The organism is Candidatus Benthicola sp. (assembly GCF_058719085.1).
Window position 1 is genome coordinate 1 of the sequence record NZ_JBZQEK010000088.1, and the last position, 57252, is coordinate 57252.

Annotated in this window: 60 protein-coding genes, 2 tRNA genes, 1 other RNA gene and 1 riboswitch (1 of these 64 only partly in view); of the genes, 6 read left to right on the plus strand and 57 right to left on the minus strand. The window is 66.2% G+C overall.

Going from position 1 to position 57252, the window contains the following annotated elements:
• Window positions 1-163: 163 nt before the first annotated feature.
• The 15 genes from AC36XV_RS06510 to AC36XV_RS06580 form a co-directional block, all read right to left on the minus strand.
• Window positions 164-237 (minus strand) — tRNA-Pro (locus tag AC36XV_RS06510).
• Window positions 238-522: 285 nt separating this feature from the next.
• Entirely contained in the window at window positions 523-1788 is a 1266-nt protein-coding gene (locus AC36XV_RS06515; RefSeq protein ID WP_492202870.1) for a virginiamycin B lyase family protein, read from the minus strand.
• Window positions 1789-1929: 141 nt separating this feature from the next.
• Window positions 1930-3696: a carbon starvation CstA family protein gene (locus tag AC36XV_RS06520; RefSeq protein ID WP_492202871.1), complete on the minus strand. Its 1767-nt coding sequence runs from the start codon at window positions 3694-3696 to the stop codon at window positions 1930-1932.
• Entirely contained in the window at window positions 3693-4697 is a 1005-nt protein-coding gene (locus tag AC36XV_RS06525) for an ArsA family ATPase (RefSeq protein ID WP_492202872.1), read from the minus strand. The genes AC36XV_RS06520 and AC36XV_RS06525 overlap by 4 nt, the downstream gene beginning before the upstream one ends.
• Window positions 4688-4975 carry a cory-CC-star protein gene (locus tag AC36XV_RS06530; RefSeq protein WP_492202873.1) on the minus strand — a complete coding sequence of 96 codons (288 nt, stop codon included), beginning with the start codon at window positions 4973-4975 and terminating at the stop codon, window positions 4688-4690. Before AC36XV_RS06530 ends, AC36XV_RS06525 begins: the two co-directional genes overlap by 10 nt.
• Complete coding sequence (locus AC36XV_RS06535) at window positions 4972-6012, minus strand: anti-sigma factor family protein (RefSeq protein WP_492202874.1); 1041 nt, start codon at window positions 6010-6012, stop codon at window positions 4972-4974. The genes AC36XV_RS06530 and AC36XV_RS06535 overlap by 4 nt, the downstream gene beginning before the upstream one ends.
• Window positions 6013-6498 carry a sigma-70 family RNA polymerase sigma factor gene (locus AC36XV_RS06540; RefSeq protein WP_492202875.1) on the minus strand — a complete coding sequence of 162 codons (486 nt, stop codon included), beginning with the start codon at window positions 6496-6498 and terminating at the stop codon, window positions 6013-6015.
• A gap of 146 nt (window positions 6499-6644) precedes the next feature.
• A complete protein-coding gene (locus AC36XV_RS06545; RefSeq protein ID WP_492202876.1) occupies window positions 6645-7190 on the minus strand; it encodes a hypothetical protein in 546 nt (181 codons plus the stop codon).
• A 14-nt stretch (window positions 7191-7204) separates the two neighbouring features.
• Entirely contained in the window at window positions 7205-7828 is a 624-nt protein-coding gene (locus AC36XV_RS06550; RefSeq protein WP_492202877.1) for a non-canonical purine NTP pyrophosphatase, read from the minus strand.
• 10 nt (window positions 7829-7838) lie between these two features.
• Window positions 7839-8819 (minus strand): heme o synthase, encoded by a 981-nt coding sequence (cyoE, locus tag AC36XV_RS06555; protein ID WP_492202878.1) that lies wholly within the window; start codon window positions 8817-8819, stop codon window positions 7839-7841.
• A 120-nt stretch (window positions 8820-8939) separates the two neighbouring features.
• Window positions 8940-9476, minus strand: coding sequence for a D-glycero-beta-D-manno-heptose 1-phosphate adenylyltransferase (rfaE2, locus tag AC36XV_RS06560; RefSeq protein ID WP_492202935.1), 537 nt, complete (start codon window positions 9474-9476; stop codon window positions 8940-8942).
• Window positions 9469-10998 (minus strand): cation:proton antiporter, encoded by a 1530-nt coding sequence (locus AC36XV_RS06565; RefSeq protein WP_492202879.1) that lies wholly within the window; start codon window positions 10996-10998, stop codon window positions 9469-9471. Before AC36XV_RS06565 ends, rfaE2 begins: the two co-directional genes overlap by 8 nt.
• Entirely contained in the window at window positions 10992-11534 is a 543-nt protein-coding gene (gene lptE, locus AC36XV_RS06570) for an LPS assembly lipoprotein LptE (RefSeq protein WP_492202880.1), read from the minus strand. Before lptE ends, AC36XV_RS06565 begins: the two co-directional genes overlap by 7 nt.
• Window positions 11506-12099, minus strand: coding sequence for a hypothetical protein (locus tag AC36XV_RS06575; RefSeq protein ID WP_492202881.1), 594 nt, complete (start codon window positions 12097-12099; stop codon window positions 11506-11508). Before AC36XV_RS06575 ends, lptE begins: the two co-directional genes overlap by 29 nt.
• 134 nt (window positions 12100-12233) lie before the next feature.
• The gene (locus tag AC36XV_RS06580; RefSeq protein ID WP_492202882.1) at window positions 12234-12677 is read right to left on the minus strand and encodes an acyl-CoA thioesterase; all 444 of its coding nucleotides are present in this window, start codon (window positions 12675-12677) and stop codon (window positions 12234-12236) included.
• 77 nt (window positions 12678-12754) lie between these two features.
• On the opposite strand from AC36XV_RS06580, the gene AC36XV_RS06585 reads away from it, so the two are divergent.
• Window positions 12755-13492 (plus strand): UDP-2,3-diacylglucosamine diphosphatase, encoded by a 738-nt coding sequence (locus AC36XV_RS06585; protein WP_492202883.1) that lies wholly within the window; start codon window positions 12755-12757, stop codon window positions 13490-13492.
• Here the strand turns inward: AC36XV_RS06585 and murI are convergent.
• The 6 genes from murI to AC36XV_RS06615 all read right to left on the minus strand — a co-directional run bounded on the left by murI (window position 13470) and on the right by AC36XV_RS06615 (window position 18138).
• Window positions 13470-14297 carry a glutamate racemase gene (murI, locus tag AC36XV_RS06590; RefSeq protein WP_492202884.1) on the minus strand — a complete coding sequence of 276 codons (828 nt, stop codon included), beginning with the start codon at window positions 14295-14297 and terminating at the stop codon, window positions 13470-13472. The genes AC36XV_RS06585 and murI overlap by 23 nt on opposite strands.
• Window positions 14294-14812 carry a DUF5683 domain-containing protein gene (locus AC36XV_RS06595; protein ID WP_492202885.1) on the minus strand — a complete coding sequence of 173 codons (519 nt, stop codon included), beginning with the start codon at window positions 14810-14812 and terminating at the stop codon, window positions 14294-14296. Before AC36XV_RS06595 ends, murI begins: the two co-directional genes overlap by 4 nt.
• Window positions 14813-14828: 16 nt before the next feature.
• Window positions 14829-14925: transfer RNA gene (locus AC36XV_RS06600), tRNA-Sec, on the minus strand.
• Window positions 14926-14960: 35 nt separating this feature from the next.
• Window positions 14961-15338 carry a RidA family protein gene (locus AC36XV_RS06605; RefSeq protein WP_492202886.1) on the minus strand — a complete coding sequence of 126 codons (378 nt, stop codon included), beginning with the start codon at window positions 15336-15338 and terminating at the stop codon, window positions 14961-14963.
• A 38-nt stretch (window positions 15339-15376) separates the two neighbouring features.
• Window positions 15377-17014, minus strand: a complete 1638-nt coding sequence (locus tag AC36XV_RS06610; protein ID WP_492202887.1) for a formate--tetrahydrofolate ligase — start codon at window positions 17012-17014, stop codon at window positions 15377-15379.
• Window positions 17015-17049: 35 nt separating this feature from the next.
• The gene (locus AC36XV_RS06615; protein ID WP_492202888.1) at window positions 17050-18138 is read right to left on the minus strand and encodes a bifunctional heptose 7-phosphate kinase/heptose 1-phosphate adenyltransferase; all 1089 of its coding nucleotides are present in this window, start codon (window positions 18136-18138) and stop codon (window positions 17050-17052) included.
• Window positions 18139-18240: 102 nt separating this feature from the next.
• Here AC36XV_RS06615 and AC36XV_RS06620 point away from each other — a divergent pair, with 102 nt between their 5' ends.
• The 3 genes from AC36XV_RS06620 to AC36XV_RS06630 are packed head-to-tail and all read left to right on the plus strand — an operon-like array spanning window position 18241 to window position 20939.
• Window positions 18241-19071, plus strand: coding sequence for an MlaE family ABC transporter permease (locus AC36XV_RS06620; RefSeq protein WP_492202889.1), 831 nt, complete (start codon window positions 18241-18243; stop codon window positions 19069-19071).
• Entirely contained in the window at window positions 19068-19913 is an 846-nt protein-coding gene (locus AC36XV_RS06625) for an ABC transporter ATP-binding protein (protein ID WP_492202890.1), read from the plus strand. The genes AC36XV_RS06620 and AC36XV_RS06625 overlap by 4 nt, the downstream gene beginning before the upstream one ends.
• Before the next feature lie 45 nt (window positions 19914-19958).
• The gene (locus AC36XV_RS06630; RefSeq protein ID WP_492202891.1) at window positions 19959-20939 is read left to right on the plus strand and encodes an MlaD family protein; all 981 of its coding nucleotides are present in this window, start codon (window positions 19959-19961) and stop codon (window positions 20937-20939) included.
• 19 nt (window positions 20940-20958) lie between these two features.
• Here AC36XV_RS06630 and AC36XV_RS06635 read toward each other — a convergent pair whose 3' ends face one another.
• Together AC36XV_RS06635 and ssrA are read right to left on the minus strand one after the other, a co-directional pair.
• A complete protein-coding gene (locus tag AC36XV_RS06635) occupies window positions 20959-21441 on the minus strand; it encodes a GreA/GreB family elongation factor (protein WP_492202892.1) in 483 nt (160 codons plus the stop codon).
• A 122-nt stretch (window positions 21442-21563) separates the two neighbouring features.
• Window positions 21564-21923: a transfer-messenger RNA gene (gene ssrA / locus AC36XV_RS06640) on the minus strand.
• Window positions 21924-22152: 229 nt separating this feature from the next.
• Here ssrA and AC36XV_RS06645 point away from each other — a divergent pair.
• Together AC36XV_RS06645 and AC36XV_RS06650 are read left to right on the plus strand one after the other, a co-directional pair.
• On the plus strand, window positions 22153-22605 hold the full coding sequence (locus AC36XV_RS06645; protein ID WP_492202893.1) for a PTS sugar transporter subunit IIA: 453 nt from the start codon (window positions 22153-22155) through the stop codon (window positions 22603-22605).
• Window positions 22606-22608: 3 nt separating this feature from the next.
• Complete coding sequence (locus tag AC36XV_RS06650; RefSeq protein ID WP_492202894.1) at window positions 22609-22965, plus strand: hypothetical protein; 357 nt, start codon at window positions 22609-22611, stop codon at window positions 22963-22965.
• Between the two features lie 15 nt (window positions 22966-22980).
• Here AC36XV_RS06650 and selB read toward each other — a convergent pair whose 3' ends face one another.
• From selB to AC36XV_RS06820, 34 genes are all read right to left on the minus strand, one after another.
• Window positions 22981-24867: a selenocysteine-specific translation elongation factor gene (gene selB, locus AC36XV_RS06655; RefSeq protein ID WP_492202895.1), complete on the minus strand. Its 1887-nt coding sequence runs from the start codon at window positions 24865-24867 to the stop codon at window positions 22981-22983.
• Complete coding sequence (gene recO, locus AC36XV_RS06660) at window positions 24864-25598, minus strand: DNA repair protein RecO (RefSeq protein WP_492202896.1); 735 nt, start codon at window positions 25596-25598, stop codon at window positions 24864-24866. The genes selB and recO overlap by 4 nt, the downstream gene beginning before the upstream one ends.
• Window positions 25599-25634: 36 nt before the next feature.
• A complete protein-coding gene (locus AC36XV_RS06665) occupies window positions 25635-26753 on the minus strand; it encodes an NHL repeat-containing protein (RefSeq protein ID WP_492202897.1) in 1119 nt (372 codons plus the stop codon).
• Window positions 26750-28861 carry a TonB-dependent receptor plug domain-containing protein gene (locus AC36XV_RS06670; protein WP_492202898.1) on the minus strand — a complete coding sequence of 704 codons (2112 nt, stop codon included), beginning with the start codon at window positions 28859-28861 and terminating at the stop codon, window positions 26750-26752. Before AC36XV_RS06670 ends, AC36XV_RS06665 begins: the two co-directional genes overlap by 4 nt.
• A gap of 29 nt (window positions 28862-28890) precedes the next feature.
• Complete coding sequence (locus AC36XV_RS06675; protein WP_492202899.1) at window positions 28891-29697, minus strand: ABC transporter ATP-binding protein; 807 nt, start codon at window positions 29695-29697, stop codon at window positions 28891-28893.
• Window positions 29694-30683, minus strand: a complete 990-nt coding sequence (locus tag AC36XV_RS06680) for a FecCD family ABC transporter permease (RefSeq protein ID WP_492202900.1) — start codon at window positions 30681-30683, stop codon at window positions 29694-29696. The genes AC36XV_RS06675 and AC36XV_RS06680 overlap by 4 nt, the downstream gene beginning before the upstream one ends.
• Window positions 30680-31588, minus strand: coding sequence for an ABC transporter substrate-binding protein (locus AC36XV_RS06685; RefSeq protein ID WP_492202901.1), 909 nt, complete (start codon window positions 31586-31588; stop codon window positions 30680-30682). The genes AC36XV_RS06680 and AC36XV_RS06685 overlap by 4 nt, the downstream gene beginning before the upstream one ends.
• Window positions 31589-31670: 82 nt before the next feature.
• Window positions 31671-31854, minus strand: a riboswitch (cobalamin riboswitch).
• A 45-nt stretch (window positions 31855-31899) separates the two neighbouring features.
• The gene (locus AC36XV_RS06690; RefSeq protein ID WP_492202902.1) at window positions 31900-32877 is read right to left on the minus strand and encodes a hypothetical protein; all 978 of its coding nucleotides are present in this window, start codon (window positions 32875-32877) and stop codon (window positions 31900-31902) included.
• Window positions 32878-32890: 13 nt separating this feature from the next.
• Window positions 32891-33424 carry a bifunctional nuclease family protein gene (locus AC36XV_RS06695; protein WP_492202903.1) on the minus strand — a complete coding sequence of 178 codons (534 nt, stop codon included), beginning with the start codon at window positions 33422-33424 and terminating at the stop codon, window positions 32891-32893.
• 32 nt (window positions 33425-33456) lie between these two features.
• On the minus strand, window positions 33457-34800 hold the full coding sequence (gene ahcY, locus AC36XV_RS06700; protein ID WP_492202904.1) for an adenosylhomocysteinase: 1344 nt from the start codon (window positions 34798-34800) through the stop codon (window positions 33457-33459).
• 42 nt (window positions 34801-34842) lie between these two features.
• Entirely contained in the window at window positions 34843-36006 is a 1164-nt protein-coding gene (gene metK, locus AC36XV_RS06705; RefSeq protein ID WP_492202905.1) for a methionine adenosyltransferase, read from the minus strand.
• A gap of 55 nt (window positions 36007-36061) precedes the next feature.
• Window positions 36062-37831 (minus strand): phosphoenolpyruvate--protein phosphotransferase, encoded by a 1770-nt coding sequence (ptsP, locus tag AC36XV_RS06710; protein WP_492202906.1) that lies wholly within the window; start codon window positions 37829-37831, stop codon window positions 36062-36064.
• A gap of 1 nt (window position 37832) precedes the next feature.
• Entirely contained in the window at window positions 37833-38162 is a 330-nt protein-coding gene (locus AC36XV_RS06715; protein WP_492202907.1) for an HPr family phosphocarrier protein, read from the minus strand.
• A 6-nt stretch (window positions 38163-38168) separates the two neighbouring features.
• Window positions 38169-38924, minus strand: coding sequence for a PTS system mannose/fructose/sorbose family transporter subunit IID (locus AC36XV_RS06720; protein ID WP_492202908.1), 756 nt, complete (start codon window positions 38922-38924; stop codon window positions 38169-38171).
• Complete coding sequence (locus tag AC36XV_RS06725) at window positions 38921-39622, minus strand: PTS sugar transporter subunit IIC (protein ID WP_492202909.1); 702 nt, start codon at window positions 39620-39622, stop codon at window positions 38921-38923. Before AC36XV_RS06725 ends, AC36XV_RS06720 begins: the two co-directional genes overlap by 4 nt.
• Window positions 39609-40097, minus strand: a complete 489-nt coding sequence (locus AC36XV_RS06730; protein ID WP_492202910.1) for a PTS sugar transporter subunit IIB — start codon at window positions 40095-40097, stop codon at window positions 39609-39611. The genes AC36XV_RS06725 and AC36XV_RS06730 overlap by 14 nt, the downstream gene beginning before the upstream one ends.
• On the minus strand, window positions 40094-40480 hold the full coding sequence (locus tag AC36XV_RS06735) for a PTS sugar transporter subunit IIA (protein ID WP_492202911.1): 387 nt from the start codon (window positions 40478-40480) through the stop codon (window positions 40094-40096). Before AC36XV_RS06735 ends, AC36XV_RS06730 begins: the two co-directional genes overlap by 4 nt.
• Window positions 40473-41432: an HPr(Ser) kinase/phosphatase gene (gene hprK / locus AC36XV_RS06740; protein ID WP_492202912.1), complete on the minus strand. Its 960-nt coding sequence runs from the start codon at window positions 41430-41432 to the stop codon at window positions 40473-40475. Before hprK ends, AC36XV_RS06735 begins: the two co-directional genes overlap by 8 nt.
• Window positions 41429-41767 carry a ribosome hibernation-promoting factor, HPF/YfiA family gene (hpf, locus tag AC36XV_RS06745; RefSeq protein ID WP_492202913.1) on the minus strand — a complete coding sequence of 113 codons (339 nt, stop codon included), beginning with the start codon at window positions 41765-41767 and terminating at the stop codon, window positions 41429-41431. Before hpf ends, hprK begins: the two co-directional genes overlap by 4 nt.
• Window positions 41768-42883, minus strand: coding sequence for a glycosyltransferase family 4 protein (locus AC36XV_RS06750; protein WP_492202914.1), 1116 nt, complete (start codon window positions 42881-42883; stop codon window positions 41768-41770). It abuts the gene before it with no gap.
• Window positions 42884-42895: 12 nt separating this feature from the next.
• Entirely contained in the window at window positions 42896-43318 is a 423-nt protein-coding gene (gene nusB, locus AC36XV_RS06755; RefSeq protein WP_492202915.1) for a transcription antitermination factor NusB, read from the minus strand.
• Window positions 43315-43776, minus strand: coding sequence for a 6,7-dimethyl-8-ribityllumazine synthase (gene ribH, locus AC36XV_RS06760; RefSeq protein ID WP_492202916.1), 462 nt, complete (start codon window positions 43774-43776; stop codon window positions 43315-43317). The genes nusB and ribH overlap by 4 nt, the downstream gene beginning before the upstream one ends.
• On the minus strand, window positions 43773-44984 hold the full coding sequence (locus AC36XV_RS06765; protein ID WP_492202917.1) for a bifunctional 3,4-dihydroxy-2-butanone-4-phosphate synthase/GTP cyclohydrolase II: 1212 nt from the start codon (window positions 44982-44984) through the stop codon (window positions 43773-43775). The genes ribH and AC36XV_RS06765 overlap by 4 nt, the downstream gene beginning before the upstream one ends.
• Before the next feature lie 29 nt (window positions 44985-45013).
• Complete coding sequence (locus AC36XV_RS06770; RefSeq protein WP_492202918.1) at window positions 45014-45622, minus strand: riboflavin synthase; 609 nt, start codon at window positions 45620-45622, stop codon at window positions 45014-45016.
• Window positions 45622-46749 carry a bifunctional diaminohydroxyphosphoribosylaminopyrimidine deaminase/5-amino-6-(5-phosphoribosylamino)uracil reductase RibD gene (gene ribD / locus AC36XV_RS06775; RefSeq protein ID WP_492202919.1) on the minus strand — a complete coding sequence of 376 codons (1128 nt, stop codon included), beginning with the start codon at window positions 46747-46749 and terminating at the stop codon, window positions 45622-45624. Before ribD ends, AC36XV_RS06770 begins: the two co-directional genes overlap by 1 nt.
• The gene (gene purM, locus AC36XV_RS06780; protein ID WP_492202920.1) at window positions 46746-47780 is read right to left on the minus strand and encodes a phosphoribosylformylglycinamidine cyclo-ligase; all 1035 of its coding nucleotides are present in this window, start codon (window positions 47778-47780) and stop codon (window positions 46746-46748) included. The genes ribD and purM overlap by 4 nt, the downstream gene beginning before the upstream one ends.
• On the minus strand, window positions 47777-49480 hold the full coding sequence (gene argS, locus AC36XV_RS06785; RefSeq protein ID WP_492202921.1) for an arginine--tRNA ligase: 1704 nt from the start codon (window positions 49478-49480) through the stop codon (window positions 47777-47779). The genes purM and argS overlap by 4 nt, the downstream gene beginning before the upstream one ends.
• Window positions 49467-49736, minus strand: coding sequence for an FmdB family zinc ribbon protein (locus tag AC36XV_RS06790; protein ID WP_492202922.1), 270 nt, complete (start codon window positions 49734-49736; stop codon window positions 49467-49469). Before AC36XV_RS06790 ends, argS begins: the two co-directional genes overlap by 14 nt.
• A 23-nt stretch (window positions 49737-49759) precedes the next feature.
• Window positions 49760-51319, minus strand: coding sequence for an acyl-CoA mutase large subunit family protein (locus AC36XV_RS06795; protein ID WP_492202923.1), 1560 nt, complete (start codon window positions 51317-51319; stop codon window positions 49760-49762).
• A gap of 2 nt (window positions 51320-51321) precedes the next feature.
• Window positions 51322-51837 carry an acyl-CoA carboxylase biotin carboxyl carrier protein subunit gene (locus tag AC36XV_RS06800; protein WP_492202924.1) on the minus strand — a complete coding sequence of 172 codons (516 nt, stop codon included), beginning with the start codon at window positions 51835-51837 and terminating at the stop codon, window positions 51322-51324.
• A gap of 19 nt (window positions 51838-51856) precedes the next feature.
• The gene (locus AC36XV_RS06805; RefSeq protein WP_492202925.1) at window positions 51857-53206 is read right to left on the minus strand and encodes a class I SAM-dependent RNA methyltransferase; all 1350 of its coding nucleotides are present in this window, start codon (window positions 53204-53206) and stop codon (window positions 51857-51859) included.
• Window positions 53176-54672 carry an acetyl-CoA carboxylase biotin carboxylase subunit gene (gene accC, locus AC36XV_RS06810; RefSeq protein ID WP_492202926.1) on the minus strand — a complete coding sequence of 499 codons (1497 nt, stop codon included), beginning with the start codon at window positions 54670-54672 and terminating at the stop codon, window positions 53176-53178. The genes AC36XV_RS06805 and accC overlap by 31 nt, the downstream gene beginning before the upstream one ends.
• 9 nt (window positions 54673-54681) lie before the next feature.
• Window positions 54682-56232, minus strand: coding sequence for an acyl-CoA carboxylase subunit beta (locus tag AC36XV_RS06815; protein ID WP_492202927.1), 1551 nt, complete (start codon window positions 56230-56232; stop codon window positions 54682-54684).
• Window positions 56229-57252, minus strand: the 3' portion of a protein-coding gene (locus AC36XV_RS06820) for an ABC transporter substrate-binding protein (protein ID WP_492202928.1). Its footprint extends 719 nt past the window's final position; 1024 of the gene's 1743 nt are visible here — the last part of the coding sequence; its start codon lies off the right edge, out of view; its stop codon occupies window positions 56229-56231. The genes AC36XV_RS06815 and AC36XV_RS06820 overlap by 4 nt, the downstream gene beginning before the upstream one ends.

Genomic DNA, 57252 nt, shown 5'->3' on the forward strand with positions numbered 1-57252 from the left:
CGGAGAGGTCGATCCGGCGGGCCGAAGCCGCAGCGTTGCCCTTTCAGTCGGGGAGGCGGGGTTTGTCGTCGAGGCGCAGCCGAGACCCTGAGCACGCGTCCGCGTGCGAAGCCACCCGCGGCCGATGCGATCCTCGAACGAAGCTGCAGCTTTCGCCTTTCAGTCGGGGAGGCGGGATTTGAACCCGCGGCCCCTGGCTCCCAAAGCCAGTGCTCTGCCGGACTGAGCTACTCCCCGGTGTGTCTATCCGTGCACCCGCCTCCGGCGGGTCAGCGTTTCCTTCACCCGCAGCCGTATCGGCTCCAGACCACCACCACGACGACGATGGCCAGCAGCGACAAGATCTCGGACATCACCGCTCCCTGTGGACGACAACTCCGCGACAGCAACCGAAGATGACACGGCGGGACGGAGGACGCCATTCCCTGGCCCGAGGGTGCGGACAACTTCCGTCGGCGGACACGAGAACACCCGGTCCCGGCAGCCACGAGAAGACGCGCAGACGGGACCGACCCGGAGCGATCAAGGCTTTAGCTCATCCAACATGCTCCGAGCATTGTCGTTACTTGGATTCAACTCAAGCGATTTCGAAAAAGCCTCGATGGCCTTGGAGACTTCTCCCGCCGCCCGATATCCATCCCCCAGGCTGTCCCAGGTCCACCACTGATTCGGGTAGTCCCGCGCGTTCCACTGGAACACGGACACCGCGGCGTCCACTCTTCCCTCCTCGAGAAGGCGGTAGCCGAGAGCGTTGGCCTCCAATCCGGTAAAACCGGGGTGCCGCTGCCGGTACGTGTCGTACGCGGCCTCTGCCGCCGTGATGCCCCCGTGATCCAGAGCGGTGAGAAGCGTCGCGGTGAGTCCCGGCAACTCGATGCGCCGTACCACGCTGAGGGGTGAGAGCTTCCCGCGGTCCCTGAACGGCAGAAGATAGTCGTTGGTGTACAGGATCGTGCCCTGCGGATTGGCCGCGATCCCGTTCGGAGTGGCGAAGCTCGCCTCATCCCCGGGACCGTCGACCAGACCGAAGCTGCCCGATCCGGCCAGAAGGCCGACGTCGCCGTCGAGGGTGACCGAATACACCCGATTCGAACGAAAGCCCGTCACGTATAGCATCTCTCCGGCATACGTCACGTGCCCGCTGCCGTTGCCCGGTATGAAGGCGAACTCGGATACTTCTCCCTCGGGCGTGACCTTCAGCATGCGACTGTCGCTGAAGTTGACCACGTAGAGATTCCCCTCCGGGTCTCTCGTGATTCCATTCGGGCAGTTGAACCGATCGCTCGAGGCGAACGCTTCGACCTCGCCGTCCGGTGAGACGCGCGAAACCGAATTGCCCCGGCAGTTGACCACGTAGGCCGTGTCGGATGCTCCCATGGCGATGCCGACCGGCCCTTCGAGACCCTCTGCGAAGATCTCATATCGCCCGTCGCGCTCGACCCTCGCGATGAAGTCGCCGTGGAAGCTCGACTGCAGAATCCGCCCCTTCGAGTCGACGGCATTACCCGAGGCTCCGTACATGCCATCCGTGAGGACGCTGACCTCCCCCGCCATCGTGACCTTCCAGATCCGGTCACCGAAATCGGCCACGTAGAGGGTCCCGCCCCTGTCCACGGTCAGGCCACCCACCGCCCCGGGCAGGGTGTCCGTCAACGTCGACACCGCAACGGGCGGCATGTCACCCGTCTGCGCCTGAGCGGGCCGGAGAGCCCCCCCGAGCAAGGAACCTCCCAGAAGCCCGATGCCCACCACAGCCGTCCGAATCCTCAAAGTCTCGACACGTCGCATACCCGCTCCTCCCGTCGTCCTCCACCCGCCATCGGGGCCCCGATGGATCTTCCCCCCATGGACAATCGACGGGGCCCGAACGCTTAACGGAGCGATGATGCCGCCCGGCCCGGCCTGGCGCCTTTGTGGATCTGGAGCAGGTCAGTCGAATTCTCGGGTGTCGGCATCCGGCCGGCCGAGGCCGAGCCGCCTGAACGCCGCCGCCCCCTCGAAGAGGAGCCAGATCTCGAGGACGAAGATCGCGCCTCCGACCACCACGAGAAGAACCTGATCTTCCGCCGCGAAGCGCACGAGGTTGAGGGTCATCGCCCAGGTCGTGATGAAGAGCAGAAAGATCATCGGAACGGCCGTGACCCAGGCCTTCCGTCCGAGCTGCAGCAGAAAGAGCGTGAGAACGAGCAGGCTGAGTCCCGCGAGGAGCTGGTTCGTCGTCCCGAACAGCGGCCACAGCCGCATCCCACCGGCGCCCCGGTCGAGCCCGAGCGCCAGCAGGGCGCACGTCGACACGGCGATGAAGGTGGCCACCCACCGGTTCTGGACCGTGCGGATACGGTACTCGGCTCCCAGCTCGGCGATGATGTACCGCTGAAGTCGAACGCTGGTGTCGAGCGTCGTGGCCGCGAAGCTGATGACGACGACGGCGGCGAAGATCGTGGCCACCCGGTGCGGGATTCCGAGTCCCTCCGCCAGCACCCCCACTCCGTTGACGAAGGCAGCCGTAGCCCCCGATGAAGCGGCGGCCCAGCTGCCGTAGTGCGCGTGCCAGCCGTCGATGCCCACGAAGAGAGCAAACCCCGCAGTGGTCGCCAGGATCGACGTCAGCGCGAGAGCCCCTTCCCCCAGGGCGCCCCCGTATCCGACGTACCGCGCGTCCGGCTCACGATCGAGTTGCTTCGAGGACGTTCCGGAGGCCACGAGTCCGTGGAACCCGCTGATGGCTCCGCAGGCGATCGTGATGAAGAGCAGCGGAAACCAGCCAGGTGCGTCCGGGGGGAGATGGTGGTTCACGGCAGGAGCCACGACGGTCGGATTCGTGACCAGGACCCCGAGTCCGATGATGCCGAGTGCCACGAACAGCTGGTGCCCGTTTACGTAGTCGCGAGGCTGCAGTAGAAGCCAGACCGGCAGCACGCTGGCGAAAAAGGTGTAGACGAAGAGGATGATGATCCAGCCGACCCTCTGGCCGTCGCGCGCCGCCGCCTCAACCGCCGCCGCGGAATCGCCTCCTGCCGCGTTCATCTGGGCCGCCGTCGGCGCCAGACCCAACAGGTCCGGAAGCGTGAAGGGCGCGTACTGCCCCAACCAGATGAGCAGATAGAGTATGGCGAGAGCGGCCAGGGAAGGAACGAGAATGCCCGCACCGGTCCTGTAGATCAGGAAGCCTACCACCAGCGCAACCGCGAGGCTTCCCCATACCGGCAGAACGGCTCCCGGATTGCTCATGAAGAGGTTCGCGATGATGACGGCGAACACCGCGTTCACCATGAGGAGAAGGAAGAAGATGAGGAGGAGAAACAGGACACGAGCCCGGTCTCCCACGATGGACTCGGCCAGCGTGCCGATGGAATTGCCCTTGTGCCGAGTCGAGATCCACAGCGTACCGAAGTCGTGCACGGCTCCGGCGAACACGGTTCCGAGGACCACCCAGAGGAACGCCGGCAGCCAGCCCCAGATCACGGCGATCGCCGGGCCGACGATCGGCGCTGCGCCGGCCACGGAGGTGAAATGGTGGCCGAAGAGCACGTGGCGATTCGTGGGCACGAAGTCCACGCCGTCCTCGAACTCGTGCGCCGGGGTGACGAAGTCCGGATCCAGGCGATAGATGTGGCGCGCGATGTACCTCGAGTAGATACGGTACCCGGTCAGGAAAGCCGCGGCCCCGATGACCAGCAGAAGGATGGCGCTCAACGTTCCTCCTCGGGCCCGTCACCCCTGAGCCGGGAGAGGAAATCGAGCAGTTCTTCGCGGCCGACGGGATCCCGGTCGAGGAGCGGCATGCGGGCGATCGGCCACCGGCTGAACTTCTTCTGGATCTCGAGGAGCTGCGAGGCCTCGCGAGCCTTCCGACGGACCAGAAAGGGATCCTCGGACCCGTCGGGGAGAACCTGATTGATGATCACTCCTCCCACCGGAATTCCGGCACTGCCCAGGGCCGCGACGACCCTCTCGGTTTCTGCCACCGGCAATCGCTCGGCGGTCGTGACGAAGACGAAGGCCGTGCGATCCCGATCACGAAGAACGTCCCGGATGCGTTCAAAGCGAGTCCGCCTCTCCTCCAGGGCCGCCAGGACGACGTCCCCGCCCGGTCCCTCGGATCCGGCGGCTGCCCCATCCACGCGCCGCCACATCTTTCCGAGCGCCGAGACCTTCCGCCGCTGCGCGACCAGAGACTCGACCCACGCGGCCATCCGCTCGGGAAGTGTCAGCAGCTGGAGCGTGTGGCCCGAGGGGGCCGTGTCGAACACGATCCGGTCGAAGCCCTCTTCATCGATCAGGCGAGTGAACCGATCGAACAGCGCGGCTTCTTCGGCGCCCGGCGAGGCACGTGCGAAGTCCAGCTGTGACTCGATCTCACGGTTCAAGCGGGGCGGGATCGCCTGGCTGATGCGGTCCGAGACCTCCCTGATGTATCTCTCCGCCTCCGTAGAGGGATCGAGTTCGATCCCCCACAGGCACTCCGTCACCAGACGTATCTCGTCGTCCAGAGGTCGACCGAGCACGTCGCTGGTGGAATGAGCCGGATCGGTCGATACCAGAAGTGTCCGGAACCCGTCAGCGGCCGACTGAAGGGCCCACGCCGCTGCCAGAGTGGTCTTCCCGACCCCTCCCTTGCCACCGAAGAAGACCAGCGGTCGGGACATCGCACCGCCCGAACCCATCCACCGGCTCGCTCCTTCCGTCAGCAGCACCGGAAACCTCCCTCGGGTGCCTCCTCCAACCCCAATCGTCGATGCCATTCGTGGAAGTTCTCGAGCATCTCGGGCAGCATTTCCAGCGTGTAGAGGTGCAGGGGGCTCGGGACGCCGAGCAGATCGGAGAACGCGAGCAAAAAGAGGAGGTCCCGTTGCCGCAGGTACTCCCTGTGAATCGAGGCCCGGTAGGGAGCTACGTACACTCCCTCGTAGATCTGTCGGGCGGCCAGAAGGCGCCGCCGCCACTCCCCACCATGGGCGCCGAGGTCGCTCACTGGATGTCGCAGGAGATTCGGACGAGCCGTACCGGGCCCCTGTTCTCACCGCCCCGGCCGGTGGGATCTCTCACCCTGCCCTCACCGACCCAGTCCGAGCCCGTCCTCTCGAGTCTGAGCGTCAGAGTCTCCTGTTCGGGGGCCGTGATCAGCTGCACCCAGAGCGAATCCCGGTCAGGGACGCCCCACATCGCCTCCTGCAGTCTTGCCACGGCACCGCCGGGAACGACGACGGCGAAGACGGGAGAGCCGGTACGACCGGGCGCAGGCTGCTCTGTGAGCTCCAGATCTCCGGGGACATACCCGACTCCGGGAGACCATGAGAACTCCAATCGATAGCACCCCGTGGCCGCCATGGGCAGCGGAAGCGGGAGTCCAAGGGGTAGGTCGTGCCAGGTCGGGATCGCCACCTCCGCCACTCGGCTCCGCGTTCTCAGGGCCTCGGCCGAGGGCTCCGCGACCTCTTCGGCCTCGGGAGCCGGAGCCCTCGCCTCGACTTCGGGCTGGCCCCGCCTTCCCTCCGCGGCGCTATCGATCCGGCTGGCAGCGTCACCTCGGACGTCCGTTACCTGGCCCTCGTCGCGATCCGCTCTCTCCGCTTCCGACGCCTTCTCGGCCCTCGATTCGACGGAGGGCTCCACCTCCGCCTGGAGCACGATCTCGGCGGGTGCTCCTGCGTGAAACGGGTCCGTCCAGCCCTTCTCGACAAGCAGGGCCCGCGCCATCCACCCGGCTCCCAGCGCCAGCATGATGCTGGCTGCCCAACCAAGGCGCTGGACCGAGCGCCAGCGGTTCCCGGCTCTGGAAACGGAGCCTCGCGCCCTTTCCTCGATCGCCTCGAACGGAGGTCCCCCTCGGTCCGGGACGACAGAAGCCAGGATGGCCGCGGCATCGTCCCGCACCTTGCTTTCTCGATCCAGTCGGGCAGCACATTCCGCGCACGTGGCAAGGTGCTTCCGAATCGACTCTGCGTCCTCGGCTTCCTCTACGGCCCCATCGAGCCAGCCGTGCAGCTCCCCTTCCGAGAGGTGCTTCATTCAGCCCTCCCCCCTCTCGAACGCTTCGACGAGCCTCTTCCTCGCTCTGGACAACGTCGTGCCGATCGCCCCCCGGGCCAGTCCTGTCTGCTCCGCGATTTCATCGTAGCTCAGACCCGCATCCCAGAGGAGCAGGACCTCACGGTCTCTATCCCCCAGGGTATCGAGAGCCTCGCGAACTGCCTTCAGGCGCTCCTTCTTCTCGATCTCCGCGCCGGAGTCCGGAACCGTCGCGCCGCCCTGCTCCACCCGAACGAGCTCGAGGTGACGACGCCGACGCTGCGCGGTCCGTGCTTCATCGCGTGCCAGATTGCGTGCCACCGAGAAGAGCCACGCCCGGGGCTGTTCCGGTTCGTGACGCAGGGCGCGAACGAAAGCTTCCTGGGCCAGATCGTGTGCACGGTCCTCCGCCCACACGTGCCGGTAGAGAAAGCGGACGAGCTCCTCGTACGTCTCCTCGAACACCTTCGCCCAGTCGGTACCCAAGCCTCTCCTCGTTCAGCGGGATCGTGCCCGGCACGCTGAACATAGTGCGGTCGGCCCGACAGGGAGACGGTCCAACCCGGATGACGCATCAGCGTCCCCCGGTTGCACAGGCGGCGCGACCGGTGCCGAACCGCGTGCCCCCGGACTCAGGGAAGGTAGGCCGCGGGGATGGGCTCCGAATCCGTCTCGCCCTGCCAGTAAATGTTCACCACCCACCAGCGCTGCCCGTCGTGAAGAAGCTGAAAGCTGTTGATACCCCGGGCAAATGGCTCTCCAGCGGGCTCGTTGCGGGACTCGTACGTGCTGAAGGCATGCGCGATGTGGCCGTACCGCTCCTCGACCCTGTGAATCTCGACCTCGTAGAACGGGTTCTCCGCAAACCAACCGGTGGCCTGATCGATCCAGTCCTGCAGACTGAGGTACTGGATTCCGATCTCGCCCTCGGGATTCATGTACGAGGGAATGAGGCGGGCCTCGGGGAGAAAGAGCGACCGCATTCGGTCCCAGTCCCTCTCCTCTCCGGCGGGGCCCGAAATGACGTCGTACACGGCCGCCATGATGGCGTCGACGGACTCGACATCCTTCGGGTCGGCCGTGGGAGCTTCCTGCGCGTATGACCTTCCGCCGGTCGCGAGCAGGAGGAGGGCGCCGAGCAGAACGTGGGATCGATGGATTCGCCGGGCGATGCTCATGGTCACTCCTGTCTTCATGGATCGATGTGAAGCCACCGGCGGAGCGAACGAACCGCGGCGGCTCGGTGGCTGATCGAGGCCTTGATCTCGGGCGGGAGCTCTCCCACGGTTCGTCCGTATTCTGAAACGTAGAACAGCGGATCGTAGCCGAAACCCTCGTCACCTCGCGCTTCTCGACCGATTCGGCCATGGAGCCTGCCGGTCAGGACGAGGGAACGACCTTCCTCGACCAGGGCCAGCGAGCATTGGTAATGCGCTCCCCGTTCGGAATCCGGAACGCTCTCCATCAAGCGCAGAAGACACTCGTTGTTCGCCGCATCTTCGTCCGGCCCCGCCATGCCGTGATCGGTCGCCAACCGGCGAGAGCGGACCCCGGGCGCTCCGTCCAGAGCGTCCACGCACAGCCCGGAATCATCGGCGATCAGGGGCCGCCCGGTATGAAAGCGATAGAAACGTGCCTTCGCCAGGGCATTCTGCTCGAAGCTCTCATACGTCTCGACCGCATCTTCACCGGGCAGCGGAGAGACTCCCGCCTCGGACAGCGAGATCACCTCGACATCAAGATCGGCGAGGAGCCCGGAAATCTCTCTCGCCTTGTGCGGGTTGCGTGTGGCCAGGAGGTACGTCCGGGCTGCCACGATAGCCACCCTACCGTGGCGACAGCGGCTGCTTGGCCGTCAGGGAGACCGATGCATGGGTCGAATCCGGCATCGGACGTGGCCCCATGTCGAGAGTCAGCACGAGGAGAAGGACGGGCAGGTAAAGCAAGGAAACGCGGAACAGGCTTCGCGCAGTGAGAGAGCTTCCTCTGAGGGCGAATCGAAGGGCGCTCAGCACATAGGCTGCCGTGAGGAGGAGAGCCGCGAAGGCATAGACTTCCCCCGACATCCCGAGCAGCACCGGCAGCAGCGTCGTCGGGAGCAGCGCGATCGCATAGAGAACCGACTGGTGTCGGGTCTGTCGGCCCTCCGGGTCCGCCACCCCCAGCATCTTCAGACCCCCGCTTCGGTAGTCCTCCCTGTACATCCAGGCGAGTGCCAGAAAATGAGGAAGCTGCCAGAAGAAGAGGATGCCGAACAGCGCCCAGCCGCCGGGACCGAGAGACCCCGTCGCCGCCGTCCAGCCCCCGAGGATGGGAAGGGCCCCGGGAATCGCGCCCACGATGGTGGAGAGCGAGGAGACCCGCTTCAGAGGAGTATAGACCAGCACGTAGATCAGGACCGCAATCAGACCGAGCAGAGCCGTCAAACCATTGACCCATGCGACGAGCACGAGGAGGCCGAGAATGCAGAGAGCCAGCGAAAAGTAGGTGCCGGCGCGAGCCGTGACCCGTCCCGCCGGAAGGGCCCGGTCCCGCGTTCGGATCATTCGCGCGTCGATGTCCCGCTCGATGACCTGATTGAGGGCGCTGGTTCCCGCCGCCACGAGGCCGATGCCGAGGGAGGCGACGAGCAGGGCTCGGACGTCCGGCGTCCCCCCGGTGCCCAGCAGGAAGCCGGCCCCGGCGGAGATGAGAACCATGAAGGTGATGCGGGGCTTCGTCAGCGAGAGCAGGTCTCGCAAGCGGTTGCTCCCCACCCGCGGGGTCTCCGGCGAGGCCCCGCTTCCCGGCCCTGTCGTTTGGCTCACTCGTCGTCTCCGGTTGCGCATGCCGTCCGGTGCTCCGTGCCCTCGACGGCGCCCGCCGACGCGCGTCGCCGGCGGGGCGTAGCTATTTATGCGCTGCTCCCCGTTCGGCGCAACGTGGCGCTACTTCGGAGCCGCTCTCGCTTCCTGGATCCTGCGAACCAGACCGGAGCTCGAGAGCCCGGGTTCGAGTGGGATTCGCACCACCGTTCCGCCTGCCGCTCGAACGGCGGCGGCCCCCGCGATCTCCGACTCGTCGTAGTCGGCTCCCTTGACCAGCACATCGGGAAGGAGCTGCTGAATGAGTGCTTCGGGTGTGTCCTCGTCGAAGATGGTGACCCCATCCACGTAGCGCAGCGCCGCGAGGAGCGAAGCCCGGTCTTCCTGCGACTGGTACGGCCGGGTCGATCCCTTGAGCCGGCGGGTGGACTCGTCCGAGTTCACGGCAACCACCAGCCGATCGCCCAGTGCCCGAGCCGCCCGAAGCGATGCGACGTGGCCCCGATGGAGCAGATCGAACACCCCGTTCGTGAAAACGAGGCGCCCCTCCCGCGGCCGCCCGAATCGCCTCAGTAGCTCCGATCGATCCAGGATCGGAGCCGGATCGGGGACGCTTCCCGGGGAGCTGTCCGGAAGTGCCGGATCAGACGAATCAGAAATGCGTGTCCTCCAGTTCGTCCACCGACGGAGCAGCCGGCTGCGGGTGGGCAGCGAAGAGCAGCTTGAGCACCGGCGGGACGATGAACGTCGACAGGATGACCATGATGAGGATCGCGCTGTAGACGGCTCCGGACAGGATGCCCGCGGTCAATCCGATCGACGCGAAGATGAGCCCCACCTCGCCGCGAGGCACCATTCCGACGCCCACGACGATCTTGCTGACACCGGCCCGACGCACCGCCAGACCTGCCACTAGCTTACCGACGATGGCGATCGCGGTCAGGATGAGGCCCACGATGAGAACCGCCAGGTCGAAGTCGGTCGATCCCGGAATGAACAGGTGCACGTTGACCGGAGCTCCCACCACCACGAAGAAGATCGGCGTGAAGACGTCGGCCACGGGCTCGATCTTCTCGACCACGGAGTCGAACTGATTGGTGGAAGAGAGCACCAGGCCGGCGGCAAAGGCGCCGATGATCATCGCCGACCCCGCCCAGTCGGCCAGGGCCGCCACCCCGAGCGCGAAGCAGAACGCGGTGACGAGGAGAACGCCCCTCACCCTCATTCGATCCACGAAATCGAACAGGACCGGAGCAAACCGGTTTCCGATCAGTACGGCGAGCACCAGGAAGCCCACCGCGAAGACGAAGATCTTGCTGATCGCGAACAGGCCGACCGCGGCCCCCGACGCCAGTCCGGCGACCACGGCCAGGATGACGATCCCCAGCACATCGTCGATCACCGCGGCCCCGATGATGATCCGGGCCTCGGACGTGTGCATGCGCTCCAGGTCGGAGAGCACTCGAGCGGTGATGCCGACCGACGTGGCCGTGAGCGTCGCTCCGACGAAGATGGCCACGATGGCGAAGCTGATCCCCTCCGGGTGAACTCCGATGGCCGGGTTGGCGAAGTACCAGTAGAGAAACCCGAGGCCGAACGGAACCACGACCCCGATCAATGCAACGGCCGAGGCGGTCCTTCCGACGTTGAACATCTCCCGCAGGTCCGTCTCGAGTCCGATCTCGAAGAGGAGTATCGAAACGCCGATCTCGGCGAAGACGTGGATGATCTCATACATCTCGGTGCCGGCGTCCGGTATGATGCCGAGGACGCTGCCGCCGAGGATCACCCCGGCGACGAGCTCACCGAGAACCGCCGGTTGCCCGCGCCTCTCCACGAGTTCCCCGAGGAACTTACCCGACAGTAGAATGGCGATGAGAATGAAGAACACGTCCCGGATCCGCGGTCCGTGTCCGCCCTCTCCCGCCTCGGAATCCGTGGCGTGCTCTTCCGAGGCGCCCGCTTCGTGACCCGTCGCCTCCTGTAGGTTAGGGGCCTCGACCCACACGCCGACGGCCACCGGGGTGGTCTCCGCGGCTACGGCCTCCTGCGGCCCCGTGACCCTGCCCTCGGCCGAGTCCCCTCGGGTCTGGGGTCCACCGAACACGAACCAGAGCCCCCCGGCAAGAAGGGCGAGTCGGCGGAGCTGCCTCCAGCGCGAGCCCGTTCGCCGGGTCACCATTGAGATTGGGCTCCGTCGACGATCTTCTGCACGAGGTTGTCCAAGGCGACATCCTGTCCGGTGGTTTCGCCAGCCGGATCCGCGGGACTGTATTCTCCGTCTCCGCTGATCGAGGCGCCGTTGTAGATGATCTGGTTACGACTCCGGTCTATGATCTGCACGGAGGCTACGATGGTCACCTGCCGCTGGAAGACCGCTGCGCCGACGTCCTCGACCCCCTGAAAATTCATCGCCCGGTCCGAGTAACGGGAGAGCTCCGCGACGATGGTCGCGTCGGCCTCTCCCTCGGCTGCCAGCTGAACACCCAGATTGCCGCGAACGGCGTCCAGAAGACGCTCGGTGAACGGCTGCGTGAGACCGAATTGGGTGGTCCGGTTCTCGATCGGAGGCACGTAGACCGTCTTGATGTGGGACGGAAGGCCACCCCCTCCTGCGAACGTATAGTTGCAGCCTCCCAGCACGCCGGCGAGCGACGCCGCGATCAGCAGGCCGCGAGCGATCCGGACGTCAGGGAAACGGGGGAAGCTCGTATACATACGCCGGATGGCTCTCCTGCTCGTACTTGACTTCGGTGACCTTCCAACGGACCCGGCTGTGCTCGACGAGATTACGGTACTCCGCTTCGACCGGCCACGCCGCCCCGATCTCCCAGTCGATGTTCACGCGCTGCACGGTACTTCCGTGCCGACGTTCCTCCACCCGCCGGAGCCTGCCGTCCCGAACAAAGTAGTAGGTCCGGCGGTCGTTCGACGTCTCGTATACGAGGACCGAGTCGGCCCCGGCGAGATATCCTTCCGGCGACCCGCTTCCTGGACGAAACAGGCCCGCCATCGCGTAGACGAACTCGAGACCCGGGATCTCGACATCTTCGATCTCGCCGAGGCTCCGGAGCTCGTCACCCGCCACCGCGATCGCCATCGCGACATCCCCGGACGTGAACAGGTCGACGCGCAAGCTGTCGGGGGGATTGTAGCGCCCGACTCCCTCGCCCCCGACATCTCCTCGCCGGTCCGCGTATCGCCAGTCGAAGTTGAGGGTCGCCGGAACCGATCGTCCTCCAACGGCGGCCATCCGGTCGGCCACCGCCGCAGGGCCCCGCAACGGCGGTCCGCTTTCGATCGAATGCACGCAACCGGTCAAAGCCAGCCACACGACCGCGACGCGGGCCGGGCGGAAGCTACCGGCACTGAAGGACCCGAGCAAGAAAACGGGGGCGCCCGGCGAGAGCCGCGGTCTCACCGTTCCTCTGCCTCGGATTCGAGCAGGAGCGTGTGGAGAACGGAGGACAGATGGCCGGGGATCCGCATGGCCCGACCGGACTCGTTGGCGCAGACGAGGCGAGTGGTTCCGCGGGCCAGCGACTCCGCGGATTCGGCCAGTCTCGCGTGATACGAGAAGGTCACGGTGCGGCTACGAACGTCGCTCACGGATGTCTCGATCTCCACCAGGGAGTCGTAGGGGGCCGCTCCCAGGTACTCGATCTCCACGTTCGCCACCGGAAGTCTGATCCCCTGCTCCTCGAGCTCCGAGTAGGCGACTCCGGCGCTTCTCATCAGCTCGGTGCGTCCCAGCTCGAACCAGGCCAGGTACACCATGTGGTGCGCCCGCCCCATCTGGTCGGTCTCCGCATAGCGAACCCTCAAACGCGTTCGCTCGACTCTGGCGGCGTCCTGGCTCATCGCCAACCTCCCGGCTCCGGGGCTTCACCGCGTCCCGGCCGTTTCACGTTCGTCAGCGGCAGTCTATACTTCGCGCCATGGAAAGGTCCACCGTCGTCATATCCGACGCACATCTGGGAGCCGCCCCCCCGGAGCACGAAAGTGCGCTGATGGAGTTCCTCGCGCAGGTGCCCGGGACGACGGCGGATCTCCTGATCAACGGAGACCTGTTCGATTTCTGGTTCGAGTACGAGACGGTGGTCCTCAGTCGACACTTCAAGGTGCTCCGCGTTCTGTCGGAGATCGTCGAAGCCGGCGTACGCATAAGGATGCTGGGAGGAAATCACGATTCGTGGGGCGGGAAGTTCCTGGAGAACGAGATCGGAATCGAGCTCGTCGCGGGACCGGTCGTGACCGATGTCGGCGGTCGCCGGACCTACGTCGCCCATGGCGATGGCCTCGGAGGGGGAGATTGGGGGTACCGGGCACTCAAGACCGTGATCCGGAGCCGCCCGGCGCGAGCCGCCTTCCGGCAGCTCCACCCCGACTGGTCCGCGCGACTGATCCGGCTCGTCAGCCGCACGGAGAGCCGCCACGACCGTCCGGATGACCGGGGCAGCGACGTGCGGGCGGACAGGCTCCGTCACTTCGCACGGGACCTGCTCGCCACGGACCCGCAGCTGGACCTGGTGGCGTTCGGACACTGCCACCGGCCGGAGCTGCTCGAGGTCAGCCCGGGTCGATTCTACCTCAACTCGGGTGACTGGCTGCACCATTGCACATGGGCCCGGGTTTCGCCCGACGAAATCGTGCTCAACCGGTGGAATCCACGCTGACCGTCTCCAGATGGTCGACTTCCTGGCCGAGTAGCCTCCGTGCCAGCGAGTCGAACCGCGCGGCCTCGTCGGTTACGTAGTAGCGGGCCTCGCCCGGGGCCTCACCCTTTGAGGCAAGCGCTCCGGCCCGGAGCATCTCTTCCAGGGCCTCGGCCGTCGCCTGGGCCGAATCGATCAACACCACGTCGGATCCGGCGACCCGACTGAGAAGCGGCTTCAGAAGCGGGTAGTGCGTGCAGGCGAGGACCAGGGTATCGATGTCGCGCGCGAGGAGCGGCCGCAGGTAGCGCTCAGCGGCCAGTTCCGTCACGTCGTCATCGACCCAGCCCTCCTCCACCAGAGGTACGAAGAGGGGACAGGCCTGTTCATATACGATCGCTTCGGGGCGGTGCCGGTGGATCACCTCGTTGTACGCCCGACTGGCGATCGTCCCCCGGGTCCCGATCACGCCAATGTGGCCGGAACGCGAAGCCCTCACGGCGGCGCGGCCACCTGGTTCCACCACTCCGAGAACCGGAACCCCCGCCCTCGCTTCCACCGCTGGCAGCGCTCGGGCCGTGGCGGTGTTGCAGGCCACGACGATCGCCTTCACGCCCAGGCCGAGCAGAAAGTCCGTCGCCTCGATCGCGTACCGGGTGATCGTCTCCGCGGCCTTCGGCCCGTAGGGTACGCGCGCTGTATCTCCTAGATAGACGGTGGCTTCCGAGGGTAGGCGATCGCGAATCGCCCCGAGAACGGTCAATCCCCCGAGGCCCGAATCGAACACTCCGACGGGAGCATCCCTTCCGCGCGTTTCTTCGCTCACTCAGGCCCTCCGACGGGGACGGAGTACTGAATCGCCACACCGGGCGATCCGTCCGGCGGAGGGACGATCGCGCCCTCGAAGTCCCACATATTGGCCGACACCCATGCGTCTACTCCCGAGAACAGGGCCCAGAAGACCGCCAGAACGATCCAGTCCTCCTTCTGAGCCTTACGTGACGAGATGAGGTCTTCGTCTCCGATCCTCTCCGCCGAGCTCAACTTCGCCTGGGTCTTGAACAGCATCCAGAGCGATGCGCTCTCCATGGCAAAATAGAAGGCGCCGCGTACGGGTCTTCCGACGGCCGCCTGGCCCCAGCCTGGGAGCACGAGGCTTCGGAAGAACGCCCCCATGGGACTGACCGGCGGGCCGGCCGGCGCCGGTGCGGTGCTGACGACCGGCGACTCTGCGTTTGTGACGGAGGCCGCGGAATCGGTCGCTGCCAGACTGGAGGAGTCCGAGGAAACGGGTTCCTGCGCCGTCGCTCGTCCCGGGACGGTGAGCAGAAGCAGGAGCATCAGAAGCACGGGGAGGTGGCGGGAGCGTGTGGGAGTCGAACCCACCCGGGACGCTGTTCGCACCCCATAACGGTTTTGAAGACCGCAGGCGACACCGGCCGCCATCCGCCCCCCCTGTCGCGTCGAACCGTCTCCCGGCCGCACGACCTCAGGCTCGTCGCGCAACCACGTCGATTTCGACTCGCGCTCCCTTCGGAAGAGCCGCCGCTGCCACGGTGGAGCGCGACGGATACGGGTCCGAGAAGTATTCTGCGTAGATCTCGTTCACCTTCGGAAACTCGCCCATATCGACCAGGTACACCGTCGTCTTCACGACGTGGCCGAACGACAGACCGGCATGATCGAGGATCGCCCCGACGTTGTCCAGCGCGCGGCGCGCCTGCGTCTCGACGTCCCCGCCCGCGAATTCGCCGGTCTCCGGATCCAATCCGATCTGACCGGCGGTGAACAGAAACCCGTCGGCTTCCACCGCCTGCGAGTAGGGGCCGATGGCAGCCGGAGCCCGATTGGTGTGCCACGCTCGCATCCGATGTTCCTTTCTCGAGTCAGAAATGGGCCCGAAGGTCAGAACAGTCCTTCGATCCGCCCGTCCGAATGCACCCGCATGCCCTCGGCCGCGGGCCTGGCGGCCAGGCCGGGCATCGTCATCACGTCTCCCGTGAGGGCTACGATGAAACCCGCGCCGGCCGAAATCCGGAACTCGCGGACCGTGATGTCGAAACCGGTCGGCCGGCCGAGGCGGCTCGGGTCATCAGTGAGCGAGTACTGGGTCTTGGCGATGCAGACCGGAAGGTCGCCGAGCCCGTTCTCGACGATCTGCGGCACCTGCTTCGACGCAGCCGCCGTCAGGGTCACTCCCTCGGCGCCATAGACTCGCGTGGCAATGGCGTCCAGCTTCTCTTCGAGGCCGAGATCCAGCTCATACAGGGGCTCGAAGCGGGCATCGCCTTCGTCCAGCGTCGAAAGCACCTCTTCCGCGAGCGCGATGCCCCCTTCCCCTCCGCGAGCCCAGATGTCGCACTCGGCATACCGCACCCCGGCCCGGTCGAGCACGTCCGCGAGCGCGCGAACCTCGTCATCGGCATCGTCGGAGAACCGGTTGATCGCGACGACCACGGGAACGCCGAACTGCCGCACGTTCTCCACGTGGGCCAGTAGGTTCTCGTATCCCGCGTTCGCGTCGCCGGTCACGGCCACGTGATGGTTCAAGGCCCGCAGAGTGGCAACGATGACGGCCGCCTTCGGGTCCAGCTCGCCCATGCGACACTTGATGTCGAAGAACTTCTCGGCTCCGAGATCCGAGCCGAAACCGGCCTCGGTGACGACGATGTCGGCCAGGCGAGCGCCCGCACGTGTCGCGATGAGCGAGTTGCAGCCATGAGCGATATTGGCAAACGGTCCTCCGTGAATCAGGGCCGGACCGCCTTCGATCGTCTGCACGAGATTGGGAGCCAGCGCATCCCTCATCAGCAGCGCCATCGCCCCGTCCACGTTCAACTCGCCGGCTCGGGCGAACGAACCGTCCGGCCGAGTGCCCAGGACGATCCGAGATACCCTCGCTTCGAAGTCCTCCAGATCGGTGGAGAGACAGAAGATCGCCATGATCTCCGAAGCCGCCGTGATCGTGAACCCGTCCTCTCTCGGCAAGCCCTGCATCGGCCCCCCCAGCCCGATGACGACGTTGCGCAGGGCCCGATCGTTCATGTCGATTGCCCGCTTCCAGTTGATCTTGCGGGTGTCGACGCCGATCGAATTCCCTCTTTGCAGGTTGTTGTCGAACACGGCGGAAAGGAGAGAATGCGCCGATGTGATGGCGTGAAAGTCTCCGGTGAAGTGCAGGTTGATCTCTTCCATCGGTAGGACCTGCGAATACCCGCCACCCGCGGCTCCGCCCTTGATGCCGAACACGGGCCCCAGCGAGGGCTCGCGAAGGCAGAGCATCGTGCTCCGCTCGAGCCGTCGGAGCGCCTGCGCCAGTCCCACGGCGACGGTGGACTTCCCTTCCCCCGCTGGCGTCGGCGTCATGCCGGTGACGAGCACGACCTGTCCGCGGGGATCTCTTCCCTCGAGGGCCTGCGGAGTGATCTTGGCCATGGTGTGGCCATAGGGCCGGAGGTCATCGGGGGTCAGTCCGATTTCTGCAGCCACATCGACGATGGGACGAAGGGTAGCCTGTTGTGCGATCTCGATATCGGTAGGCATCGTTGTGCTCCCGTGGTGTTATCCGTTCCGCGCCCTCATGAACTCGCGTCTCTCCCTCGAACCTCCTCCAGGAGATCGGCGCGCGTCACCGGCACCGCTCCCAGACGGGTCACTTCAATCCCCGCGGCCAGGTTGGCAAGATACGCGGCTTCGCGGACCCCTGCGCCTCCCAGCAGACCTACCGCCAGCACGGCCGTGACGGTATCCCCGGCCCCCGTGACGTCGAACACCTCGCGGGTCTCGGGTGGCAACAGCTGCGTGTCCTTCCCCGGCTCGACCAGAAGCATGCCCTCATCACCGAGGGTCAGGAGGAGACAGTCACACCCCAATCGATCGAGCAAGGGCTGAAGCGTGTGCTCGTCCCGGGGTGCCCGCTCCAGCCCGAGCGCCGCCGCCAGCTCCCTCGCGTTCGGCTTGAAGACGGTCACCCCGGGAAAGTCGAAGAAGTGCCGCAGCTTGGGATCCACGACCGACGGGATCTTACGCGCTCGAGCCCGCGCGATGAGCGCCCTGGAAAGCTCGCTCTGCAGAACCCCTTTGTCGTAGTCTTCGATCACCAGTGCGTCGGCCCACTCGAGTGCCTCCATGGCCCGCCCCGCCAGGCGTGCCCGCGCCTCTCCTTCCAGAGGCATCGGATCTTCGTGATCCACGCGCAGCATCTGCTGCTGACGCCCCACGATTCGGGTCTTACGCGTGGTGGGGCGATCGGGGACCGGTACGAGGTCGGCTCGACTGACGCCCGCAGCCTCGAGGCGATCCCCGAGCACGTTGCCCGTATCGTCTTCTCCCGTGGCGGCCACCAGGCGGCAGGTGCACCCGAGCGCCGCTACTCCCATGGCCACGTTGGCCGCGCCTCCAGGGGCGGATCGCTCCGATTCCACACGCACGACGGGCACCGGGGCCTCGGGCGACACGCGATCCACGGAACCCGTGAGGTACACATCCAGCATCGCGTCACCGACGACCAGGACCCGCCCTTCGCTGGCGTGATCCAGGAATCGCCTGGTCTGCTCGTAGTTCACGTGAGGAGGCTCTGGAGACACGTTCTCGTCTTGCGTCCGCTGTGGATCCCGGGTAACCTGCCGCGAGGACAGTCCGCCGCAGGAAAGCGGCGTCGAAGTCACGGTCCTGCCGTCTCCGCTGCACTCGTGCCGGGCAGGACCCGCGCGCGCGAAACTAGTCGCGGGACGCTGGGGAGTCAAAGCCCGGGAGAGGGTCAGCCCGTCATGAGCTTGCGCGAAACGGCCCGCACCCCTCTGCACTTTCTCAACGAGACTCTGAAGGGCTGGGCGTTCAACACGCAGGAGTATTTCCTGCTTCTTGGGAGATCCATCCGCGGCAGCCTCTCCCGACCGTTCTATGCACGGGATGTGGTCATCCAGATGGACGCGATTGGTGTGGGGTCCATAGGGATCGTGATCCTCACCGGTCTGTTCACCGGTATGGTGCTGGCCCTGCAGTCGGCCGTCGAGATGAAGCAGTTCGGTGCGACCATCTACATCGGGAGACTCGTGGGGGCCAGTACCGTCCGGGAGCTCGGCCCCGTCCTCACGGCTCTCATGGTAACCGGGCGGGCGGGATCAGGCATGGCGGCCGAGATCGGAGCCATGAAGGTCACGGAGCAGATCGACGCCCTCTACACCATGAGCGTGGACCCGGTGCGGAAGCTGGTCGTGCCCCGTTTCGTGGCCGCGCTGATCTGTCTCCCTCTGCTCACCATCGTCACCGACGTAGTGGCCGTTCTCGGCGGCATGCTGATCGCGGTCGTCAAGCTGGACCTGACGGTGGACCTGTACATGCGCTCGGTGTACCTCACCCTGTCCGAGACCGGATTCATCTTCCGCTACGTGCCGATCGACCTGTTCGGCGGCCTGCTCAAGCCCGTGTTCTTCGGGGCCATCATTGCCCTCACGGGATGCTATTTCGGCATCAAGACCACCGGCGGCACCGAGGGAGTGGGACGGGCGGCGACGAGGGCCGTGGTGACCACTTCCATATTCATCCTGGCCACGGACTACTTCCTTACCCAGATGCTGATCGCGCTGTTGATCGAATGAACCGGAGAGATTCGCTGGACCTCTGGGACTCCCAGATGCGGAAGGATCTCCGTCAGGAGGTGCGGAAAGCACTTGCCGATCTCGGCGACGAGGGCCCCGCTCCGTACCTGTCGGGACCGGTTGTCGAGCTCAAGGACGTTCACCTGGCGTTCGGTGACCACTCCGTCCTCGAAGGCGTGAGCCTCGACCTGCACAAGGGAGAGACCCTGTCCGTTCTGGGTGGCTCGGGAGCGGGCAAGTCCACCATTCTCAGGCTCATTCTCGGCCTGTCGGCTCCGGATTCCGGTGCGGTCCTGGTGGAGGACACGGACGTATCGATGGCGCCGCTACGGGAGGTACTGGCGGTTCGCAGGAACATGGGCATGGTGTTTCAGGAGGCCGCGCTCTTCGACTCCCTCACCGTGTACGACAACGTGGGCTTCTACCTGCACGAGCATACCCATCTCTCCGAGGAAGAGATCGGGCGCAGGGTGCGGGAGTCCTTGCTGCTCGTGGACCTGGAGCCGGATCAGGTGTCGAACCTGTTACCGGCGGAGCTCAGCGGCGGGATGAAGAAGCGCGTGGGCATCGCTCGGGCCGTGGTCCATCGGCCGCGACTGCTGTTGTACGACGAGCCCACGAGCGGACTCGATCCGATCACCACCCGGACGATCAACGATCTGATCATGAAGCTCCAGCGCGAGCTCGACGTCAGCTCCATCGTCGTGACTCACGACATCCGTTCGGCCTTCCGTATCAGCAACCGGGTGGCTCTATTGTCGGATGGGAGGCTCGCGTTCGTCGGAGGGCCGGAGGAGATGGTGGGATCCGAGGACGCCTACGTGCGAGAGTTTCTGCGATAGGATTCATGCCGCGGGCAAGCCCGTGCGGAACCGGCGGGAGATGCATTGAGACGAGGCGCAGCCGTTACGTGGGAACAGGTCCGGGTCGGGCTGCTGATCCTTGTGGCCCTGACCATCCTGTCGCTCGGCGTGTTTCTGGTCGGCGACACGGGGCACGTATTTGGAGAGCGTTACCGACTCGTCACGCTCGTTCGCTCGGCCTCCGGTCTCGTTCCCGGGGCCGCCGTCCAGCTGGCCGGGCAGACGGTGGGACAGGTCGACGCAATACGGTTCATACCGCCGGATCAGCGCGAGGGGCGCAGAGACGCGGTGGCGATCTGGATGGCGATCAACACCGACGTCCGGGACCAGATTCGATCCGATTCCCGGGCACAGGTGCGCACGCAGGGCCTGCTGGGCGACCGGATCATCGATATTCGGCCGGGAAGCTCCGAGGCCGCGGTGCTACAGCCCGGCGACACGGTGCCTGCCGCCGCCTCCCTCGACTACGATGCGCTTCTGGCCGAAGGCGCCGCGGCCGTGGGGGACCTGACGGACGTGGCCAGGAACCTCTCGGCTCTGACGGAGGGGCTACTGGAGGGAGAGGGGACCCTCGGACGTCTCGTCGTCGATGATGCACTGTACGACCACATGGTGCGGCTGGCCGAGAGCCTGGATACCCTCGTGGCTTCCGCTGCCGCACCCGAGGGCAATCTCATGCGCATCCTTCAGGACGACACGCTCTACACGGCGGCTCGGGCCGCGGTCGCCCGATTCGACACCCTCACGCGCACGGTTCTGGAAGGAGAGGGAACCCTGGGTCAGCTGGTCCGATCCGACAGCCTGTACCGGGAGCTCACCGGCGCAGTCACCCATGCCGATTCCCTTCTGGCGGGGCTCCTGGCAGGCGAGGGGTCGGCGGGACGGCTGATCGAGGACCCGGAGCTCTATGAAGAACTCCTGCGCACCCTGGTCGAACTGAACGCGATCCTCGAGGATGTGAGAGTCGATCCGTCCCGCTACGTCCCCGAGATATCGGTTTTCTGAGGCGCCGCGGCCCGCAGGCTCAGTCCTGCGATTCCCCGAGCTCGTGCAGGGTTTCGAACGTCAGGACCCGATACCGGATGCGGCCGTTCGGCAGGGGCACCTCCACCTCGTCGCCGTGCGCCTTGCCGAGAAGCGCCTTGCCGATCGGCGAGGCCATCGAGATCTCGGCCTTCTCGAAGTCGAGGTAGTCGCCGAAAGCCAGGGTGTACTGCTCGACGGACTCATCGTCCAGGTCCATGACCTCCACCCTCGATCCGAAGCCGATTCGATCCGCCGGGATCTGCTCCAGATCGACGTCGCTCAGTTCCCCCAGGCGACGCGAGATGTGATCGAGTCGCGCGCGGACGAACTGCTGCCGCTCCAGCGCCGCGGTGTATTCGGAGTTCTCGCTGAGGTCTCCCTGTGCGACCGCCTTTTCGATCTCCCGCGGGAGCGTCACGTTCAACTCGTGAAGCAGTGCCTCCGATTCGCCGTTCAAGCGCTCCAGAAGTTCATCCAGCACGGTACGAATCTCCTTGTGGCCGGGTCCACAAGGCCGCCCCGGTCGCCCGTCGGCAAGCAACCGCCACGACGGCCCAATAATGAAAAACGCCGCGCCCCGGCACAGCCGGAGCGCGGGTGTATCGATGGAGGTGCCGGGAATCGCACCCGGGTCCGCGAAGCCTTCCCCTTCGGTCTCTACGTGCGTATTCGAGGATCGAATCTCACCGCTGACAGGGCTCCTCGACGGCGCCGCCCGCAGCCAGCCACTCGGCTTTCGCCTTCTCGCTCATCCAGCCCGTAGCCTGCTGAGTGAGCCAGCCCGAATCATCGTCGCTCCCCTTGCCGCCTCGGGCGGGCCGCCCGGGGAACGGGCTACGTGGTTACGCAGCCAGAGCCAAGTTGTCGTTGGCAGTTGTGTGTTTTCCCGGTGTTTCACGAGGTCCCGGGAACCTCGGCACGCTACCTCAGGATCCGAAAACACGTCGAATCTGATTCACCCCCTGATTGTCAAGCAACGCCCATAAAGCGCACGTGAGGGCCACCCGCGGCAGCCCTCACGTGTATTTCACACTACGCTGGCTTCCAGGTTCCGTCAATCGAGCCGTCACCCTGTGCGCCCTTTCCCCCGCGTCCTTTGACAGCGTTTCGGCCACTTGAATATACTCATCGGGCTCACCGACACGTGAACGCCCGGGTCGATGCCGCCGTGCTCGACCAGGAGAGGACATATATGCAACTGCGCGATTTCTTTACCCTCGAGGCGATCAATCTCGACCTGGCAGCCGAGACCAAGGACGAGGCCCTCCGCGAGCTCGTGGGGCTGCTGGGATTGGACGAAAAGTCCAGGGGCATCCTCTTCAAGATGCTCAAGCGAAGGGAGAACCTGGGATCCACCGGAATCGGACGGCGCATCGCCATCCCACACTGCCGATCTCTCGTGGTCAATCGGCTCCGGGTAGCCTTCGGACGCAAGCTCTCCGGCATCGATTTCGACGCGATCGACAAGAAGCCGGTGCAGCACGTCTTCCTCATCGTCGCTCCGCCCCTCGAGGTATCCAACCAGTACCTTCCCGTGCTGGGCAGGATCGCCCAGTTCGGCAAGGAGCCCGATGTCCCGGAGAAGCTCGCGGAGATCCAAACCCCCGAGGAGTTCATCGCCCTCCTGGAGGAAAAGGGAGTCTGATCCATGCACCCGCAGCTTGAGATCCTGCTGGAGCTGCAGGACCTCCAGAGTCAGCGTCGCAGCCTTCACGATCAGAAGCTTCTCGACGTGGAGGAAGCCGTGTTCGACCTCAAACCCGCCGAGGCGCTGGCGCTGCTCGAGGAGAAGATCGGCGAATTGACCGGCCGCCTCGAGCCGCCGATCGAGCGCCGGTATCGAGACCTCGCTTCGACACTCGACCGGGCCGTCGCGCCCGTGCTGAATGGAATCTGCTACGGGTGCTTCGTGGCGACGCCTACGGCCTGGTCGTCAGAGGCCACTCGAAACGACACGCTCGGCGTGTGCGACCACTGCGGTCGCTTCCTGTACTACGTGGACTGAGGGCTCGATCGCAGGTCAGGTGTCGCCAGCGGTCCTTCCTTCGGCCGTGCGTCGCGTGACGCCTCTTCTGTCCATGTGCTCGAGAAGCGGGATCAGGTGCTTGCGAGTCAGCCCGAGGGCGGCTCTGAACTCTCCCGGAGACGCGGCGTTCCGCCCCGCGATCTCTCGCACGGTCTTTGTCGCCCGCTCCTCCTCGGCGCGTGTCACGTAGATCTCAGGGCTGATCCTTACGATCTCTCCCTTCTCCTCGAGTAGTCCCAGAAGATCGTTCAGCAGGTTGCGATCCAGGTCCAGACTTCTTGCCAGCTCCGAGGGATCGGGGGGAGCCAGTCCTGCCGCGGTCAGGACCTCGAGCAGGCGTCGCTTTGCCCGAGCCTCGGCCGGACTCAACTCCACACGGTGGTCGGCCCGCCGGACCCCGGGGCCGTCCACCTCGACGACTCCGGCTCGCGCCAGCTCCTTCACGACGTGTCCCAGAAGATCGGGCGAATAGCGGGACGAGAGCCCCGCGCGAAGCGACTCCAGCGGAATCGTCGACTCCCGGCGTCTGCGGCGATGCGCCTCGCCGAGGTAAGACAGGACCGCGTCGGCCGCGACCGCCGCCGCCTCGGCATCGTACCACCTTTCCCCCAACTCGACCCCGTCGTCCGACCCGCGGAGGATGTGGGCAATGGCTCGAGGAGAGAGTCCCGTCACGATGGGAAGATCGGCGGAGGCCACGCCGACTCCTCCCGCGAGACGGAGCGCCGCGACAACGGCATCTTCTCCCGAGCCCGTGATCAGGGCTTCCCAGTGCCCCGTTTCCCTGCGCCACGTCCTCCCGGGATCGAGTCGGCATACCGTTCCACCGCCCACCGTGGTCACCGGGGAGTAGAACCGCAACACGAACCGGTCCCGTACCCGGGCCTCGATGACGTCCTCGCAGTGAAGGACGGCCCAACCGACCCTCCCGGGCGGAATGGGTCCTCGGTCTACGGTCCGCGTCCGGGCCATGACTTCACGAGTGCCGAGGTACAGGCGCACGCGCTGACCGTGCTCGATGGCCCGGGTCGATACGGAAGGCACCTCGATTCGCACACCCAGCCGCGTGCTCTGGCGCCAGGCCTCGTCGGAGACGATGACGCTTCCCCTGCCCGCGTTTCCCACGTCGACTCCAACGAGCGCCATCGCGCAGCGGCGTCCCGGTCCGACGGATTCCTCCTCCCTGCCGTGCGTTTCCAGAGACCGCACACGGGCGGATAGATCGGTCGGGAGGATGCGCACCCGGTCTCCCACCCGGACCGACCCGCTCCACGTCGTCCCCGTAACCACCGTGCCCGCCCCCCTGACCGTGAAGCTGCGGTCCACCGGCATGCGAAAGAGGTCGTGATCGTCCCTCGAAGGGGCTCGTTCCCCCGCCTGCTCGATCTGCTCGACCAGCGCGCCCAGTCCGTGTCCCGTGCGCGCAGAGACGTCCACGATCGGCCAACGATCGTGACCGAGGGTCCGCATCAGCTCCTCGCGCGTCGCCTCCCGAGCGAGTTCCACCCACTCGCCATCGACGTTGTCGACCTTGTTGAGCGCCACGACACCTTCGGTCACGCCCAGCAACCCGGCGATCAGCAAGTGCTCACGCGTCTGTGGCATCGGTCCCTCGTCGGCGGCCACGACGAGAAGCAGGACGTCCACCCCCGTGCAGCCCGCCAGCATGTTCTTGACGAAGTCCTCGTGCCCGGGGACATCCACCAGGCCTGCTTCGATGCCTGCGGGTACGGCGAGCGAAGCGAAGCCGATGTCGATCGTCAGGCCCCTTTCCCGCTCTTCGGCCCACCGATCCGTTTCGACTCCCGTGAGAGCCCGCACCAGTGCCGTCTTGCCGTGATCCACGTGCCCTGCCGTACCAACGATGAGGGCGCGGCTCACGGCAGCTGCTCGGCGAGAAGGAACTCGAGAGACCGTAGCCGGATTCCCTCCGTCGCATGGTGACGAATGAACTGCACGAGAAGGTCGAACTGATCCCGCCCCGGCGTGGATGCCGTCGGATGTCCGCCTGCCAGCCGTCGAAGCTCGTCAATCTCCTCCGGGGAGAGGGCGCCGGCACCCGGCAGGCACCGGTCGCACAGGAGAGCGCCTTCACGCACGTCCAGCCGGCCTCCGCGGGCGTCCATCGGGTCCCCGCATCGCGAGCAGTCTGACAAATCGGGTGCGAAGCCCAGGACCTCCACCAGCCTCCAGATTGCAGCGAGGGCCCTGCCTCCCACCTGCCGTTCTTCCGCCTCGACCAGTCCATCCAGCCCGGCCGAGAGCGTCTCGAACAGGAGGAGATCCCGCTCCGCCGGTGCCAGTCGCAGTACCAGTTCACACAGCACGCTGGCGGCCGCGTAGCGTCGCAGGTCGCGACCGAGCGCCTGGCGCTCGCGGATGAGTTCGAAGCCCGACAGGGTGTGGAGATCCCGATCGGGTTTCAGGTAGAAGATGGCCGTGCCGTCGGCGAAGGGCTCCAGCACTCCCGACAAGCGGCTCTTCGGCCTGAGCGCGCCACGGGCCATGACGGACTGCGGTCCGTGCTCCAGCGTCAGGAGACGCAGGATCTTGCTCGTGTCGCTATAGGCATGGGTCTGCAGCACGAGGCTGCGCGTCTGGATGATCGGCACGTCGGCAAGCTACCCGAGGGCCCGTCGGGCGGGCAATCAGCCCCCCGGTACCCCGGATGGCTCCACGAGCCCGATGTCGGTCGTTCCGAAGCCTCCGACGCTCTCGTCCAGGAAGGTCCCCGACCGATCGACCAGTACGAGCCGTCCCGCCTGCTCGAAGCTGAAGGTCGCACACACCAGTCGCCCGTCGCGAAGCGCCGTCGCCGTCCAACAGGGGACCCTGTCGCCCGCTCCGTCTCGCACGACGATCGGACTCTCCGGACCGCGTGAGAAGGCATCGATCGCCGGATCGAATCGGAGCACGCCGAGGGTCTCGTAGTCCTCCGTGGTCGTCACGTACACCTGCCCGTCCGCACCGAGTTCGAGGGACACGCCGTTGGCGGAAAGGGACCGGGGGGCGCTGAGCGCACCGGTGCCGATGTCCAGGCTGACGAGCGTTCCGTCGCTATTCGGAAGAAAGGTGTCCGGATCGAACGTTCCACCGCCCAGGATGATCAGCCTGCCGTCGGCTACTACCGCATCCGCCGGGTTGAGAACGGCTGCCGGAAGTTCGATCGTCCTGCCTCGCTCTCCGGATCTCGACAGCACCACGATCCGTCCTGAGCCCAACGGCAGATACGTACCGGCCTCATCGTCGAGATTCGCGTCGACCACGTAGAGGCTGTCTCCCACGGGCAGGATCCGCTCGATGAAGCGTCCGACGTCCTGCGCGATGCGCGTCGCCTCCGTTTCCCCCGGACGGACACGATACACGGCGTCGCTCGCGCGTCCCCCCACCCAGGCGGTCCCGTCGGCCTCCACGACCGGGGCCGAAGGGTTGGCCAGGTCGCCCTCGGGTTCCGGAAAGACCGTGGTCGTCACCTCACCGCGTTCCAGTTCCACGAAGAGAACCCGGCTGCCGCCGAAACTCGATACGGTCGTGACCGCATGGCGAGCATTGAGATCGAAGGCGTCGCCGTCGAAGGCGGCTCCCAGATCCACACTCCCCTCCGCGGACGAAAGGCCGCGGGCTACCGAGAATCCCTGGAGGGTCTGTCCGGTGGAGTTCAGGATGAAGAAGTCCTCGGAGCCGGAGGACGTCGGCTCCGTGGCAGAATCCGCGCAACCGGCGAGGATCCACGCCGCGAAGCTCAGCATGCGAAGGCAGCGACTCATGGATCGACCTTTCTGGCTTCCAGTCGGAGGGAAAAGCGGCGTCCGGGCTCCGGAAAGAGCTCGGTGAGCTCGTACTGTCGGTCCCAGACATTCTCGATCTTCCCGAAGAGTCCGAGCGTCAAGGGGCCGGCATCGAAGGCGTGGTGAGCGGAAACGTCCGTGATCCAGAAGCCGGGCAGCGTGCGGGTGGCCGCCAGACTCGTGGTGCGCGCGCCCGTGTAACGCAGGCTCACCCCTGCACCGACGCCCCCCCTCCAGACTCCGAGGGCCAGTTGGCCCGTGATCTCAGGCTGATAAGGAAGGGGATTCCGATTGTTGCCGAAGCCGACCCGACTCCGCTGAGCCGCTCCGGAGAAGCGCGCCCTGTAGCCCCAGCCGCCAGCCTCGCGGGTCTCGATCCCCAACCCGAGCTCGAGGCCATCGGCCCTGAGTTCGCCCAGGTTCTGTGGACTCCAGACGGCGGCCGAGCTCGGGATCCAGACGATCGGATCCCTCGTGGTCCTCGTCCAGCCAACGACCGATCCGTTTCCGATCAGCCGGCCGATCGAGACCTGGCCCGTGGCGCCGATCTCTGCGTCCAGAATGACGCGTTCCGGCAGGAGATCCGGGTTGGCCCGGACGCGGTAGGCGGACCGGAAATAGAGGTCTCCGAACGTCGGAGCCCGAAACCCCTGCCCTGCTCGTCCCCACAGGCGAACGGCGGGCGTGGGCAGCCAAGCGACCGTCCCCTCTGGACTGAAGAGGACGTTTCCACCGGACAGGTCAGCCCCGACCCCCGCATCCACCCGAAACTCGCCGGCGTCCAGGCCGGTCCCGACGGCGACGCCCGGACTGAACCGGGTGCGGGATCCATCGACCCCGTCTCCCGAAAACCTCTCCGCGGTCAGGCGCACACCCGCTTGAATCGCTGCACCCGGAAGCGGAGCGTCCCCTGAGAATCGCCATTCCTGCACCTGCTGCACGCTCGGATCGACCGAGTCCGAAGGCCGGTACGAGAGTCGCCGAGTGGCAAAGCTCGCCGAGGCACGGGTTCCTGCCTCTTCATACCCCACGGATCCGATCCACGTCCGATCTGCGGCCCTCGCGCTGTCGAACAGCCGGGTCCCGGCCCGCCCCGGGAGTCCATGCTCCGAGTCGTCGACGCGAAGGCTTCCACGGAAGGCGCCCGAGGACAGTCGGAGCGCCGCGTGTGCTCCACGTGTATCCGCGTTGATCCGGGATTCCGTCGCCTCCCCTGGTGGCAACGGGCTGCGGTAGGAGTAATCGTTGTCGGCCTGATCCACGGACAGGGTTGCCCCGAAGCGGGTTCCTCCCCGACCGCCGTCGGCCTGCAGGTCCAGCCCGAAGCCCCCGAACGACCCGAAGCGGAGTCCTCCTCCGATCCCGGTGCTTCCACCGGCAGCCCGGGAAGTGAGCAGAAGTGTGGCGGCCCCGGCCCCGGCTCCGTAGCTGCGGGACGCCGTGCCCCGCATCAGGGTGGCCGTCTGAAGGGTCGCGGTGGGGAGACCCGACAGATCGGCCGCCCCGGTAAGGGGATCGTTCAGGGGCACTCCATCCAGCAGGACCAGCACTTCCTCCGGACGGCTGCCTCGCACGGAGAGAAGTTGTCGGCCCCCGGCCCCTCGTCCCCGAAGAGAGATTCCCGGGACGTCCGAGAGCCACTCCGACAGGGTGGCATACGCGAGGGTCTGCCCCTCGAAATCCACACGATCGATCGACCGGATGGCGGCACCGCCCGCCTCTCCCGTCCCGCGAGCCACGATCGGCGGCAACTCGTAAGGATCCAGAGCCAATACGATCCTCAACGGGCGCGGGCCCGGAAGGTTCAACGTCTCCACGCGCTCCTCGTGCCCGCGCGCGCGCACGGAGACCCGGTAGCGTCCCGTGCCGGGCAGCTGCACATCCGCCGCACCGTTCATGGTCTCCACCCGGACCGCGTCGCCCTCGCTCTGCTCTCCAGCCGTGATCGGCACGAAGACCAGATGGGCCGACGATAGCCGCTCACCCGTCTCGGAGATCACTTCGACCCTCAGGTGGAATGGATCCCTCGAATCCTGGCTCCACGCGATGTCGGCCGTTCCCAGGACGAGAGCTCCCACCGCTGTCACGAGGCCCGTGCCGCTCCGGCAACGCATCCTCATGGTGAGAGCGGCCCATTCTCGCGAGGCAATCCTGTGGGTACGGCGTGGAGGCCGAGGTCACCGAGATCCACGACCTCGACCGGCCAGCCAAACGCCCGCTCCAGGAGTGTTGGCACGAGAACCCGCCGACCCGGCCCCTGCGCCAGGATCGCCCCATGGGACATGAGGACCATCCGATCGGAGTACCGCGCCGCTATGCTCAGGTGATGCGTGACGCATACGACCGTAAGTGTCTTTTGGGTAATGAATTGCTGGAGCAATTCCATGAAGCGGGATTCATGTCCGAGGTCCAGATGCGCCGTGGGCTCGTCGAGCAGGAGCAGGACGGGCTCCTGGGCAAGGGCCCGGGCGAGCCGCGCCCGCTGCAGCTCCCCACCCGACAGAGCCCCTGCATCGCGGTCTGCCAGCCCCTCCAGGTCCACGGCGCCGAGGCAGCGGTCGACGACCTTCTCGTCCTCGGACCCCAGCGGCGCCCACGGTTTCACGTAGGGGTTCCGGCCCAGACGCACGAGGTCCCGAACCGTGATGCCCTCGACGAGCTCAGGCGACTGAGATACGACTGCCAGGCTGCGCGCCAGCTCACGCCGCTTCCATGAGGACGGGCTTCGACCGAGGATCCGAACGCTTCCTGAGTCGGGACGGATCAGCCCCGTCAGGATCTTCAGCAAGGTGCTCTTCCCCGCTCCGTTGGGTCCCACGATGGCGACCTGTTCTCCGGCCTCGACCGCGAGGTCGATCCCCGTCAGGGCCGGTCCCGTCGATCCGGGATACGCGTACGAGGCCTCCATGATCTCACAGATCACGTGCGAGCCGCCCTTCTCAGAAGAACCAGGAAGAGCGGCACTCCCAGGAATGCCGTGACGACACCAATCGGGATTTCCATCGGTGACGCCGCCCTTCTCGCGATGGCATCGGCGAGAACGAGAGCGCCGGCTCCGACCACGAACGACAACGGGGTCAGCGCTCGATGCAGCCGAATCCCGAGGAGTCGGACGGCGTGCGGAACGACCAGGCCTACGAAGCCGATGACGCCGGCGACGGAAACGGCAGCCGCAGCGAGAAGAGACGCCACCACGAAGGCCAGCCGCTTCAGTCTCTCCGCATCCGTCCCCAGGTATGCGGCGGACTCCTCCCCGAGAGAGAGCGCATCGAGATGCCGGCTCAGTCCGAAGACCAGGGCCACGGCCGGTGCGGCATACAGGAGTAGCGCCGCGATCATGCCCCACGAGGCTCCGGACAGGCTTCCGAGGGTCCAGAAGAAAGCCGACCGAAGGGTCTCAGCCTCGGCGAAGGTGAGGATGAGCAGCACGCAGGCACTCAGAAAGGCGCTGACCACGACCCCGGCGAGCAGCAGCACACGCGTGTCCAGGCGTCCGCCCACCCGTGCCACCTCGAACACGACGAAGATCGCGACGAGAGATCCCGCCAGCGCCGCTACGGGAAGCGCGAAGTACGACGCTGCGGGAAGCCCAAGCGCCAGCGCGCTGACCGCGCCGACCGCGGCTCCGGAAGAGACACCGAGAAGATATGGCTCGGCCAGCGGGTTCCTGAGCAGCGCCTGGAAGACGACGCCCGACACGGCCAACATCCCTCCCACGAGCGCCCCCGTGACGACCCGAGGCAGGCGCACGCGCCAGAGAATCACCGAAGCGGGTCCGTCGCTTCCGGTCAGTGCCTCTCGCCACGCCTCCAGAGTCAGGTCCGCGGCTCCCGTGGCCAGCCCGATGACCAGCGCACCGAGCGTCAGCGCCACGAGCGCGGCTCCGAGCCCTGCGCGGCCCTTCTTCATCGCGGACGGAGCTCGGGGTGCAGTACCCGCGCCAGGGCCCACGCGGCTTCGCCTACGCGTGGGCCGAGGCGGTGCACCAGATCGCCCGGAACGCGAAGAATCGCCCCCGACTTCACCGCACGCAGATGCTCCCAACCCGGACGGGCCTCGGGCTGGGGCAAGGGTGCCTCCACCCCCTCCTCCACCGGCCGGATCACCACGTCCGGATCCCGCGCCACGATGGCTTCGAGGCTCACGCGCGGAGCGGGAACCTCGAGGTCGTGGAATATGTTCGTTCCCCCCGCGATGGAAATCAGCGAGTCTAGATAGCTCCCCGCCCCGATCGTGAACGCGGGCGGGTAGCCCAGGTCGTAGTAGACCCGTGGCCGCCTCCGTCCCTGCACCGCGACGCGGACCGCTTCGAGCTCCGATTCGATGCGGGACCACATTCGCTCGGCGTCCTGCTCCCGACCGACCAGACGACCGAGGCGGTGTACGTTGGCTTCCAGGTCACCGAGCGTGTTGAACCGAACGACCAGATTCGGAACGCCCAGATCCGAAAGCTCACGGACGGCCGCGGCGTTGTCCGATCCTCCGACGAGGATGACGAGATCCGGATCACGGAGAAGCACCGCCTCCATCGACGGGCGGATGGCGTCTCCGACGCTTGGAACGTCGACCACATCGGGGGGCTGGTCATCGAATCGCGATCGACCGACCACGCGCCCGCCCTCGTCGAGTTCGAACAGGATCTCGGTCGCGACGGGAACCAGCGATACGATTCGCCTCGGATAGGCGGGCAGGATGATGATGCGGTCTGCGTCATCGACGAGACGCACCGGCTCCTGGGCCGGAACCTCTCGGACCGGGGCCAGAAGAACGGCGGCTGCACAGCCGATCCCTGCGAGAAGGCACCCGTACGACAAGAAACCCGTCCTTTCATCGAAAGGCCGGGCATGACCGAGTTCCCACATGCGTGGCTCGCCCACACCCTTCCCGCGAAGAGTGAGTCCTGGGCAAGAACGGGCCACGTCTCCTGGCTCGAGGCTCTGTCGCTACCTTCCCGGACGAATCCAGTGGCAACGCCGCGACAGCATGCATCCGAAGAACGACCGGACCCTATGCCTCTCACAGTGGCGGGGCCGCGTCGGACTCTCACCGACTTCCGTGCGCCCGTTCCTGTTCAACGATTGTCCCGGTGAGTGTATCGGCGCCGGTCCCGCCGCAGCAAGGGGGGCTATCCCCGGTGAGAAGATCGACGGGAGGACAGGAAGGCGAGCCCCGCGAGCAGCATGGAAGCCGCCAGCCACAGCCAGGCGGATCTTCTGCCCGGCTGTCTCCAGGTGATCTGGACGACCACGTCGAGGCCCTCCGATAACCCGGCAGCCGAGAAGCGACGTACCGCCCCTCCGGAATCCCCGCCGGTCTTCACCTCCTCCAGGCCGGACACATCCAGATCCATGCCGGGAGCGGCTGCGACCAGAAGTTCGAGGCGGTCCGTGGCGTCCCGCAGCCGGAGTCGGAAATCGTCGCCCGCGATCACGTACTGAAGCACCAGGCGAATGCCGCCCGGCGGAAGCGGTCCCGAGTACCCTGCGGAGCCATCCGCCAGGACCACATCTTCGGGGGGTACGCCTCCCCGGGCGGGAATCACGGCGTGAGCGCCTTCCGCCAGGCCGACAGCCCAAACGGCCATCGAGTCCGTGGCGGGCACGAGCGTGCGTTCGGTGCGCCCCTCCACGTCGATGATCTCTTCGACCTGCATCCCACCCATGGCCGGGGTAAGAACGAGATGCCGCAACGAGACCGTCAGGTCCCGCACGGGCTCTCGCACGACCGTCGTGTCGAACACCAGCACCCGGTAGTCCTCGATCGTGTCTCCTGCCGCGCCGTGGATCGGGTCTCCCCAGTAGAGAATGCCGGCATAGCGTGCCCCGACGAGGTAGACGGGCCCGGGCACTTCCGATGCCTCGAGATCGAAGGTGAATCCACCGGCAACATCGCTCTCGGTGGAGTCGACCAGGGCGCCCGATTCCTCCGTCACCCGATGGAGCTCGAGCCGCACCCCGGCCGCGGGAATCGAATTACCGAGAAGAACGGATCCTTCGATCGCGGACTGCGCGGGCAGTGAAGCCGGTCCGGGGCAGGCCACGGCCACGGCGAGAGAGGCGAGCCCGACCCTCCCGGGACCTGCACATAGCCGGGACGGAATCACGGCGTGACCTCGCTCACGGCATGAACCGGCCGAAGTCCTCGGGATCGAGACGTTTGAGGTAGTCCCGCAGCGCTTCGGGCGGCTCGGGCTCCTCGTTCGACCCGGATCCGAGCGCGGTCTCTGCCAGTCCGGCATCGAGCGTCGCTCCGTCGATCTCCACCGTCGTCCGGTCGAGCAGATCCGAGTCCGCAAAGATCGGAGCGGCAGCCCGAAGCGCGAGTGCGACGCTGTCGCTGGGTCGGGAGTCGATCGTGATCGTTTCGCCGTTTCGCTGCAACAGGAGCGAGGCGTAATAGGTGTTGTCGACGACCCGCGTGATGATCACCCGGCGGAGCTCGCTGCCGAGGCTACGAACCACCGTGTTCAGGAGATCATGCGTGAGTGGCCGGGAGAACTTGATCCCGGCCAGCTCCATGGCGATCGCGCTGGCCTCGCCGGGACCGATCCAGATCGGCAGGATTCGATCTCCGCCCACTTCCCTCAGGATGACCACCGGCGTGTTCGAAGCCTTGTCCAGGCCGAGACTCGCTACCTCTAGCTCGATCAATCGGGTTCCCCTTCACGCGAGAGCACGGTGGCTCAGGTACCGAGATCCCAGGAGGAGAGGTAACGTTGCTGCTCCTCCGTCAGTGTGTCGATCTCGACGCCCATCGCCGCCAGCTTCAGCCGGGCGATCTCCCGGTCCATCTCGGCAGGCACCCGGTGCACCTGATGGTCGAGGTCCCGTCCCGCTTCGCTCAACAGGTACTCCGCCGCGAGTGCCTGGTTCGCGAAGGACATGTCCATCACGGAGGCGGGATGGCCTTCGGCTGCCGCGAGGTTGATCAGACGTCCCTCGGAGAGGAGAACGATTCCCTTCCCGTCCACCTCGTACTCCACCACCTCGGGTCGGAGCTCCCTCGGGTCGGATGGTGACACCGCGTGCAATCGGCGAACATCGATTTCCACGTCGAAGTGCCCGGAGTTCGCCACGATCGCGCCGTCCTTCATGGTCCGGAAGTGCTCTTCGCGGATCACACTGGTGTTGCCGGTAAGGGTCAGGAACAGGTCTCCCCGCGGAGCCGCCTCCGCCATCGGTGCCACCTCGAAGCCGTCCATGGCCGCCTCCAGAGCGGCCACCGGGTCGACCTCGGTGACGATCACCCTCGCACCCGCGCCACGGGCCCGCATCGCCACGCCCCGGCCACACCAGCCATAGCCGGCGATCACCACCGTGGAGCCTGCGAGGAGCATGTTGGTCGCCCTGAGCACTCCGTCCAGCGTCGACTGTCCGGTACCGTACCGATTGTCGAACAGGTGCTTGGTCAGGCTGTCGTTGACCGCGATCACCGGAAACTTGAGCACGCCATCCGCCGCCATGGCGCGGAGACGGATGATGCCGGTGGTCGTTTCCTCCGTCGAGCCCATCACTCCCGACACGATTTCATGGCGCGCGTCGTCGCCGAGACCCGATACCCACGTCCGGAGCGTCGGGGCGAGATCGTCGAGGCGATCCAGGGCGATCATGTGCAGCGAACCGACCAGGTCGGCGCCGTCGTCCATCGTGACCTGGGGACGATGGGCCAGCGCGGCCCGGATATGGTCGTAGTACCGGTCGTTGTCTTCCCCACGGACGGCGAACACCGAGATGCCGCACTCCTCCACCAGATAGGCGGCTACATCGTCCTGCGTGGAGAGCGGGTTCGATGCGCACAGGACCACGTCTGCGCCCCCAGCCTGGAGAGTTCGCATCAGGTTCGCCGTCTCGGTGGTCACGTGCAGACAGGCCGATACCCTGACTCCCTCCAGCGGTCGCTCGGCTTCGAATCGGTCTCGGATCTGCGCGAGGACCTGCATGGTCCGCCCGGCCCACTCCACTCGCCTTCGCCCGCTGGAGGCGAGGTCCGGGTTGGCGATGTCGCAAGGAATCGTATGACTCGACATATGAAATCTCTCCGTCCTCGGTATCCTGTGGGGACCCCCGGCTCAGACGCCGGCGGCCGTACGCAGCGCGTCCCCGCGATTGAGACGCTCCCAGCTGAAGCCCCCATCGGCCTCCGGTTCGCGCCCGAAGTGCCCGTAGGAGGCTGTTCTCCGGAATATCGGCTTTCGCAAATCGAGCGCCTGAATGATCGCTCGCGGCCGCAAGTCGAACACTTCTCTTACCGCTGCCTCGAGACGCGTATCGGACACCACCCCGGTTCCGAACGAGTTCACCATCACGGAGACCGGCTCTTCGATCCCGATCGCGTAGGCGATCTGGATCTCCGCCTCCCGTGCCAGGCCTCCCCCGACGAGGTTCTTCGCCACCCAACGGGCCGCATAGCTCGCCGACCGATCCACTTTCGAAGGGTCCTTTCCACTGAACGCGCCCCCTCCGTGGCTTCCGACACCGCCGTACGTGTCGACGATGATCTTTCGCCCGGTGAGTCCGGCATCTCCCTGGGGACCCCCGATCACGAACCGTCCGGTCGGGTTGATGTGGTGGTCCGTAGCAGCGGGATCGTACATCTCCGGCGGCATCACCGGACGCACCACGTGTTCCCGGATTCCGGCATCTACGTCGGAGGACGATACGCCCGGGTCGTGCTGAGCCGATACGACCACGGTGCGCACACGCTCCGGGCCCTCCTCCCCATACTCCACCGTCACCTGCGCCTTGCCGTCGGGACGCAGCCAGGGAAGCGTGCCGTCGCGGCGAACCTCGGCCAGGCGTCGGGTCAGCGCGTGGGCCAGCGATACCGGGAGCGGCAGCATGGCCTCTGTCTCGGCGCAGGCGTAGCCGAACATCATTCCCTGGTCTCCTGCGCCTCCCCGGTCTACGCCCTGGCCGATGTCCGGGGACTGCTCTCCCAGAGACACCAGAACGGCGCAAGACCGATAGCTGAACCCGTAGTCCTCCCGATCGTACCCGATGTCCCGAACGGTTTCCCGGGCCACGTCTGCATAGCGAATCGGAGCATCCGTGGTGATCTCTCCCGCCAGCACGACCAGTCCCGTTGAAACGAGGGTCTCGCAGGCGACCCTCGCCTCCGGGTCCTCCTGCAGCACGGCATCGAGCACGGCATCCGAGATCTGATCCGCGACCTTGTCCGGATGCCCCTCGGTGACCGATTCGGATGTAAACAGGTGATGATTGTCGGGAACCACTGGATCTCTACTCCTCTCGCGTTCCTGCAACGAACCGCGAGAAGCTACCCGCGGCCTATTCCTTTGACAACTCGATCGCGGACGTGTCGGGAAGCGCCCCGACCTCCGCCAGGTGTCGGGTGATCGCCTGCCGGATCTCGTCGCCGCTCTCCACCCGATTGAGCCGCTTCATCAGCTTCGCGAGGTCGCGGGCCGATACGTTACGAATGAGCTCCCTGATCTCGGGAAGACCACGAACGGCCACGCTGAACTTCCTGTATCCGAGGCCGAGAAGCGCCGCCACGCCGATCGGGTCGCCCGCGAGCTCCCCGCAAACGCTGAGATCGAGCTCGTGCCTGGCGGCTTCCTTGACGGTCCTTCGATACATCCGGATCAGGGCCGGGTGGAGCGGATCGTACAGCTTCCCGAGCCTGGCGTTTCCACGATCCGCTGCGAGCACGTACTGGGTGAGGTCGTTGGTACCGAGGCTCACGAAGTCGACGTATGGCGCGAACAGGTCCAGGGTCTCGACAGCGGCGGGGGTCTCGACCATCACTCCGAGCGGAGTCCGGCTCCGCCCGCCCGGGAGTCCGAGAGCCGAGTAGACCTCCGTGAGCATGTCTCTCGACCGCTGCAGCTCCTCCACGGTGGCGACGAAGGGAATCATGATTCGGAGGTTGCCATGTTCCCCTGCCCGAGCAGCCGCCATGAGCTGGTTTCGAAACAGCTCGGGAAGATCCAGACAGATGCGGATCGCCCTCCAACCGAGATATGGGTTGTCCTCCGGCGGCAGCTTCAGGAAGAGCGGGAACTTGTCCCCTCCGATGTCGAATGTGCGCAGGGTGACTTCTCGGTCGGGAAAAGACTCCAGAACCGCCCTGTAGGCCTCGTACTGCTCCTCCTCCGCCGGGATCTCCCGACGGCCGATAGCGAGGAATTCCGAGCGGAAGAGGCCAATCCCATCCGCTCCCAGCTCCACCGCTTCCTCCGACTCATGCGGAAGATCGAGGTTGGCCTGCACCAGGACGTGGACCCCATCCACGGTCTCCGTCGGACGACTGGCGAGACCCTGCAGCCTCTCCAGCCGCCGGGTGGACTGGAGGACGGCGCGCTGGAATCCCTCGATCTCGCCGGCACTCGGGTTGACGCGAATCTCTCCAGAACGGCCGTCCACCAGCAGCCGATCCGAGTCTTCGACGGTTTGCAGGGAGGTGCCGACGGCGACCACGACGGGGATGCCGAGCGCCCGGGCCAGAATCACTCCGTGGGCCCCCCGGGAGCCGCCCGAGAGTACCACACCCAGCACCTGCCGGGGATCGAGGCGAGCCGCCATGCTCGGCGGGAGCTCAGATCCTACCAGAATGGCCGGGGCGGTCGCCTCGCTCACCACGTCACCCGGGTCCGGCCGCTCGAGCAGGTGGGAGAGTACCCTGACCCGAACGTCGTGGAGATCCGCCAGACGGTCGACCAGCATCGCGTGCGCCGATTCCTGCATTCGGACGCGCATCTCCAGAAGATGCCACTCGAACGCCCGCTCGGCGCACACGAAGTTGTCACGGATGTACCGGATCGTGCCCTCTATGAGATCCGGGTCTTCGATCATCATGGCCTGTGACTCGAACACCTTGCCCTCGAACGACCCGATGCGCCGGGTCGTCTCCGCCTGAAGCCGGGTGACGTGCTCGAGCGCGTGGGCCCTCGCCTCGTTGAGGCGCGCGATCTCAGCCTCGACCTCTTCGGGCCCGATCGTGCGGTGGGGCACCAACGGAATGTCCCAGTCGATCCACCGCGCGGGTCCGAGTGCGCGGCCACGAGAGGCTCCCATTCCCTCCAGAAGGCGTGACATTTCAGGCCTCGACCTCGTAATCCGATTCGGACTCGCCGAAGCCGTTACCCACCAGCTCGACGAGAGCCCGAACGGCACCTTCGGCATCCGCTCCAGTGGCCCGGATTCGAAGACTGGCTCCACACTCGGCCGCCAGCATCATCACCCCCATTATGCTCTTCCCGTTGACCTCCAGCCCGTCCTTCTCGACCATGACGGTCGACGTGAAACGGGAGGAACACTTGACGAACTCCGCCGCCGGTCGGGCATGGAGACCGTACTTGTTCTGAATCGTGACGGTCCTCTCCGCCACGACTTCCGCTCCCTTTCCGTTCTGCCTTTCCTCAGTCATGGACCCTCAACCTAGCAGACCTCCCAGCAGCCATATCAAGGGCGCCAGGAGCAACAGCGCTGCCGCGAGCTTCCCTCCGCGACGTGGAAAGCGGAATGCCAGCAGGCCGACGGCGCACCCGAAGGCAAGTACGGCAGCACCGGACGGAGCCGCGGCCGGTTCCGAGAGAACCCGTGCGCCGACGAGAACCGCTACGCAGCCCGTGAGGACGAGATTGACGGGCCAGAGCCGCTCGCCCCACCGCTCCAGCCACGAAGCCTTCAGGAGGCGTCCCACCTGGAGCCCGGCCTGCCACCCCACCGCATAACCCCAGGCGCGGACGGCGACGTGGCCCGCGTTGTACAGGCCGAGAAACACCAGGAGGCTCCAACCGGGCGAAGCGCCGAGCAGGTAGACGAGGATGGCCGTGAGCAGGCATATCGGTCTCCACTGTCCCCAGATGGCTCGATCTCCCACGGTCCCGAGCGGTCCCCGGAGCGCCTTGCGGAATCGGTCGATCGTCTCCTCTTCGACCCGGTCCTCTTCGAGGCGAGCCAACGCACCGACCGCCATGGGGCAAAGATACGGATGGCCGTTGAAAGGCTGCATTCCTCTCTGGACGGCTTCTCGCAACTGCACCGGATCTCCGGCATAGACTCTCCGCAGCAGGGGCAGCATCGCATAGGCGATTCCCGTGCCGACGAGTGTGGAGTAGTTCCACGATCCCTGAACGGCGAACGTTCTGGCCCAGGCCGCCAGATGATCCGCTCGCAGAGGCCTCATCCCGTCACCCCTAGGATCAGAAGACCCAGAGCCGCCCCGAAGAGAAGCAGGGGCCAGCCCCGGATGCCGAACGCCGCCGTTCGTCCCCCCGCCCCGGCGGAAGCGGCCACACCGAGCGCGAGCGCTCCGGCGGCCCAGGGGCCGAGCCTCGAGACCGAGGAACCGGCAGCCAGAGCCGTCAGCAGCATCGCCGGCACCAGGAACGCCGCTACGAGTACGGAACCCCTCAAACCGTCCAGCCAGATCGCGATGCGGTGCCGCTGCTCCAGCACCGTGGGATCCGCAGCGAGATGTTCCGCTGGACTCGTGATCCGCTCGTTCAGTCGCCTGCGGACGTGCACCGTGACGCTCCCGATCCAACCGAGAGCCCAGCCGAGGCCAAGGGCCACGAGAAGGGCCCCGAAGGCCGTGCCACCGGTGGCCGCGAACGCGGCGCCGGACACCAGTCCCGCCGGTCCGGTGTCCGGGTACCTCGCGGCCCCGAACGGTGGGTGTCGCAGCGAGTACAGCTCGAGGATCAAACCGACGATGATCCCCGCAGCGGGGTTGCCGAGGAGCCACCCTCCGATCGTCGCCGAGACCAGTGGCCTCGAGACCATCACCTGTGGCCAGGACACGGAGTCCATCCCCACCAGGCCTCCGGCGAGCACCGCGAGGATCCAGGTTCCCGGGCCCAGCTGAAGCTCACTCCACGACATCGGCCAACTCCCGGAGTGGGACCTCTCGGCCGGTCGGAAGATCACGGGCCGTCACGCCGAGCGATGACTCGTGAATCAGCTTCAGGTCCTCCACTTCCTCCGGACTCAGATGCACGTATCGCAGGGCCCTGGAACGGCCGGCAGATGCATGTAGACCGCCGAGGTTCACTCTACGCCCGGCGAGCCGGCCTGCGCCCGCGAGCGCCTTCATCTCCGCCGTCCCACGGGTCAACAGGGCGCCCCGCCCGTCGCGCTCGTCGAGATCGCTGAAGCGCTCGATCGCCTCCTTCACGGACACGAAGTCGGCCGGGGTTCCATCGGCCAGACCGGCGCTGTAGATGTCCTGCTCCCATTCACTCTCAGCCAGGTCATCATCGACGACGACGTAGTAGTCGATCCCCAGGCGCATCCCCCACCCCACGATCACCTGTCCGTGGAGCAGCCGCTCGTCGATTCGAAACAGGACCAGGGTCACGAACCCGACTCGACCTGGGCCGTCACACCCAGGCGCCCCTTATCCGCGACCCTCCGCGCGAGGTCCGGGGCCTCCATGTCGAGATGGAAGACGAAATCGAGCAGTATCGGCAGATTCACTCCCGATACGATCGGAATCCCGCGAGTCCTGGCGCACACGTATCGCGCGGCGTGCGCGCAGCTCCCACTCGCCAGGTCCACGAAGAGAAGTGCCGGACCGGATCCCACCGCATCGGCGATCTTCGTCGAGAGGGTCTCCGGCGAGCAGCCTTCGTTGCTGATCGGGACCAGCGCTCCGGTGACCCCCGAAATCGCCTCCGCGGTCTCTACCAGGCAACGGGCCAGATTCCCGTGGGCGACCACGACCCCACGGAGACTACTCATAGTCCTCCTCGAGATAGTCCTTCACAGGGCGCATGCGGAGGCGCAGGTTCTGCTCGAACATCCGTGCGCTGTCGACCCCGGAGTAGCGCAGGAGATGGTTCATGGCCACCACCTCGCTGATCACGGTGATGTTCTTGCCGGGGTTGAGCGGCACCACGACCCTGGGAATGTGCGTATCGAGAATCTCGGTGGTCTCCCTGTCCAGTCCGGTACGATCGTAACTGGCTCCCTCTCTCCAGTGCTCCAGTTGGACGACGACCTCGATGCGCTTCTGCTGGCGCACGGCACGGACGCCAAACAGGGCCCGGACATCGATGATCCCGATGCCCCGGATTTCCATGTGATGCTGCTGGTGCTCATGGGCCTGTCCGATGAGCACGTCGAAGCCACGGCGGCGCACCACGACCACATCGTCCGCCACCAGTCTATGCCCCCGTTCGACGAGATCCAGAACGCATTCGCTCTTGCCGATTCCGCTCGCTCCCACGAACAGGAGCCCCACCCCGTACACGTCCGCGAGGGACCCGTGAATGGCCGTCGCCGGGGCGAACTCGCCTTCCAGAAAAGGCTTGATTCGACGGTAAAACTCACCCGTCTTCAGCCCCGACCTTAGAACCGGGATCGACCTTTCTTCGGCGAGGCTGACCAGCTCTTCTGGCGGCTCCAGACCTTTCGTCACGAAGACGACCGGAATCTCGGGTCCGAGGAACTCGTCCAGCACGGTCCGTCGTCGATCAGGATCCATCGAGTGGAGGTACATGACCTCCGTCTCGCCGATCACCTGAATGCGCCGGCTCGGGAAGCGGTCCGTGAAGCCCGCCAGCACGAGTCCGGGACTGGATATGTCGGCGCTCGTGATCTCACGCGTGAGACCTTTCTCACCCGCCGCGAGCACGAGGTCGAGGCTCTCCCGCCTCCGTTCAAGAAGGTCCGACACGTGGAGGATGCTCACGACTCGGCGTTCTCCGCGGCTCCGACGCGGTGCTGAGGGGGCGCCTTGTGCTCCCGCCCCTTCTCGCGTCTCGCCTTCAGCTGACGGGACAGCTTCTCGTACAGCCGGTCGACCGCCGTCCTGAAATCCTCGGCCTCGGCGCCCGCGTGCACGGCGGCGCCCCGTTTCGGTATGGCGTTCGCCTCGACGAGGCAGCGCTTCTTCTCCTCAGAAAGGGTCACCTCGATTCGAGAGATGGTGCCCGCAAAACGATCGAGACGACGGAGCCGCTCGTCGATGAGCGCTCTCAACTGATCGTTGAGCTCGACGTGCCTTCCGGAGATGATGATCTGCATTCAGTGCCTCCTCCATGCTATGACGGTCTTGTGCAAGATATCCTCCATCTGGTCTGCGGTCGCCTCCCAGGTGAAGCGACCGGCATGGGCCACGGCTGCGCTCGCCATCCGGGAGCGAACCCGATCATCCCCGATGAGCGCACGCAGAGCCCGGGCCCAGGCGTCGGTGTCGTCGTGCGGGACGAGGAGCCCCGTGGCCCCGTCTCGAACCGACTCTCTCAGGCCCGGAGAATCACTCGCCACACTGGGCGTCCCGCACGCGGCCGCTTCGACGTTCGTGATGCCCCAGCCCTCCTTCGGCGACGGGTAAGCGTTCAGCCATGCCGTCTGAAGCAGCGTGACTTTTCGCTCCTCCGATACGTACCCCGTGAAGCGAACTCGGTCCTCCAGATCCAGGTTCGAGGCCACGGAACGGAGTCGCTCTTCGTCGTCTCCCTGGCCGACGATCATGAAGGTCACGTCCAGGCCCTGCTCACGAAGCGCCGCCACGGCCCGGATGACGATGTCGACGCCCTTGTACCTGCGAAGGCGCCCGACGTACACGATGAGAGGCTCCCTGGACTCCGCTTCGCCCGGTCGGAAGACGGAGTGATCGATCCCCGGATAGCTCACGTGGAGGCGGTCGGGCGCGAAGCCCCTGGCGACCAGATCGGCAGCGGTGCTCTCCGAGATGACGAGGAACTCAAGGTCCCGATATGCGGACGGCATCAGAAGCTCCGAGGCCCATACCGCGGAGGCCACCGGAAGACTCGCCTGGCGAAACGCCGTGGTGCCGAACAGATGCGGAACCAGTCCGACGACCGGCAAACCGCTCCACACGGGAGTGAACAGTGGAAGCTTGTTGATGTCTTCGACCACGACATCGAAACCGCCCTCGGCCGCGAGAGCTCTGTACCTGCGCACCACGTGGACCGGAAAGCTGTGGCGGTTGCCACAGCGCACCACTCGGATTCCGTCCACTTCCTCCTCCGGAGCGCCGTCATCCCAGCCGGAGACGAGCAGGGACACCGCATGCCCTCTCTGCGCGAGGCGTGAGAAGATCTCGTGCAGGTGTACCTCGGCCCCTCCCGCGTTCGGGTTCAGGCGGTCCTGCCAGTTCACTACGAGGATGCGCACCGATCGACCCAATCAGGGGCCGCGGATCCGACGGCTCACCGCGTCGAGCACTCCGTTCACGAAGCCGGGACTGTCGTCGCTCCCGTAGCGCTCCGCGAGCCGGATGGCCTCATGGATGGCCACCCGGGGCGGCACGTCCTGGACATGGAGCATCTCGATCGTGCCGATCCGCAGGATGTTGCGATCGATGGCCGAGAGACGGTCCATTCTCCAGTTGGGCATGCTGAGCTCGATCAGCTCGTCGGTCTCCGCGAGGCCTTCCTCGAGCTCCTTCAGGAGCCGTTGAACGTACGGACGGTATCTGGCGCTGACCCGTCGGCCGGCCAGCGCTTCACGGGCCCAATCTCGGAGTGATCCCTCTCCGGTGGTGTCCCAGCCGTACAGCACCTGAAGGACCCAGCTTCGCGCTCGCGACCGGGGATTCGCAGGCCTCATTTCACCCGTGCGACCAGATCACACATCTCGAGAACCGCGCGCGCCGCTTCCTCGCCCTTGTTGCCCTTCTGTCCGCCGGACCGGGCGTACGCCTGGTCCGCATCGTCCGTCGTCAGGAGACCGAAGCCGACCGGAATGCCCGACTCCCGTGCAAGCGCCTCCAGGCCGACCGTGGCGCCCATGCACACATACTCGAAGTGGGGCGTCTCCCCGCGAATCACGCAGCCGAGGGCGAGTACACCGTCATACCGCCCCCGATCGATCGCCAGCCGAACGCCAAACGGCAGTTCCCACGCACCCGGGACGCGGAACACCTCGATGCGCCCCGGCTCTACGCCTTCCTTCTCCAGGAAGTCCAGCGCGCCCTCGAGCAGCTTCTCGGTCACTGGCTGATTGAAGCGGCTCACGACCACGCACAGCGCCAGGCTCGCTCTCGGGGACCGATCGCCGTGACTCACGAGCCGAACAGGTGGCCCAGCTTGTCGCGCTTGGCCTCCAGGTAGCCGTGGTTGAGCTCGGTCGGCGTCACTTCGAGCGGCACCCGTCCCGTGATCTCGAGTCCGAAGCCCTCGAGGCCCGTCAACTTCTTCGGGTTGTTCGTCATCGCCCGGATCTTCGTGAGGCCCAGATCGAGGAGGATCTGAGCGCCGATGCCGTAGTTACGGAGGTCGGGCGGAAAGCCCAGAATCTCGTTGGCCTCGACGGTGTCATGCCCCCGGTCCTGCAGCTCGTACGCCCGGAGTTTGTTCAGGAGGCCGATGCCCCTTCCCTCCTGATCCAGGTAGACGATCACGCCCCGACCCGCTTCCGCCACCATTCGCATGGCGGCGCGGAGCTGGGGACCGCAGTCGCATCGACCCGAATCGAACACATCACCCGTCAGGCACTTCGAGTGCACCCGGATCAGAACCTCATCCGAGCCCGCGACGTCACCATAGACGAGGGCAATATGCTCTCGCTCGTCGACCAGGTTCGAGTAGCCGACGACCCTGAACTCCCCGTACGGCGTCGGCAGGATCGCTTCGGCCACGCGTCTCACGAGCCGTTCGTTGCGCAGACGGTAGGCGATGATCTGGGCAACGGTGATGAACGGAAGAGCGTGCTCGTTGGAGAACGTCTCCAGCTCCGGTCGGCGAGCCATCGTTCCGTCTTCGTTGAGGATCTCGCAGATCACGCCGGCGGGAGCGAGTCCGGCCAGCCGGGCGAGGTCCATGGAGGCCTCCGTCTGCCCGACCCGCTGGAGGACGCCACCCGGCTTCGCCCGAAGGGGGAAGATGTGCCCCGGTCGGATGAGATCTCCCGGCTTGGAGTCCTCAGACACGGCCACCTGGATCGTTCGAGCGCGATCCGCAGCGGAGATGCCGGTCGAGACCCCGAGCTCCGGCGTCGCATCGATCGACACCGTGAACGCCGTGCCGTTCGGATCCTGTCCCCTTCCATCCGACATCAGCGGCAGATCCAGTCGGTCCGCGATCTCGGGGGCCAGCGTGAGGCAGACGAGGCCTCGGCCATGTGTCGCCATGAAATTGATGATTTCCGGGGTGACGAGCTCGGCCGCACACACGAGATCTCCCTCGTTCTCCCGGTCTTCGTCATCGGCGACGATCACGAGACCTCCGGACCGTATCACCTCTATGGCTTCATACACCTTCTGATGAGACGACAACACCTTTCGACCCCCTGTGGGTTAAGCTTCTACGCTGCGCCCAAATCCCTGTACGGACGCAGCAGCTGGTCCACGTACTTGCCCACCATGTCCGCCTCCAGATTGACCCTGGACCCGGCTGCGAGGCGACCGATGTTGGTGTGCTCCCACGTGTACGGAATGATCGCCACTTCGGCGACGTCTTGAAAGAGCCGGTTCACGGTCAAGCTGATCCCGTCCATGGCGATCGATCCGTAAAGGACGGTCAGACGGGCCACGTCGGATGGCATTCGAAACCGCACGAATACCGTCTCGCCGGCCGGCTCGACTTCCACGACGGTTCCCACGCCATCCACGTGCCCCTGAACGAGGTGCCCCCCCATGGGCTCTCCCGCGCGCACCGCACGCTCGAGGTTCGCCTCGCGCCCCGGCCCGAACTCGCCGAGCGTAGTGCGGGACAGCGTCGTGCGGATCGACTCGAACGAAAACCGGTCTCCCTCGACATCGAAGACGGTGTGACACACGCCGTCGATGGCGAGACTGTCTCCGTCGCTGAGCTCGCCACGCAGGTCGGGGGCTTCGAGGAGAAACCGCATGCCCTTTTCGAACTCGCGACGCTCGCGAACCAGGCCGACCGTTTCCACCAGTCCCGTGAACATCAGGCTGCCTCCAGCAGAGCACGCTGCGTGCTCCGGTCTTCCAGCATGATCAGCGTATCATCACCGAGGGCCTTGCGCTCCACGACCGCCCATCCGGTGGGATCGGCGTGCGGAGCCCCGATGAAGGGCACCCCGGCGCCCCCCAGAAGCCTCGGAGTGTAGATCAGGTGCTGACGCCTGACGAAGCCGCCGCTCAACAGAGCCGTGGCCAGGCGACCGCCTCCCTCCGCGAGGATCGACTTCACGCCCTCCGCCTCCAGAGCCCTGAGCACCTCGTCCAGAACGAGGCCTCCCTCGCTCATCCGCGCGGTCCGCACTTCGACTCCCCGCGCCTCCATCTCCAGAATACGCGGCCGCGGCGTCTCGCGCGCGCAGAACACGACGAGGGGGGCTTCTTCGAGCGTCTCCAGCAGACGGCTGTTCCGCGGCAGTTCGAGCCCAGGATCGAGCACGACACGAAGGGGTGGAATGCGTGGCGCCTCGCCCTGGCGGACCGTCAGGATCGGGTCATCCACGAAGGCCGTGCGCCCTCCCACCAGGATCGCGTCGTGCCCGGCCCGAAGCCGGTGAACGTAGGCACCTGCCTCGGTCCCGCTGAGCCTCGTCCGCAGTCCTGGACCGACGGCGATCCGGCCGTCGAGCGACAGGGCCATCTTCAGGGTGATCCAGGGCCCGGATCCGATCCGTCTCCAGAGGAACGGGCCGTTGAGCCCCACCGCCTCGGCAACGCAACATCCACCGACCGCCTCGACACCGGCTTTCCGGAGGATCTCCGCGCCACCTCCGGCGACCGGATCCGGATCCCGGCACCCGAAGACCACCCGCCCCACACCCGACTCCAGGATCGCCTCGGTACACGGCGGGGTCTGACCGTGGTGAGCGCACGGCTCGAGGTTCACAAAAAGGGTAGCGCCCCGCGCGGCTGGTCCTGCGGCATCGAGCGCGACGCGTTCCGCGTGGTCCGTCCCGAATCGCGCGTGGTAGCCCTCTCCGGCGATCCGCCCCTCGGACACCAGGACGGCCCCGACCATGGGGTTCGGCGCTACCTGGCCCCAGCCCTGCCGGGCAAGCTCCAGCGCCCGCCTCATGAAGCGGGCCTCGTCCCGGGTCGCACGGGGCTCGATCACGTCGCCACGTCCAGGTGAACCACCCGTCCACCCTCCCGCACGCTACCGCACCGGAACGCGTTCGTCCCACCTCCACGAAGGTGTTCGAGCACCGGATCGACATCCGACTCGGACACGACGGCGATCATTCCAACGCCCATGTTGAGAGTGCGATACAGCTCCGCCGGGCCGAGGCCGCTCTCGCGGGCCAGCAGTTCGAACACCGGACCCGGCTCCCAACTGGCGAGATCGACGCACGCGTCAAGCCCGTCCGGGAGCACGCGCACGAGATTACCCGGGATCCCTCCACCGGTGATGTGAGCGAGCGCCTTCACCATGCCCCGCTCACATGGAACTTTGAGTGGCGCCAGGTAGGAGCGGTGGACGGCGAGGAGGACCTCTCCCACCGTGCGGTCCGTGCCGGGGTATCGGTCCTCCGTCTCCAGACCCATGCGCTCGAAGAGGAGCGCACGGGCAAGGCTGTACCCGTTCGTGTGGAGCCCGGATGAGGGAAGCGCAACGAGTTGGTCGCCCGCCTCGACGGCCGCCCGGCCCGGAATCGGGAGGCTCACCCTGCCGACGATGAAACCGGCCAGGTCGTAGTCGCCCGGTGCATACATCCCGGGCATCTCCGCCGTCTCGCCTCCGAGCAGGGCGCAGCCGTTCGCCTGGCAGCCACGCGCGATCCCGGCCACGACATCGTAGGCGACATCGGCATCGAGTCGACCGCATGCAAAGTAATCGAGAAAGAACAGGGGGAGCGCCCCCTCGGTCAGAATGTCGTTGACACAATGGTTGACGAGGTCTTCGCCGACCGTGTCGTGTCGCCCCGCGCGGCGGGCCACCATCACCTTGGTACCCACACCGTCCGCGCTCGCGACCAGTTCCGGATCTCCCTCGAGAAGGAAACGTCCGCCGAACGATCCGAACTCGCCGCGAACCGCTCCGGAACGCGTCGAAGCGACGAGCGCGGCCATTCGCCGCGTGAGCCCTTCGGCCGCATCGATGTCGACCCCGGCATCCTCGTAGCTGAACCGTTCCTGACCCGTCATTCGTCCTCCCGCTCCAGCCGCTCCGGAGCCGAGATGCCGAGGAGCCGCAGACCCGACCCGAGGGTCAGCTGTACGGCTCGCGCCAGGGCGAGCCGCGCCGGGCGACTCGGGCCCTCGGCGAGAACCCGCTTTTCGGGATCGAGGTTGCCCTCGTGGTACCACGCATTCACGGCGCCGGCGAGCTCTTCCAGGTAGTTGCACACCTGGTACGGAGCCCGGGCGGATGCGGCCGCTCGGACACGCTCCGGGAAACGGAGCACCGTCATGAGGACGCTGCGCTCCGCACCCGGCCCGAGCCGTTTCAACTCTTCGTCCGTCGGATCCAGGGCTTCCGGATCGATTCCCCCTTTCCGGAACACGCTGCACATGCGGGCGTGTGCGTATTGGACCTTGTATACCGGGTTCGCATCCGAGGTGTCGAGAGCGAGGTCGAGATCGAAGGTCATCGGCACCTCGGCTCGTCGCATCAGGAAGAAATAGCGGGCCACATCCGGTCCGGTTTCCGCGTACAAATCCCGAAGCGTGACGAACTGACCGGCACGCTTGGACATCCGTACTTCCTCGCCCCCCCGCATCACGGTGACCAGCTGGATCAGCAGCACCTCGAGGAAGTCGTCACGGAGCCCGAGTGCCGTGAGGGCCGCCTGCATCCGCGGGACGTGACCATGGTGGTCCGCACCCCAGACGTCGATCGCCCGGTCGAAGCCACGCTCCGCCTTGTTCAGGTGGTAGGCGATGTCCGATACGAAGTAGGTATGCGAACCGTCGCTCTTGACCAGCACGCGGTCCTTCTCGTCCCCCAGATCGGTCGTTCGAAACCACACGGCACCCTCGTCCCCGTACGCGCGACCGGAGACCGTGAGGCTCTCGAGCAGTTGCTGCACCCCGCCGCCATCGATCAGAGAGGACTCATCGAACCATTCGTCCATGCGAATCCCGAAATCGGCCAGGTCTCGGGCCTGCTCCTCGCGCAGCAGCCGTGTGGCGCGATCGCTGAAGGCGCGGACTCTCTCGCTTCGGTCCCACTCGAGAAGACGATCGTCCCCGATCTCTGGCGCTACCGTTTCAGCGAGATCCTTCACGTACTCCCCCTGGTAGCCGCCCGCCGGGAGCTCGCCTCCGCGTCCCATCGCCTCCAACCAACGCGCCTCGATCGATTCACCCAGCAGCTCGATCTGCCGCCCCGCGTCGTTGACGTAGAACTCTCGCGTCACCTCGTGCCCGGTCCACTCCAACAGCGATGCGGTCGCATCGCCGATCGCAGCTCCGCGGCCGTGAGCCACGTGAAGAGGTCCTGTCGGATTGGCCGAGACGAACTCCACGTTGTACCGGAGCGGAGCGTCGGACTCCGATCGTCCCCATGAAGTTCCCTGATCGAGGACCTCGCGCAGTCCCGACCGCAGTCTCTGATCCGAAAGACTGAAATTCAGAAATCCCGGTCCCGCTACCGAGACGTCTGCGATCCCCGTGTCCTCCAGATCCAGGGCCGCGGCGATTTCCCGGGCCAGGTCTCTCGGCGCCCGTCCCAGACGACCCGACAGGACCAGCGCCGCGTTCGAGGCGAAGTCGCCGTGAGACGGATCCCCAGGTCTCTCGACCTGCGGATCGAAATCCGAAGGGGCCCCCACCGCCATCGCGGCCTCCTTCAGCGCGTCGGCGAGGGCCCGTGCGGGCTCGCCCCTCACGTCAGGGTTCCGCATCGGAGCTGCTTCCGCCGGACTTCTTCGAACCCGAGTCCTTCTTCTCCCCCTGCGTGGGAGACTTCGGTGCGCCAGAGTTCCGGTAATCCGTCGCGTAGAATCCCGGACCCTTGAAGACCAGGCCTCCACCGCTCGAGATCAATCGTCTCACCCTTCCACCGCACTCGGGGCATTCTTCCAGAGGCTCCTCGCTGATGCGCTGATACCTCTCGAAAGCGTGTCCACAGTCCCGGCATTCGTATTCGTACGTCGGCATGCGTCCCCTTCCGGTCCGTTCCCTCAAACCCCGTAGATACCCCAGATGCCCGTCAGGCGGCTGCTGATCTCACCCAGCGTGGCCCTGACTTTGACGGCGTCGACCATGGGCGGCAAGAGGTTGTGACCGTCCCTCGCCGCCGACTCGACCGCGCGGAGCTTTGCCTCGACCACGTTCGCGTCCCGGGCCTCGCGGACTTCCGCCAACCGGCGACGCTGCTGCTGCTGCAGACCAGCGAAATCGGGGCGGTCGACCGAGTGAGGCGGCTCCTCGTCCCGGTACGAGTTCACGCCCACCACCCGTCGCTCCCCACTCTCCACTTCCAGCTGCCACGCGTACGCCGAACGGTGGATCTCCTCGATCATGAACGGAATGGCGGCCGCTGCCCCACCCTGCTCTTCGATCCTGTCCAGATAGGCGCGGGCGCCGCGCTCGATCTCCTCCGTGAGCGCCTCGACGTAGAAGGAGCCACCCAACGGATCCACCGTGTCCGCCACCCCTGACTCCTCGGCCAGCACCTGCTGGGTTCTGAGCGCCAGTCGGGCCGCACTCGCCCCGGGCAGAGCGAGCGCCTCGTCATAGCTATTGGTGTGGAGGGACTGCGTGCCTCCAAGTACTCCCGCCAGCGCCTGAATCGTCACCCGGACCACGTTGTTCAACGGTTGCTGAGCGGTCAGGGTCGAGCCCGCCGTCTGGGTGTGGAAACGCAGGCGGCAGCTGTGATCCGATCCCGTGAAATCCTCGCGAACGATCCGCGCCCACAGCCGCCGGGCTGCTCGGAACTTGCAGACTTCCTCGAACAGGTGATTGTGTGCGGCGAAGAAGAAGCTGATCCGCGGCGCGAACCGGTCTACGTCGAGCCCGCCCTCGATGGCCCGGCGAACGTACTCCCGTCCGTTGGCCAGCGTGAACGCGACTTCCTGCACAGCCGACGCCCCCGCCTCGCGCATGTGATAGCCACTGATCGAGATGCTGTTCCAGCGTGGGAGCTCCTCGGAGCAGAAGGCGAACAGGTCGGTGACCAGTCGCATGCTGGGCTCGACGGGATAGATGTAGGTGCCCCGGGCGATGAACTCCTTCAGGATGTCGTTCTGGACGGTTCCGGCGAGCTCCGCCCGGTCCGTGCCACGCTCATCGGCGAGGGCCACGTACATGGCGAGCAGGATCCCCGCGGTCGCGTTGATCGTCATGGACGTGGATACGCCGTCCAGCGGGATTCCCCGGAAGAGTCGTTCGACGTCGTCCAGCGTGTCGATCGCCACGCCCACGCGTCCGACTTCCCCTTCGGCTCTCGGGTCATCCGAATCGAGGCCCATCTGGGTCGGCAGGTCGAACGCAACGGAAAGCCCAGTCTGTCCGGAGTCCAGCAGATACCGGAAGCGCTCGTTCGTCTCTTCCGCGGTGCCGAAGCCCGCATACTGGCGCATGGTCCAGAGACGTCCCCGGTACATGTCCGGGTAGACCCCCCGGGTGAAGGGCCACTCACCGGGTTCGCCGGGGTCCGGTCTCGGCGCTTCCGACGGCCCGTACACCCTGTCGATTCCGATTCCTGAAGTCGTCCGTGGCGTCTCTCGGTCCGGCATCCTCACCTCGGCTCCATCGTGAGAAGCACGGTGTCGCGTTCCACCGCCTGGCCCGCTTGCACTTCGACCGACGAGACACGAGCCGGAGCTTCGGCTCGCAGCTCGTTCTCCATCTTCATCGCTTCCATGACCACCAGTCCGTCGCCCGCTTCGACTTCCTGCCCCTCCGTGACCTCCACCCGCACGATCAGCCCGGGCATCGGTGCCTTCAGCACCCGGGTCGTGCGAACCGGTGACACCTGGGCCGCCAGCTCGCGAATCCGCCGGGCGCGCTCATCTTCGACGGTGATTTCGAACTGGCGTCCCTCGAGCTCGACGACCCAGCCCCGCTCGTTGCGCCTCGCGAAGATCGACAGGGATCGACCGTCCAGCCGGAGGTGGCGGCGGTCCGATCCGAAGAGCGTCGACAGATCGGCACGGAGCGGAACCCCGTCGATGAGAACGCCTCCGTCCTCCACGATCACCTCGCGGGTCTCGTCGCCGATGCTCGCGAAGTAGGTCGACCGGTCCTCGCTCATGCCTGACGGCCTCCGCTTCTCACGCTCGGCTCAGCCACGCGATCGTCTCGACGTGGGCGGTCTGTGGGAAGGCTTCGAATGGCTGCACCTCCCTCACCGACCAACCGCTCCCCAATCGCTGGAGGTCTCGGGCCAGCGTGGCCGGATCGCAGCTCACGTAGACCAGCTCCTCCGCCGCACCCGTCGAGAGCCGGTCGGTCACCGCTCGGGACAGACCGGCCCGGGGCGGATTCACCACCACGAGGTCCGCCGGCAACAGATTTTCGAGCTGCGCCTCGACCCGGTCCGCGAGAACGGTCAGGTTCGCGGACGATCTGGCAGCCTTGCGACAGGCGGTTGCCGCGGAGGCAGAGATCTCGCAGGAGACCACATCGGCGCCCTCCTTCGCCCACCGGATCGCCCGCGCCCCGACGCCCGCGTACAGGTCCAGCACCCGACGGCCTTCCAGCGGCCCGGCTCTTTCGTCGATCCACGCGTCCATCGCCGTCGAGATCTCACGGTTCACCTGCAGGAATACCCCCGCCGGGAGCTCGAAATCCGTGCCCTGCCAGCGGTCCGACAGTCTCGGAGCACCCGCTACGCAGTCGGCGTCCCCCACGGTCGGCGCATGGTGCCAGCCCACGAGGCGGGGCACCGACTCCACGAAGCGCTCGGCTTCCCGCCTGGGAATCGGTGTCACACCTCTTGTCAGCACATCCACCTCGCCGCTGACCGAGGCCCGCACGGTGACCCGCGTGCCGCTACCGGGGGCGAGCTCGGGCTGCCGCGCCCAGGCATGGAAAATGGTCTTCCAGACCTCTACGATGGGTGCCTCCGCCAGCATACAGACACGCACGTCGACGACCGCATCGGGCGCCTCGAAGGCCCGGAGACCCCGCACAGGCCTTCCCTCGCTGAGGCCGGTCGCGAACGTCATCCGGTTTCGATAACCGAACTCGCCCCCCCGCACGACAGGGTCTGGCACGCTGATCTGCACATCTCCAACCCGGTGGAGCGTCTCACGAACGAGCTCCCGCTTCGCCAGAAGCTGGGCGGATCGGTTCAGGTGCTGGAGCTGACAACCACCACACTGATCGTAGAGTGGGCACGGAGGAGGGCGGCGCCCCGGACCCGCCTCGAGGACCTCGCGAACCTGACCGCGTGCCCACCGGCTCCTCGACTCGGAGATCTCCACCAGGACCCGGTCACCCGGCGCGGAGCGCGGGGCGAATACCACCCGACCGGAGCTCTCCCGACCCACGCCATCGCCCCCGACGGCAATGCCGGTGATCGGCACCACCGCCGCGCCCGAGGCCGTGCTCTCGCCGGGCCGCGATTCCCGAACGGTGAAGTCCGCGGTCATTCCCACCCCGTGTACTGTCGGCGCCACGTGCTGATCTCCGCATCCGCCCTCGCTCGCGGTAAGCCGGAAGCCGCGATCCGGACGTCCGATCGGTGCTCAAGGAGCGTGGCCGCGATCGCCGCGGCCTGGGCATGCCACCCATCCGGGCCCGGATCCGTGAGCGCCGGGTGCCTTTCCAGGTACCGGACGGAGAGATCTCCAGCTTGAAAATCGGGCTCGTCCATCACCGCGAGGTGAAAGGGCTGAGTGGTTCGCACACCTTCGATCTGAAGCTCACGGAGCGCCCTTCGCATCCGCAGGATCGCCTGTGCACGCGTCGGCGCGTGAACGATCAGCTTCCCCAGAAGTGGATCGTAGTGAAGTCCGACCTCGAAGCCCTCCGAGATGCCTCCGTCCCAGCGAACGCCGGGCCCGGAGGGCACCTCGAACGCCCGAATCCGACCGCTCGACGGGAAGAAGCCATGGAAGGGGTCTTCCCCGCTGATCCGGCATTCGATCGCGTGCCCCATCGGCCAGCTCGGTGCTGGCTCGGCCGACAGAGGCAGGCCGGCCGCCACCCGGATCTGCTCCTGGACGAGATCGACCCCCGTGACCAGTTCCGTCACCGGATGCTCGACCTGAATCCGAGTGTTCATCTCGAGGAAGTAGAACGCATCGTCCTGAAACAGGAATTCGACGGTGCCCGCGCCCTGGTATTCCACGGCCTCGGCCGCGGCCACCGCGACCGCACCCATCCGGTTGCGAAGATCCGAGTCAACGGCAACCGACGGGGCCTCCTCGATCAACTTCTGATGTCGTCGTTGAATCGAGCATTCGCGCTCGCCGAGGTGGATCGCTCGCCCGGCCGAGTCCGCCATGACCTGGATCTCGATGTGCCGGGGATCCGTAAGGTACTTTTCGAGGTAGACTCGGGGGTCGCCGAAGGCCTGTTCCGCTTCCCTGCGTGCCGCCTCCAGGGCCCGGGGGAGCTCGGAGGCCGACTCCACGACCCTCATACCCTTTCCTCCACCTCCCGCCACCGCCTTGAGGAGCACCGGCCAGCCGATCCGGTCCCCTTCCCGGGCGCCGTCTCGATGATCCTCCAGAGGATCGGAGCCCGGCACCACCGGAACGCCCGCCGCGACCATCCGGGCGCGAGCCGCGGTCTTGTCTCCCATCTCGGCGATCGCTTCCGCGGTGGGGCCCACGAACACGAGTCCTGCGCCCACCACGCGCCGCGCGAAGTCCGGACTCTCGGCCATGAATCCGTAGCCCGGATGCACGGCCTGCGCTCCGGTGGACCGCGCGGCCTCGAGGATGGCCTCGATGTTCAGGTAGCTCTCGGCCGCCGGCGGTGGGCCGATCGACACGGCCTCACCTGCCAGGAGGACGTGAGGTGCATGTCGATCCGCCTCGGAATGGACCGCCACCGTGCGGACTCCGAGTTCCTGGCAGGCACGGATGACCCGGACCGCGATCTCACCCCGGTTCGCGATGAGGACCTTATCGAACAAGCAGCCACCTCACAGCGGGATGTTGCCGTGCTTACGCGGAGGATTACGCTGTCTCTTGTTGCCGAGCATCTCCAGACCGGAGATGAGCCGGGCTCGCGTCTCGCGCGGGTCGATCACATCGTCCAGGAATCCTCGCCGGGCGGCCAGAAATGGGTGAGCGAAACGCTCCCTGAACTCCGCCTCGAGCTCGGCCACGCGCGACTCGCGATCCTCCGCGTCGGCCAGCTCCCGCCGGTACAGGATCTCCACGGCGCCTTTCGGTCCCATGACCGCGAGTTCCGCCGTCGGCCATGCGAAGTTGAGATCTCCACGAATGTGCTTCGAGGACATCACGTCGTAGGCCCCGCCATACGCCTTGCGGGTAATCACGGTCAGCTTCGGAACCGTGCTCTCGCAGTACGCATACAGCAGTTTGGCTCCGTGCTGGATGATGCCTCCGTGCTCCTGGGAGACCCCGGGAAGGAAGCCGGGAACGTCCTCGAAGGTGAGGATCGGAATGTTGAACGCGTCGCAGAAGCGCACGAAACGGGCCCCCTTGCGACTCGCGTCGATGTCGAGCACGCCAGCCAGCACGGCGGGTTGATTCGCGACGATCCCGACAGATCGTCCTCCCAGCCGGGCGAAGCCGACGATCAGGTTCCGGGCGTAGCCGGCATGCACTTCGAGGAACTCTCCATCGTCCACGACCCGTCCGATCACCTCGTGCATGTCGTAGGGCTGCGTCGGAACATCCGGAATGACGTCGAGCAGCTCCTCGTCCGCCCGATCGTGAGGATCTTCCGTTTCGCACGCCGGCGGATCTTCGGCGTTGTTGGCAGGCAGATACGAGAGGAGCTTGCGTACCGACCGCAGGCTCTCGACCTCCGTGGCATGGGAGAAGTGCGCGACCCCGGATCTCGTCCCATGCACTTCTGCTCCCCCCAGTTCCTCGAAGGAGACGTCTTCGTGCGTCACCGTCTTCACCACGTTCGGGCCGGTCACGAACATGTGGCTGATTCCCTCGACCATGAAGACGAAGTCGGTGATCGCCGGGGAATACACGGCACCTCCGGCGCAAGGCCCGAGGATCACGCTGATCTGAGGAACCACGCCGGAGGCCAGAGTGTTGCGCAGGAACAGTTCGGCATACCCCCCGAGCGAGGCCACGCCTTCCTGGATCCGAGCCCCACCGGAGTCGTTCAGCCCCACCACGGGTGCGCCATTCTGCATCGCCAGGTCGACGACCTTGCAGATCTTCTCGGCGTGAGCCTCGGACAGCGAGCCTCCGAACACGGTGAAGTCCTGGCTGAACACGTACACGGTGCGGCCATCGATTCGACCGTAGCCCGTCACCACCCCGTCCCCCGGAATTCGCTGTTCGTCGAGTCCGAAGTCGACGCAGCGGTGTTCGACGAAGCGGTCGAGCTCGATGAACGATCCGTCGTCCAGCAGAAGAGCCAGCCGCTCCCTCGCTCCGAGCTTCCCCTTCTCGTGCTGCCTCGCGAGGCGTGCAGCTCCTCCGCCCTCGAGCGTTCGACGGCGCTCGGCCTCGAGGCGCTTCAGGCTCTCCCGAGCGCTCATCGGCCTCCTCCATCCTCGTTCGACTGTTCCTTTTCCTTCTCTTCCTCCAGAGCCTTCAGGAACTCCTCCAGCTCCAGCTGCTCGACCGCCCACTCCATCATCTCTTCCGGCACCGGGACTCGAAGCTCACCATCCTGAATCACTCGAACGAAGACATCCCGTCGCAGCTCGCCTGTCAGCCGGTCCACCCCGAGGTCCCCCGTGGCACCGCGAAAGGTACCTCGCCGGATGGCCCGGCCGATGGCCCCACGGCGTGCCGGGTCCACTTCGGGCGCCCCCTCGAGGATCAACCGCATGGCATCATATCCCAATGCCGTAAACATATTATCGCTGAGCGTTTTACGATACTCTGCCTCATAAGCGTCTTTAAACGCCTGCCACGGAGTCCCCGGACTGATCTGGTCGACGTACGTGGACACGAGGCGATGATCGGCATAGCTCGCCTCGAGACGCCGGACCACCCCGGGATCGGACCAGTTCGCATCGCCCCCGATCACCCAGCGTCGCAGGCCGTAGTAGACGAGCTGCGGGGCCAGCTGAAGAACGGTGCGGGGACGGTCCGAAAGCACGATGACGGCCTCCGGCTCGGCCGCCGCGACCGCTTCGATCGGCACGCCGAACGTCGTGGAATCCGACGTGTAGGGCTGAACCGCGATCACTTCGACATCCAGTTCCGGGGCTCGGTCCAGCAGTGCCTGCACGGCGGGCGCGGACGCCTCGGGGTACAGGACTCCAAACGTCCCGATGCCCATCTCTCCGGCCATCCAGTCGATCAGGGTCGTTGCCACATCCGACTCCCGACGGTCCCGGTCCCAGAGCGTATAGGCGTCCAGGAAACGCACCGGCGCCTCCGATGCCGTAGGACTGAGGATGAGGAGGTCGTCGTGTTCTCGACGAATCGCAGCAGACGCGAGAGCTTCCGTTCGCAGCGGGCCGAGCACGGCGATTACGTCCTCCTCCTCCAGCGCCTCGACCTGTGCGATGCCGGTCTCCACGAGGGAACTGTCATCCCGAATCACC

Coding starts and splice junctions, on each gene's coding strand:
- AC36XV_RS06515 (WP_492202870.1), bottom strand. CDS start 1,788: ATGCGACGTGTCGAGACTTTGAGGATTCGGACGGCTGTGGTGGGCATC.
- AC36XV_RS06535 (WP_492202874.1), bottom strand. CDS start 6,012: ATGAAGCACCTCTCGGAAGGGGAGCTGCACGGCTGGCTCGATGGGGCC.
- AC36XV_RS06545 (WP_492202876.1), bottom strand. CDS start 7,190: ATGAGCATCGCCCGGCGAATCCATCGATCCCACGTTCTGCTCGGCGCC.
- AC36XV_RS06565 (WP_492202879.1), bottom strand. CDS start 10,998: ATGGTGACCCGGCGAACGGGCTCGCGCTGGAGGCAGCTCCGCCGACTC.
- lptE (WP_492202880.1), bottom strand. CDS start 11,534: ATGTATACGAGCTTCCCCCGTTTCCCTGACGTCCGGATCGCTCGCGGC.
- AC36XV_RS06580 (WP_492202882.1), bottom strand. CDS start 12,677: ATGAGCCAGGACGCCGCCAGAGTCGAGCGAACGCGTTTGAGGGTTCGC.
- AC36XV_RS06585 (WP_492202883.1), top strand. CDS start 12,755: ATGGAAAGGTCCACCGTCGTCATATCCGACGCACATCTGGGAGCCGCC.
- AC36XV_RS06595 (WP_492202885.1), bottom strand. CDS start 14,812: ATGCTCCTGCTTCTGCTCACCGTCCCGGGACGAGCGACGGCGCAGGAA.
- AC36XV_RS06605 (WP_492202886.1), bottom strand. CDS start 15,338: ATGCGAGCGTGGCACACCAATCGGGCTCCGGCTGCCATCGGCCCCTAC.
- AC36XV_RS06610 (WP_492202887.1), bottom strand. CDS start 17,014: ATGCCTACCGATATCGAGATCGCACAACAGGCTACCCTTCGTCCCATC.
- AC36XV_RS06620 (WP_492202889.1), top strand. CDS start 18,241: ATGAGCTTGCGCGAAACGGCCCGCACCCCTCTGCACTTTCTCAACGAG.
- AC36XV_RS06625 (WP_492202890.1), top strand. CDS start 19,068: ATGAACCGGAGAGATTCGCTGGACCTCTGGGACTCCCAGATGCGGAAG.
- AC36XV_RS06645 (WP_492202893.1), top strand. CDS start 22,153: ATGCAACTGCGCGATTTCTTTACCCTCGAGGCGATCAATCTCGACCTG.
- AC36XV_RS06650 (WP_492202894.1), top strand. CDS start 22,609: ATGCACCCGCAGCTTGAGATCCTGCTGGAGCTGCAGGACCTCCAGAGT.
- AC36XV_RS06665 (WP_492202897.1), bottom strand. CDS start 26,753: ATGAGTCGCTGCCTTCGCATGCTGAGCTTCGCGGCGTGGATCCTCGCC.
- AC36XV_RS06680 (WP_492202900.1), bottom strand. CDS start 30,683: ATGAAGAAGGGCCGCGCAGGGCTCGGAGCCGCGCTCGTGGCGCTGACG.
- ahcY (WP_492202904.1), bottom strand. CDS start 34,800: ATGTCGAGTCATACGATTCCTTGCGACATCGCCAACCCGGACCTCGCC.
- ptsP (WP_492202906.1), bottom strand. CDS start 37,831: ATGTCACGCCTTCTGGAGGGAATGGGAGCCTCTCGTGGCCGCGCACTC.
- AC36XV_RS06715 (WP_492202907.1), bottom strand. CDS start 38,162: ATGACTGAGGAAAGGCAGAACGGAAAGGGAGCGGAAGTCGTGGCGGAG.
- AC36XV_RS06720 (WP_492202908.1), bottom strand. CDS start 38,924: ATGAGGCCTCTGCGAGCGGATCATCTGGCGGCCTGGGCCAGAACGTTC.
- AC36XV_RS06725 (WP_492202909.1), bottom strand. CDS start 39,622: ATGTCGTGGAGTGAGCTTCAGCTGGGCCCGGGAACCTGGATCCTCGCG.
- AC36XV_RS06735 (WP_492202911.1), bottom strand. CDS start 40,480: ATGAGTAGTCTCCGTGGGGTCGTGGTCGCCCACGGGAATCTGGCCCGT.
- hpf (WP_492202913.1), bottom strand. CDS start 41,767: ATGCAGATCATCATCTCCGGAAGGCACGTCGAGCTCAACGATCAGTTG.
- nusB (WP_492202915.1), bottom strand. CDS start 43,318: ATGAGGCCTGCGAATCCCCGGTCGCGAGCGCGAAGCTGGGTCCTTCAG.
- AC36XV_RS06770 (WP_492202918.1), bottom strand. CDS start 45,622: ATGTTCACGGGACTGGTGGAAACGGTCGGCCTGGTTCGCGAGCGTCGC.
- purM (WP_492202920.1), bottom strand. CDS start 47,780: ATGACGGGTCAGGAACGGTTCAGCTACGAGGATGCCGGGGTCGACATC.
- argS (WP_492202921.1), bottom strand. CDS start 49,480: ATGCGGAACCCTGACGTGAGGGGCGAGCCCGCACGGGCCCTCGCCGAC.
- AC36XV_RS06790 (WP_492202922.1), bottom strand. CDS start 49,736: ATGCCGACGTACGAATACGAATGCCGGGACTGTGGACACGCTTTCGAG.
- AC36XV_RS06795 (WP_492202923.1), bottom strand. CDS start 51,319: ATGCCGGACCGAGAGACGCCACGGACGACTTCAGGAATCGGAATCGAC.
- AC36XV_RS06800 (WP_492202924.1), bottom strand. CDS start 51,837: ATGAGCGAGGACCGGTCGACCTACTTCGCGAGCATCGGCGACGAGACC.
- AC36XV_RS06815 (WP_492202927.1), bottom strand. CDS start 56,232: ATGAGCGCTCGGGAGAGCCTGAAGCGCCTCGAGGCCGAGCGCCGTCGA.